Source organism: Streptomyces sp. NPDC005752 (assembly GCF_040630715.1).
Taxonomy (GTDB): domain Bacteria; phylum Actinomycetota; class Actinomycetes; order Streptomycetales; family Streptomycetaceae; genus Streptomyces.
In genome coordinates this window covers 56,211-113,729 of the sequence record NZ_JBEXYB010000026.1, presented here as the reverse complement: position 1 = coordinate 113,729, position 57,519 = coordinate 56,211, and the positions used below count along the sequence as shown (strand labels likewise).

The 57,519-nt window shown below is 70.7% G+C and carries 48 protein-coding genes and 3 pseudogenes (2 of these 51 running past the window's edge); 21 read left to right on the top strand and 30 right to left on the bottom strand.

The window, feature by feature from the left end:
- From hpnD to ABZ441_RS22525, 9 genes are all read right to left on the bottom strand, one after another.
- Positions 1-471, bottom strand: the 5' portion of a protein-coding gene (gene hpnD, locus ABZ441_RS22565) for a presqualene diphosphate synthase HpnD (protein WP_358977079.1). 471 nt of this gene lie to the left of the window's left edge; the window shows 471 of its 942 coding nt (coding positions 1-471); the start codon lies at positions 469-471; the stop codon falls past the left edge of the window.
- An 8-nt stretch (positions 472-479) separates the two neighbouring features.
- Positions 480-1,400 carry a squalene synthase HpnC gene (gene hpnC, locus ABZ441_RS22560; protein ID WP_358977076.1) on the bottom strand — a complete coding sequence of 307 codons (921 nt, stop codon included), beginning with the start codon at positions 1,398-1,400 and terminating at the stop codon, positions 480-482.
- A 431-nt stretch (positions 1,401-1,831) separates the two neighbouring features.
- Complete coding sequence (locus ABZ441_RS22555) at positions 1,832-2,617, bottom strand: ABC transporter ATP-binding protein (RefSeq protein ID WP_205023412.1); 786 nt, start codon at positions 2,615-2,617, stop codon at positions 1,832-1,834.
- The gene (locus ABZ441_RS22550) at positions 2,610-3,539 is read right to left on the bottom strand and encodes an ABC transporter permease (RefSeq protein WP_358977072.1); all 930 of its coding nucleotides are present in this window, start codon (positions 3,537-3,539) and stop codon (positions 2,610-2,612) included. Before ABZ441_RS22550 ends, ABZ441_RS22555 begins: the two co-directional genes overlap by 8 nt.
- Before the next feature lie 107 nt (positions 3,540-3,646).
- On the bottom strand, positions 3,647-4,519 hold the full coding sequence (locus ABZ441_RS22545) for a glycosyltransferase family 2 protein (RefSeq protein ID WP_358977100.1): 873 nt from the start codon (positions 4,517-4,519) through the stop codon (positions 3,647-3,649).
- A gap of 8 nt (positions 4,520-4,527) precedes the next feature.
- Positions 4,528-5,307: a CDP-alcohol phosphatidyltransferase family protein gene (locus ABZ441_RS22540; RefSeq protein WP_358977069.1), complete on the bottom strand. Its 780-nt coding sequence runs from the start codon at positions 5,305-5,307 to the stop codon at positions 4,528-4,530.
- Positions 5,285-6,346, bottom strand: coding sequence for an iron-containing alcohol dehydrogenase family protein (locus tag ABZ441_RS22535; RefSeq protein WP_358977066.1), 1,062 nt, complete (start codon positions 6,344-6,346; stop codon positions 5,285-5,287). Before ABZ441_RS22535 ends, ABZ441_RS22540 begins: the two co-directional genes overlap by 23 nt.
- The gene (locus tag ABZ441_RS22530) at positions 6,334-7,071 is read right to left on the bottom strand and encodes a phosphocholine cytidylyltransferase family protein (protein WP_358977063.1); all 738 of its coding nucleotides are present in this window, start codon (positions 7,069-7,071) and stop codon (positions 6,334-6,336) included. The genes ABZ441_RS22535 and ABZ441_RS22530 overlap by 13 nt, the downstream gene beginning before the upstream one ends.
- Positions 7,068-8,822: a DUF5941 domain-containing protein gene (locus ABZ441_RS22525; protein WP_358977060.1), complete on the bottom strand. Its 1,755-nt coding sequence runs from the start codon at positions 8,820-8,822 to the stop codon at positions 7,068-7,070. Before ABZ441_RS22525 ends, ABZ441_RS22530 begins: the two co-directional genes overlap by 4 nt.
- Positions 8,823-9,177: 355 nt before the next feature.
- Here ABZ441_RS22525 and galE point away from each other — a divergent pair, with 355 nt between their 5' ends.
- The 4 genes from galE to idi all read left to right on the top strand — a co-directional run bounded on the left by galE (position 9,178) and on the right by idi (position 13,486).
- Complete coding sequence (gene galE, locus ABZ441_RS22520; protein WP_358977056.1) at positions 9,178-10,164, top strand: UDP-glucose 4-epimerase GalE; 987 nt, start codon at positions 9,178-9,180, stop codon at positions 10,162-10,164.
- A 177-nt stretch (positions 10,165-10,341) separates the two neighbouring features.
- Positions 10,342-11,283: a cation diffusion facilitator family transporter gene (locus ABZ441_RS22515; RefSeq protein WP_358977053.1), complete on the top strand. Its 942-nt coding sequence runs from the start codon at positions 10,342-10,344 to the stop codon at positions 11,281-11,283.
- A 206-nt stretch (positions 11,284-11,489) separates the two neighbouring features.
- On the top strand, positions 11,490-12,743 hold the full coding sequence (locus tag ABZ441_RS22510) for a bifunctional class I SAM-dependent methyltransferase/N-acetyltransferase (protein WP_358977050.1): 1,254 nt from the start codon (positions 11,490-11,492) through the stop codon (positions 12,741-12,743).
- A 149-nt stretch (positions 12,744-12,892) separates the two neighbouring features.
- Positions 12,893-13,486 (top strand): isopentenyl-diphosphate Delta-isomerase, encoded by a 594-nt coding sequence (idi, locus tag ABZ441_RS22505; RefSeq protein ID WP_358977047.1) that lies wholly within the window; start codon positions 12,893-12,895, stop codon positions 13,484-13,486.
- Positions 13,487-13,510: 24 nt separating this feature from the next.
- Here idi and ABZ441_RS22500 read toward each other — a convergent pair whose 3' ends face one another.
- Both ABZ441_RS22500 and ABZ441_RS22495 read right to left on the bottom strand, forming a co-directional pair.
- Positions 13,511-13,966: an ATP-binding protein gene (locus ABZ441_RS22500; RefSeq protein WP_358977044.1), complete on the bottom strand. Its 456-nt coding sequence runs from the start codon at positions 13,964-13,966 to the stop codon at positions 13,511-13,513.
- 147 nt (positions 13,967-14,113) lie between these two features.
- Positions 14,114-14,701: a DUF308 domain-containing protein gene (locus ABZ441_RS22495; protein WP_358977023.1), complete on the bottom strand. Its 588-nt coding sequence runs from the start codon at positions 14,699-14,701 to the stop codon at positions 14,114-14,116.
- 80 nt (positions 14,702-14,781) lie between these two features.
- Here ABZ441_RS22495 and ABZ441_RS22490 point away from each other — a divergent pair, with 80 nt between their 5' ends.
- A complete protein-coding gene (locus ABZ441_RS22490) occupies positions 14,782-15,582 on the top strand; it encodes an enoyl-CoA hydratase/isomerase family protein (protein WP_358977020.1) in 801 nt (266 codons plus the stop codon).
- Here ABZ441_RS22490 and ABZ441_RS22485 read toward each other — a convergent pair.
- Both ABZ441_RS22485 and ABZ441_RS22480 read right to left on the bottom strand, forming a co-directional pair.
- Positions 15,569-15,789 (bottom strand): annotated as a pseudogene (locus tag ABZ441_RS22485) (DJ-1/PfpI family protein); the annotation flags it as partial. The gene ABZ441_RS22490 and the pseudogene ABZ441_RS22485 sit on opposite strands and share 14 nt — an antisense overlap.
- Positions 15,752-16,096 (bottom strand): annotated as a pseudogene (locus tag ABZ441_RS22480) (DJ-1/PfpI family protein); the annotation flags it as partial. The pseudogenes ABZ441_RS22480 and ABZ441_RS22485, both read right to left, overlap by 38 nt.
- A gap of 203 nt (positions 16,097-16,299) precedes the next feature.
- Here ABZ441_RS22480 and ABZ441_RS22475 point away from each other — a divergent pair.
- The 5 genes from ABZ441_RS22475 (at position 16,300) to ABZ441_RS22455 (ending at position 22,977) form a co-directional block, all read left to right on the top strand.
- On the top strand, positions 16,300-17,163 hold the full coding sequence (locus tag ABZ441_RS22475) for a hypothetical protein (protein ID WP_358977018.1): 864 nt from the start codon (positions 16,300-16,302) through the stop codon (positions 17,161-17,163).
- Between the two features lie 67 nt (positions 17,164-17,230).
- Positions 17,231-17,362 (top strand): LPFR motif small protein, encoded by a 132-nt coding sequence (locus tag ABZ441_RS22470; RefSeq protein WP_358977015.1) that lies wholly within the window; start codon positions 17,231-17,233, stop codon positions 17,360-17,362.
- Between the two features lie 170 nt (positions 17,363-17,532).
- Positions 17,533-19,974, top strand: coding sequence for a Tex family protein (locus ABZ441_RS22465; RefSeq protein WP_358977012.1), 2,442 nt, complete (start codon positions 17,533-17,535; stop codon positions 19,972-19,974).
- Between the two features lie 529 nt (positions 19,975-20,503).
- Entirely contained in the window at positions 20,504-21,496 is a 993-nt protein-coding gene (locus tag ABZ441_RS22460; RefSeq protein WP_358977097.1) for a LacI family DNA-binding transcriptional regulator, read from the top strand.
- Positions 21,497-21,675: 179 nt separating this feature from the next.
- Positions 21,676-22,977, top strand: a complete 1,302-nt coding sequence (locus tag ABZ441_RS22455) for a pectate lyase (RefSeq protein ID WP_358977009.1) — start codon at positions 21,676-21,678, stop codon at positions 22,975-22,977.
- 61 nt (positions 22,978-23,038) lie between these two features.
- Here the strand turns inward: ABZ441_RS22455 and ABZ441_RS22450 are convergent, their stop codons facing one another.
- The gene (locus ABZ441_RS22450; RefSeq protein WP_358977006.1) at positions 23,039-24,679 is read right to left on the bottom strand and encodes an ABC-F family ATP-binding cassette domain-containing protein; all 1,641 of its coding nucleotides are present in this window, start codon (positions 24,677-24,679) and stop codon (positions 23,039-23,041) included.
- 107 nt (positions 24,680-24,786) lie between these two features.
- Here ABZ441_RS22450 and ABZ441_RS22445 point away from each other — a divergent pair, with 107 nt between their 5' ends.
- Positions 24,787-25,719 carry an FAD-dependent oxidoreductase gene (locus ABZ441_RS22445; RefSeq protein ID WP_358977003.1) on the top strand — a complete coding sequence of 311 codons (933 nt, stop codon included), beginning with the start codon at positions 24,787-24,789 and terminating at the stop codon, positions 25,717-25,719.
- 14 nt (positions 25,720-25,733) lie between these two features.
- On the opposite strand, the gene ABZ441_RS22440 is transcribed toward ABZ441_RS22445, so the two are convergent.
- Complete coding sequence (locus ABZ441_RS22440; protein WP_358977000.1) at positions 25,734-27,473, bottom strand: BCCT family transporter; 1,740 nt, start codon at positions 27,471-27,473, stop codon at positions 25,734-25,736.
- 240 nt (positions 27,474-27,713) lie between these two features.
- Between ABZ441_RS22440 and ABZ441_RS22435 the strand changes: the two genes are divergently transcribed.
- On the top strand, positions 27,714-28,760 hold the full coding sequence (locus ABZ441_RS22435; protein WP_358976997.1) for a LacI family DNA-binding transcriptional regulator: 1,047 nt from the start codon (positions 27,714-27,716) through the stop codon (positions 28,758-28,760).
- A 24-nt stretch (positions 28,761-28,784) separates the two neighbouring features.
- Here ABZ441_RS22435 and ABZ441_RS22430 read toward each other — a convergent pair whose 3' ends face one another.
- Positions 28,785-29,660 (bottom strand): oxygenase MpaB family protein, encoded by an 876-nt coding sequence (locus tag ABZ441_RS22430; RefSeq protein WP_358976994.1) that lies wholly within the window; start codon positions 29,658-29,660, stop codon positions 28,785-28,787.
- A 431-nt stretch (positions 29,661-30,091) separates the two neighbouring features.
- Here ABZ441_RS22430 and ABZ441_RS22425 point away from each other — a divergent pair, with 431 nt between their 5' ends.
- A complete protein-coding gene (locus tag ABZ441_RS22425) occupies positions 30,092-30,970 on the top strand; it encodes an oxygenase MpaB family protein (protein WP_358976991.1) in 879 nt (292 codons plus the stop codon).
- Positions 30,971-31,089: 119 nt separating this feature from the next.
- Here ABZ441_RS22425 and ABZ441_RS22420 read toward each other — a convergent pair whose 3' ends face one another.
- Positions 31,090-31,722 (bottom strand): TetR/AcrR family transcriptional regulator, encoded by a 633-nt coding sequence (locus ABZ441_RS22420; protein WP_358976988.1) that lies wholly within the window; start codon positions 31,720-31,722, stop codon positions 31,090-31,092.
- A gap of 188 nt (positions 31,723-31,910) precedes the next feature.
- A complete protein-coding gene (locus ABZ441_RS22415) occupies positions 31,911-32,387 on the bottom strand; it encodes a macro domain-containing protein (RefSeq protein ID WP_358976984.1) in 477 nt (158 codons plus the stop codon).
- A 496-nt stretch (positions 32,388-32,883) separates the two neighbouring features.
- Between ABZ441_RS22415 and ABZ441_RS22410 the strand changes: the two genes are divergently transcribed.
- Positions 32,884-33,624, top strand: a complete 741-nt coding sequence (locus tag ABZ441_RS22410; protein ID WP_358976980.1) for a MerR family transcriptional regulator — start codon at positions 32,884-32,886, stop codon at positions 33,622-33,624.
- A gap of 21 nt (positions 33,625-33,645) precedes the next feature.
- Here ABZ441_RS22410 and ABZ441_RS22405 read toward each other — a convergent pair whose 3' ends face one another.
- From ABZ441_RS22405 to ABZ441_RS22385, 5 genes and pseudogenes are all read right to left on the bottom strand, one after another.
- On the bottom strand, positions 33,646-35,817 hold the full coding sequence (locus ABZ441_RS22405; protein ID WP_358976977.1) for a 3-hydroxyacyl-CoA dehydrogenase NAD-binding domain-containing protein: 2,172 nt from the start codon (positions 35,815-35,817) through the stop codon (positions 33,646-33,648).
- 35 nt (positions 35,818-35,852) lie between these two features.
- Positions 35,853-37,067, bottom strand: a complete 1,215-nt coding sequence (locus ABZ441_RS22400) for an acetyl-CoA C-acetyltransferase (RefSeq protein ID WP_358976974.1) — start codon at positions 37,065-37,067, stop codon at positions 35,853-35,855.
- 37 nt (positions 37,068-37,104) lie between these two features.
- On the bottom strand, positions 37,105-38,247 hold the full coding sequence (locus tag ABZ441_RS22395; RefSeq protein WP_358976971.1) for an acyl-CoA dehydrogenase family protein: 1,143 nt from the start codon (positions 38,245-38,247) through the stop codon (positions 37,105-37,107).
- A 1-nt stretch (position 38,248) separates the two neighbouring features.
- A pseudogene (locus ABZ441_RS22390) lies at positions 38,249-38,383 on the bottom strand (LLM class F420-dependent oxidoreductase); the annotation flags it as partial.
- Between the two features lie 98 nt (positions 38,384-38,481).
- Positions 38,482-39,633 carry a CaiB/BaiF CoA-transferase family protein gene (locus tag ABZ441_RS22385; protein WP_358976968.1) on the bottom strand — a complete coding sequence of 384 codons (1,152 nt, stop codon included), beginning with the start codon at positions 39,631-39,633 and terminating at the stop codon, positions 38,482-38,484.
- Positions 39,634-39,836: 203 nt separating this feature from the next.
- On the opposite strand from ABZ441_RS22385, the gene ABZ441_RS22380 reads away from it, so the two are divergent.
- Positions 39,837-41,027, top strand: coding sequence for a saccharopine dehydrogenase NADP-binding domain-containing protein (locus ABZ441_RS22380; RefSeq protein WP_358976964.1), 1,191 nt, complete (start codon positions 39,837-39,839; stop codon positions 41,025-41,027).
- A gap of 26 nt (positions 41,028-41,053) precedes the next feature.
- On the opposite strand, the gene ABZ441_RS22375 is transcribed toward ABZ441_RS22380, so the two are convergent.
- The 3 genes from ABZ441_RS22375 to ABZ441_RS22365 form a co-directional block, all read right to left on the bottom strand.
- Positions 41,054-41,176, bottom strand: a complete 123-nt coding sequence (locus ABZ441_RS22375; RefSeq protein WP_358976961.1) for a hypothetical protein — start codon at positions 41,174-41,176, stop codon at positions 41,054-41,056.
- Between the two features lie 107 nt (positions 41,177-41,283).
- Entirely contained in the window at positions 41,284-41,961 is a 678-nt protein-coding gene (locus tag ABZ441_RS22370) for an endonuclease V (RefSeq protein ID WP_358976958.1), read from the bottom strand.
- 227 nt (positions 41,962-42,188) lie between these two features.
- The gene (locus tag ABZ441_RS22365) at positions 42,189-43,244 is read right to left on the bottom strand and encodes an oxidoreductase (RefSeq protein ID WP_358976955.1); all 1,056 of its coding nucleotides are present in this window, start codon (positions 43,242-43,244) and stop codon (positions 42,189-42,191) included.
- A 213-nt stretch (positions 43,245-43,457) separates the two neighbouring features.
- Between ABZ441_RS22365 and ABZ441_RS22360 the strand changes: the two genes are divergently transcribed.
- The 3 genes from ABZ441_RS22360 (at position 43,458) to ABZ441_RS22350 (ending at position 47,010) form a co-directional block, all read left to right on the top strand.
- Positions 43,458-43,874: an SsgA family sporulation/cell division regulator gene (locus ABZ441_RS22360; protein WP_358976952.1), complete on the top strand. Its 417-nt coding sequence runs from the start codon at positions 43,458-43,460 to the stop codon at positions 43,872-43,874.
- A 354-nt stretch (positions 43,875-44,228) separates the two neighbouring features.
- Positions 44,229-45,875 carry an ABC-F family ATP-binding cassette domain-containing protein gene (locus ABZ441_RS22355; protein WP_358976949.1) on the top strand — a complete coding sequence of 549 codons (1,647 nt, stop codon included), beginning with the start codon at positions 44,229-44,231 and terminating at the stop codon, positions 45,873-45,875.
- 157 nt (positions 45,876-46,032) lie between these two features.
- Complete coding sequence (locus ABZ441_RS22350; RefSeq protein WP_358976946.1) at positions 46,033-47,010, top strand: acyl-ACP desaturase; 978 nt, start codon at positions 46,033-46,035, stop codon at positions 47,008-47,010.
- A 277-nt stretch (positions 47,011-47,287) separates the two neighbouring features.
- Here the strand turns inward: ABZ441_RS22350 and ABZ441_RS22345 are convergent, their stop codons facing one another.
- Positions 47,288-47,539 (bottom strand): WhiB family transcriptional regulator, encoded by a 252-nt coding sequence (locus ABZ441_RS22345; RefSeq protein ID WP_358976943.1) that lies wholly within the window; start codon positions 47,537-47,539, stop codon positions 47,288-47,290.
- Positions 47,540-47,640: 101 nt separating this feature from the next.
- Positions 47,641-48,435 carry a VOC family protein gene (locus ABZ441_RS22340; protein ID WP_358976940.1) on the bottom strand — a complete coding sequence of 265 codons (795 nt, stop codon included), beginning with the start codon at positions 48,433-48,435 and terminating at the stop codon, positions 47,641-47,643.
- A gap of 201 nt (positions 48,436-48,636) precedes the next feature.
- On the opposite strand from ABZ441_RS22340, the gene ABZ441_RS22335 reads away from it, so the two are divergent.
- Positions 48,637-50,817: a DEAD/DEAH box helicase gene (locus ABZ441_RS22335; RefSeq protein WP_358976937.1), complete on the top strand. Its 2,181-nt coding sequence runs from the start codon at positions 48,637-48,639 to the stop codon at positions 50,815-50,817.
- 11 nt (positions 50,818-50,828) lie between these two features.
- Here the strand turns inward: ABZ441_RS22335 and ABZ441_RS22330 are convergent, their stop codons facing one another.
- Positions 50,829-51,818: a multicopper oxidase domain-containing protein gene (locus tag ABZ441_RS22330; protein WP_358976934.1), complete on the bottom strand. Its 990-nt coding sequence runs from the start codon at positions 51,816-51,818 to the stop codon at positions 50,829-50,831.
- Between the two features lie 285 nt (positions 51,819-52,103).
- Between ABZ441_RS22330 and ABZ441_RS22325 the strand changes: the two genes are divergently transcribed.
- Positions 52,104-54,548: a ThuA domain-containing protein gene (locus ABZ441_RS22325; RefSeq protein ID WP_358976931.1), complete on the top strand. Its 2,445-nt coding sequence runs from the start codon at positions 52,104-52,106 to the stop codon at positions 54,546-54,548.
- The gene (locus tag ABZ441_RS22320; protein ID WP_358976928.1) at positions 54,545-56,782 is read left to right on the top strand and encodes a family 16 glycoside hydrolase; all 2,238 of its coding nucleotides are present in this window, start codon (positions 54,545-54,547) and stop codon (positions 56,780-56,782) included. The genes ABZ441_RS22325 and ABZ441_RS22320 overlap by 4 nt, the downstream gene beginning before the upstream one ends.
- Positions 56,783-56,789: 7 nt before the next feature.
- Here ABZ441_RS22320 and ABZ441_RS22315 read toward each other — a convergent pair whose 3' ends face one another.
- On the bottom strand, positions 56,790-57,519 hold the 3' portion of the coding sequence (locus ABZ441_RS22315) for an ABC transporter permease (RefSeq protein WP_358976925.1). 347 nt of this gene lie beyond the right edge of the window; 730 of the gene's 1,077 nt are visible here — the last part of the coding sequence; its start codon lies beyond the right edge, outside the window; its stop codon occupies positions 56,790-56,792.

Here is a 57,519-nt window from a genome sequence, read left to right as displayed (position 1 = left end):
CTCCGTCCCGAAGACGCCCAGGCTGAGGCGCCCGATGGCACCCGCGACACACCGGCAGTACGTCTTCAGGTCGTCCCAGGTCTCGTAGGTCGCGCCGCGCACATCCATCAGCACACCGTCGATGAGCTCGTCGAGCCCGCCGAGCGGCAGCGGAAACCGGCGCGCGGCGTCGGCGAGCGCGACCGCGACCGGGTCGGTGTCGTCCTCGTCGACCGCCTTGTCGCGGATCCGGCCGAGCAGTTCCCGGGTCTCCTCCAGCCGGGCGTGCTTGGTCTCCGGATCCAGCTCGCCGTCGCCGATGTCGTCGACCCGCCGGGAGAAGGCGTACAGCGCCGACATGGCCTGCCGCTTCTCGTACGGCAGCAGTCGGATGCCGTACGCGAAATTGCGGGCCTGCTGTCCGGTGACGGCCTCGCAGTAGCTGTACGCGGCCTGTACCGGTGCCGACATGTACGTCGTCTGTCCCTCCACGGTCGGGCTCACCTCTCTCTGTGCGCTCTTCGCAGGACGTTCCCGACTTCGCGCAGCAGTCCGGGCGCGGTGGGTCCGGGCGGTCCGGGCAGTACGTCGAAACCGGCGGCCGAGATCGCGCCGAGGGCGGCCCGCCCTCCGCCGACGAATCCGGCGAGCAGCAGCTTGAGCCGGCCGTGGACGCTGCCCACCAGGGGGACGCCCTCGGCCAGCAGCTCGCGGGCGCGTTCCGCCTCGAACGCCACCAGGGACCTCACCGCCGCGCCTGCGGACGGTGCCGCCAGGTCGGTTTCGCCGACATGGAAACGGGCCATGTCCTCGGCGGGCAGGTAGATCCGGTCGCGGCCGAGGTCCTCGGCGACGTCCTGGAGGTGCTCGGTGATCTGCAGGGCGGTGCAGACGGCGTCGGAGCGGCGGATCCGTTCGGGACTCGCGGTGCCGGTGATCTGCAGGACGAGGCGGCCGACGGGGTTGGCGGAGAGCTCGCAGTAGGCCAGCAGTTCCCCGTAGGTCCCGTAGCGGCGGACCTTCTGGTCCTGCCGGTTGGCTTCGAGGAGCCCGAGGAAGGGTTCGGGGGTCAGCGCGCAGCTCCGCACCGTGGGGCGCAGGGCGCGCATCAGGGGGTGGCGCGGCCCCCCGCCGGTGGACGAGAAGACGCGGTGCAGATCGGCTTCGAGGGCGTCGAGGGCGGCGAGCCTGTCCTCGCTCTGCCCGGGTTCGAGGCCGAGGTGGCGGGCGTCGGCACCGCCCGGAGCCAGGTCGCCGTCACCGATGTCGTCGACGAGGCGGGCGAAGCCGTAGACGGCCATCAGGTCCCCGCGCCAGGCGCGGGGCAGGAAGAAGGGGGCCACGGGGAAGTTCTCGTGCGCGGCCTTGTCGAGCGTGGCGGTGGCAGCGGCGTCGTCGCGCGCCTCTCGGGGACGGGTCACCGCGTACCGCCCGACGCGGCGACGGCCACACCACGTCGGAGCTGGAGATCTGCCATCATTGCCGTCATATCTCCCGTTCTACACTGCTCACCCAAAACATACCTTTTCGGACACGCCGCTCGTCCGGCCGAGTGCGACATGCACACAACGGGCGATGTGCCGGGGGCGTATCACCCCACATTGCCGCGAATCAGCACCGTTACAGCTTACGTTGTGCAGCTCACAGGGCCGCGCCGGGGTGCAGCGCGCCCCGTGCGACACCGCGGCCGCCGTCAACCTTCCCCGGACACACGTCGATTGACGTCATCCGCCGGGAGGAGATCCGCCCCCATGGGGGCGCCCTGAGGGCCCTCGTCACGGGCCCCCTACGGGTTCCCTCACCGCGTGGGCCCCGACGCCACGCGCCGTCGGGGCCCACGGACGTACGACGGCTACTTGCCCGTCTCCCGCTCGTACGCCTTGAGCACTTCTTCGGTGGGGCCGTCCATCAGGAGTTCGCCCTTCTCCAGCCACAGCACCCGGTCACAGGTGTCCCGGATCGTCTTGTTGTTGTGGCTGACGAGGAAGACGGTGCCCGCCTCCTTGCGCAGCTCGCGGATCCGCTCCTCGGAACGGACCCGGAACTTGCGGTCACCGGTGGCCAGCGCCTCGTCGATCATGAGGACGTCGTGGTTCTTGGCGGCCGCGATGGAGAAGCGCAGGCGCGCGGCCATGCCGGACGAGTACGTCCGCATCGGCAGCGTGATGAAGTCGCCCTTCTCGTTGATCCCGGAGAAGTCCACGATGTCCTGGTACCGCGCACGGATCTCCTCGCGGCTCATGCCCATCGCGAGACCGCCGAGAACGACGTTGCGCTCACCGGTCAGATCGCTCATCAGTGCCGCGTTGACGCCGAGCAGCGACGGCTGCCCGTCGGTGTACACGCTGCCGTGCTCGGTCGGCAGCAGGCCGGCGATGGCCCGCAGCAGGGTGGACTTGCCCGAACCGTTGGTGCCGATCAGGCCGATCGCCTGGCCACGGTAGGCGGTGAAGGAGACACCCCGCACCGCGTGCACCTTGCGCACACCGCGCGGTTCGCCCTTGCCTCGGCGCATGATCCGGCTCAGCGCCGCGGTGGCGCTGCCCTTGCCGCCTCCCGTGCCGTTGACGCGGTACACGATGTGCACATCGTCCGCGATCACGGTGGGGATGTGTCCCTGGGACGATTCCTCAGCCACGGCCGTACCGTTCCTCTGCCTTCCAGAAGTACACGAAGCCCACGACGCCCACGACGAGCGACCAGGCCAGTCCGACCGCCCAGACGTGCTCCGGCAGGTTCTCGGAGCCGTAGCCGTCGATCAGCGCGAAGCGGACCAGGTCCATGTAGATGGCCGCCGGGTTGTACTGCAGCACGTCGGCGATCCACTGCGGCTTGTCCGCCAGCATCACGGGGATGGAGAACATCACACCCGAGGCGTACATCCAGGTGCGCATGACGAACGGCATCAGCTGGGCGAGGTCGGGGGTCTTGCTGCCCAGCCGGGCCATCACGAGCGCCAGGCCGGTGTTGAAGAGGAACTGCATGGCCAGCGCCGGGATGACGAGCAGCCAGGAGAGCCCCGGGTAGCTGCCGAAGCCGACTGCCACGGCGAGCAGCACGATCATCGAGTACAGCAGCTGCTGGAGCTGCTGCAGCGAGAACGAGACGGGCAGCGAAGCGCGGGGGAAGTGCAGCGCCCGGACCAGGCCGATGTTGCCCGAGATGGAGCGCACCCCGGCCATGACCGAGCTCTGGGTGAAGGTGAAGACGAAGACACCGGTCACCAGGAACGGGATGAAGACCTCCTTGCTCATCCCCCTCGCGGTGCCGAGGATGATCCCGAAGATCAGGAAGTAGACCAGGGCGTTCAGCAGGGGCGTGGCCACCTGCCACAGCTGACCGAGCTTGGCCTGGCTGTACTGCGCGGTCAGCTTCGCCCTGGAGAAGGCCAGGATGAAGTGCCTGCGGCCCCAGAGCTGCCGGACGTACGCGAACAGCCCGGGCCGGGCACCGCTCACCGTCAAGCCGTACTTGTCGGCGAGCTGGGACGCGCTCAGTCCCTCGTCGGCGGACGGCGGGCTGCTCAGCGCAATCCCGCCGTCGTGGGTCGTGTCACTCACAGTTAAGAACTCTCGTCTTCACAATGCGCAGCCGGTCGCGGGCGCGGCCGAGGCGGACAGGTTCCCCGTACGAATGAATACGGCTCATGGTCTCAGAGGAGAGCCTCTCAGATCACCGGTGGCCGGCCCAGCCTGGTCAGCCGCCATACCGTACGCCACCTCATGGGGCGCCGGGGTCCGCAGGGCTTGGTCCAGCCTTCCCGGAAACCTCCGAACCATGCTTTGAGGGCCGGGAGGGAGGGCCTGCGGACCAGGGTGAGGAGCAGCCAGACCCCGACGTAGAGGGGAACCAGCGGTGCGGGCAAGTTCCGGCGGGCGAGCCAGACGCGGTTGCGGGCCACCATGCGGTGGTAGACCGCGTGCCGCGAGGGGGCGGTGGTGGGGTGGTTGAGCACCATGTCCGCGCGGTACTCGATCGCCCAGCCGGCGTCCAGGGCCCGCCAGGCGAGGTCGGTCTCCTCGTGGGCGTAGAAGAACTCGCCGGGCAGCGGGCCCGCCTCGGCGATCACCTGGCTGCGCACCGCGTTCGCCCCGCCGAGGAACGTCGTGACGCGGGACGAGCGCATCGGGTCGGAGGCACGCAGCCGCGGCACGTGCCGTCGCTGTGTGACGCCGGTGTCGGGGTCCGCGATGCGGAAGGTGACGATGCCGAGCTTGGGGTCCGCCTCGAACGCCTGTCGGCAGAGTTCGGCGGTGTCCGTGTTCGGCAGGTGCCCGTCGTCGTCGAGGAAGAGCAGGGCGTCCACATCGGCGCCGGACGGCCCGAAGGCCTCGATGCCGACGTTGCGCCCTCCCGGAATGCCCAGGTTCTCGGGCAGCTCGACGGTCCGTACGCCTGCGGGGACGTCGGGGACCGGGGCGCCGTTGCCGACGACGACGACCTCGATCCGGTCGCCGTCCTGCTTGGCGACCGAGTCGAGAAGGGTGCGCAGTTCTTCGGGGCGGTTGCCCATGGTGATGATGACCGCGCCGAGTTTCATGGGAGAGCTCACTTCAGCCTGCTCGACACAAGGATCGACACCAGGTGCAGGACGGTCTGGAGCAGGGCGATGCCGGCCAGGACCGCGACGGCGAGGCGGCTGAAGAAGAGGTCGTCCCTGACCGTGTCGAGGACGGCCACCACCAGGATGACGAACGACGCCTCGATGCCGAGGATCAGCCGGTGGAACTTGAGCGCGCCGGCGGCCCGTCGTGCGAACGCCATTCCGGAGGAGCGCGGCTCGGACGCGGCCTCCTTGACGGGCGGCAGCCCGCCCTGGTGGCGGGCGACCCCGACGAGGTCGGTCTCGGCCTTGATCAGGATGGCGCCGAGCGCGGCGAGCGTGCCGAGGAAGGCCCACAGCCAGTCGACGCGTCCCGGGCCCCACAGGTCGGCGGCACGCAGGCCGAAGCCGACCAGCACCGCAGCGTCGCAGAGGTAGGCGGCCACCCGGTCCAGGTAAACACCGCCCAGCGAGAACTGCTTCTTCCAGCGGGCCACCTCGCCGTCGACACAGTCGAACAGCAGGTAGAGCTGGACCGCGAGCACGCCGAGCAGGGCCCCGGGGATGCCCGGGACCAGCAGGGCCGGCGCCGCTAGCACGCCGGCGACGGTCATCACGTAGGTCAGCTGGTTGGGCGTGACCTTGGTGGTCACCAGGCGCCGGGTGATGCGCAGCGAGATCTCGCGCATGTAGAGCCGACCCGCCCAGTGCTCGCCACTGCGCCGGTCCTTCACACCCGGAGGGTGAACGACGGGGCGGAGTTCAGCTATGGATGGCTTTTGCATAGTCGGCGTACGCGTCCCTGATCTGGTCGGTGGACAGGTTGAGGTGCTCCAGGACCGTGAAACGTCCCGGGCGCGTCTGCGGGGCGTAGTCGACGGCCCGCACGAATTCTTCGGTGGTGAAGCCGATCTCCTCGGGCAGCACCGGCAGCCCGTGGCGCCGCAGCACGGACGCCAACTGCAGGGACTCGTCGTGTGCGCCCCGCAGGTGCATGGCGAAACAGGCGCCGAGGCCGACCTGCTCGCCGTGGCTGGCCGCGCGCGCGGGGAAGAGCAGATCGAAGGCGTGACTGATCTCGTGGCAGGCACCGGACGACGGCCGGGTGTCCCCGCTGATCGAGATCGCGATGCCGGAGAGCACCAGCGACTCCGCCAGAATGGTGAGGAACTCGTCGTCGGCCACGGTTCCGGGGTGACGCAGGACGGCCTCGCCGGCCGTACGGGCCATCGCGGCGGCCAGTCCGTCGATCTTCTCGCCGTTGACCCGGTGCGAGAGCTCCCAGTCGGCGATGGCCGAGATGTTGGAGATCGCGTCACCGATGCCGGACCGCACGAAGCGGACCGGTGCCTCGCGGATGACCGAGAGATCGATGACCATCGCGATGGGCATCGGCACACCGTAGGAGCCGCGCCCGTTGTCATTGTCCAGTGTCGCGACCGGCGAGCACAGACCGTCGTGGGCGAGGTTCGTGGCAACGGACACCAGGGGGAGGCCGACCCGGGCGGCGGCGTACTTCGCCACGTCGATGATCTTGCCTCCTCCGAGGCCGACCACCGCGTCGTACCGCTTGCCCTTGATGTCGTCGGCGAGCTTCACGGCGGCGTCGATGTCGCCACCGGCCACGCAGTACCAGTCGGCGCCGGGCAGGAGCGGCGAGATCTTCTCCCGCAGCGCCTGTCCCGAGCCGCCGCTTATGGCGACGGCGAGCCTGCCGGAATTGGAGATCCGCTGGTCTGCGAGGAGACCGGCCAGGTCGTCCATGGCGCCGCGCCGGATGTCGACGACAACCGGGGACGGGATGAGGCGGGTCAGTACAGGCACGCGATCTCCCTGCCCCGGGCGAGGTCGTCGTGGTTGTCGATCTCGACCCACGTGACCTCTCCGATGGGGGCGACGTCGACCGTGAAGCCGCGGTTCACGAGCTCCTGGTAGCCGTCCTCGTAGTAGAGGTCGGGGTCACGCTCGAAGGTGGTCCTCAGGGCGTCGGCGAGCTCGTCGGCCGCCTCCGGCTCGATCAGCGTCACACCGATGTACTCGCCGGTCGCCGTGGCGGGGTCCATCAGCTTGGTGATCCGACGGACACCCTTGTCGCCCTCCGTGATGACCTTCATCTCCTCGTCGGCGAGGTTCTTCACCGTGTCGAGGGCGAGGATGATCTTCTGGCCCTTGCCGCGCGCGTCCAGGAGAGTCTTCTCGACGGAGACCGGGTGCACGGTGTCGCCGTTGGCGAGGATGACGCCCTGCTTCAGGACCTCGCGCGCGCACCAGAGGGAGTAGGCGTTGTTCCACTCCTCGGCCTTGTCGTTGTCGATGAGCGTCAGCGTCACGCCGTACTTCGCCTCGAACTCGGCCTTGCGGGCGTAGACCGCCTCCTTGCGGTAGCCGACGACGACCGCGACCTCGGTGAGTCCGACCGCCGCGAAGTTGGCCAGCGTCAGGTCCAGGACCGTCTTCTCGCCGTCCACCGGCACCAGTGCCTTGGGCAGCGTGTCCGTGTAGGGACGCAGACGGCGTCCGGCACCGGCAGCCAGTACGAGGCCGATCATGCGAGTTCTCCTTCGTCGTGTACGGCGGGGGCAGAGGAGGACACCCAGAAGCGGATGGACTCCACGAGCACCACCAGAGCCACGGCGGCCGCGAGCGCGGTGAGGGCCGTGGTGAAACCTGAACCGTGGGTCAGCGCGGCGGCGAGGACGGCCACGGCAAGGGTCCGGCCCTCGTGCCCGCCGATGGTGCGCACCAGCCACCGGGGCGGCGCTCCGGTGCCGCCTCGGATGCGGTACACCGTGTCGTAGTGATGGTAGGCGACGGCGGAAACCAGGCCGAATGCCGCGGGGACGGCGTGCGGCACGTCACTGCGGGCGGCCAGCACCAGGATCGTGCAGTACTCGGCCGCGCGGAAGACCGGCGGGACGAGCCAGTCGAGCGCGCCCTTGAGCGGCCGTGAGACCGCGAGGCCGGAGAGGACCGCGTACACGCCGGCGGCGCCGACGGTCAGCCATCCGCCGTAGGGCGCGTACAGTGCGGCGGCGACGATCACCAGTGCTCCGGCGAACGCCAGGATCGGGGCGGTGAAGCCGCCTCCTGGACGCCGGAACACGGCGCCGACGGCCTGGGCGAGCGGTCCCGAGTCGGCGAGGTCGGCCAGCGCCGCCGCCGCCCGGTCGGTACGCCGGGCCTTGCGGGTCAGCGACCGCAGCAGCCGGCCCGCCGTGGTGTAGCAGGCGGCCAGGGCGCAGCCGACGAGCAGGGCGTAGAAGACGATCCGGGGCGTGGTCACGGCTGTGAGCACGGCGATCATGGCCCATCGTTCGCCGATGGGCAGCACTATCATCCGGCGCAGCCAGACCGTCCAGCCGACGCTGTCGAGCTTGTCGGAGAGCGCGGCGGTGGGACTCGTGTTGGACACCGCGTCGTGGTTGGCCTCGTTGAACGAGAAGTCGACGACATGGCGGCAGGCCTGGAGCACCATCGCGCCGAGCGCGAGGACCCACACATCGTCACCACCACGGGCGGCGCCGAGGGCGAGGCCCGCGTAGTAGGCGTACTCCTTGGCCCGGTCGAAGGTGGCATCGAGCCAGGCGCCCATCGTCGAGTACTGGAGCGAGTAGCGGGCGAGCTGCCCGTCGGTGCAGTCCAGGACGAAGGAGAGGAGGAGGAGCACGCCGGCCGCGACGTAGCCGCCGCGGGTGCCGGTCGCCGCGCTGCCGGCCGCGATGAGCGCGGTGACCAGCGAGGCGGTGGTGACCTGGTTCGGGGTGAGGCCCCGGCGGGCACACCAGCGGGCGATGTAGCGGGAGTACGGGCTGATGAAGTACGTGGTGAAGAAGCCGTCGTGGGCCTTCACGGCGCTGCGCAGCCGTACGGCCTCGTCGTCGACGGCGGCCACGGCCGTGCGTGCGGCGTTCCGCTCCTCGGGCGCGGTGGGCACCGCGGCCGTGAGTGAACCGAGCTCTGGGCGCTGCACCGTGGTGCCCTCCGCGTCCAGTGCCACTGCCAGCCGGCCGGGCACCGTGCGGTCCTCGGTGACGGGTTCGGCGCCGGCGGGCGCGACGGGACTTCCTGCGCCCACGGCGGTGACGGCCCTGCGCAGGGCGCGGAGCAGCGCGGGGCGGGCCTCGGGCTGCGCGGTGAGCGCTCCGGGGATGGAGGCGGCGGCGAAGCGGGGGTCGGTGAGTCCGAGCCTGAGGGCGTGGACGTGGCCGACGAAACGGGGGTCCACGAGCGCGACGCGCCTGCTCGCGGGGACTGCGGCGAGCAGCTCGGCGGCCTCGGTGGCGTCGGCTGCGGCAGTCACGTCGAAGCCGAGTGACCGCAGATCGTCCTCGAGCGACGATCCGGGTACCGGCGCACCGGTGAGGATGGCGGTCGACAGACGAACTCACTCCTTGGTGCGATGACGGGAAACGGCGCGCGGCAGGCGGCCCGGGGGGGGCGGGTCGGCGGCACGTCGGCTGAGGCTATCGGATGAACGGAAGACCGAGTTCACCACCCGTTTGCGCTCCGTTCGGGCGAATCGGCCATCATGCGGTGCCGTTCGCGATCATCATCGTCGATCAACGCCTCGACTCACAAACCGCGTCCGGACAGCGCACGGGCCGACGGGTGAACCGTGGGCGGCCCTCCTCACCGGCCGGTCTAAGCTGACGTGCATGACGTGGTTGATCACAGGCGGAGCCGGTTACATCGGGGCACATGTGGCGAAGGCCATGGCGGGGGCCGGGGAAGAGGTGGTCGTCCTGGACGACATCTCGACGGGCATCGAGGCCCGGCTGCCCGCGGACGTCACGCTGGTACGCGGATCCGCCTCGGACCGCGAGGTCCTCGACCGGGTTCTGGCGGAGCACGCCGTCACGGGAGTGGTGCATCTCGCGGCGAAGAAGCAGGTCGGTGAGTCGGTCGAGAAGCCGCTGCTCTACTACCGGGAGAACGTGGCCGGCCTGACCGTCCTGCTGGAGGCCGTGGTCGCGGCCGGTGTGCGGCGCTTCCTGTTCTCCTCGTCCGCGGCGGTCTACGGCGTCCCGGACGTCGAGCTGATCACGGAGGAGACGCCGTGCGCGCCCATCAACCCGTACGGCGAGACGAAGCTCGCCGGGGAGTGGCTGGTGCGCGCGACGGGACGGGCGCACGGCATCTCGACGGCCTGTCTGCGGTACTTCAACGTGGCCGGGGCCGCCGAGCCCGAGCTGGCCGACACGGGTGTCTTCAACGTCGTACCGATGTTCTTCGACCGGCTGACGCGGGGCGAGGCCCCGCGGATCTTCGGTGACGACTACCCGACGCCGGACGGCACGTGTGTCCGCGACTACATCCATGTGGCCGACCTGGCGGAGGCGCATCTCGCCGTCGCCGGCCACCTGGACAGGACCCCGGGCGGCGATGACCTCACGGTGAACGTCGGCCGGGGCGAAGGTGTGTCGGTTCGCCGTCTCGCCGAGCTGGTCGGTGAGGTCACGGGCCTGCGCACGGAGCCCGTCGTCGAGGCCCGCAGGCCGGGGGACGCGGCCAGGGCGGTCGGGTCGGCCGCCCTGATGACCGGGGAGCTGGGCTGGACGGCACGCCGCGGCATGCGCGAGATGGTCGGGTCGGCCTGGGAGGGCTGGTGCCTGAACCACCCGGAGGCCCGCACCCCGCGGTAGTGGGACAGCAACCGCGCGACGCTCTGACCTGCGCTCGTTTCCGCAGGTCAGAGCACATGACAACGGTGTTCAGTGCCGTGTTGCCCCATGCCCCGCCCCCGTAGTTCACTGGCCGCATCGGGCGAGCTGCGTCCGAACTGTCCGAGGGACGCGCGTCGGGATTGCGGAGGGGTTCGCATGGGGGCTGGCCACGATCATGGGCATACGCACGGAGGGCCACCCCCGACGGGAACGGCCGCCGCCGCGTACAGGGGCCGGCTCCGGGTCGCCCTGGGCATCACGCTCGGCGTCATGGTCATGGAGATCGTCGGCGGGCTGCTCGCCGACTCGCTCGCCCTGCTCGCGGACGCGGCCCACATGGCGACCGACGCGCTGGGGCTGGGCATGGCCCTGCTGGCCATCCACTTCGCCAACAAACCCGCCGGCCCCAACCGCACCTTCGGATTCGCCCGTGCCGAGATCCTCGCCGCGCTGGCCAACTGCCTGCTGCTCCTCGGCGTCGGTGGTTTCCTCGTCTTCGAGGCCGTCGACCGCTTCATCACCCCGGCGGAGACCAGGGGCGGACTGGCCATCGCTTTCGCCGCCGTCGGCCTGGTGGCCAACGTGGTCTCCCTGTCGCTGCTGATGCGCGGACAGCAGGAGAGCCTGAACGTGCGGGGTGCCTATCTCGAGGTCGTGGCGGACACCCTCGGGTCGATGACGGTCCTCGTGTCGGCGGGCATCATCATGGCCACCGGCTGGCAGGCCGCCGACCCCATCGCCTCGCTGCTGATCGGCCTCATGATCGTCCCGCGTACGGTGAAACTCCTGCGGGAGACGCTCGACGTACTCCTGGAGTCCGCGCCCAAGGGCGTCGACATGGACGAGGTCCGCGCCCACATCACGGCCCTGCCCGGTGTGCTGGACGTCCACGACCTGCATGCCTGGACGATCACCTCGGGCATGCCCGTCCTCTCCGCCCACGTGGTCGTGCACCAGGAGATGCTGGACTCGATCGGGCACGAGAAGCTCCTGCACGATCTGCAGGGCTGCCTCGGTCACCACTTCGACGTCGAGCACTGCACCTTCCAGCTGGAGCCCAGTGGGCACGCGGAGCACGAGGCGCGGCTGTGCCACTGAGCCGCCGGGCGCCCGGTGCTAGGGTCTGCGTCGTGGCTCCGCCTCCGGAGCCCGGTGAAGCCAGAAGGAGCTGAGGTTGATGACGGTCGCGACGACGGCTGCCCCGCGCGGCAATCGGTCCCTCATCGTCCTGCGGGTCACCGGCTGACCGCTCGGCTTCCCACGCGCCGCGTCGGCCGGGGCCCTCTCACCCAAGGGTTCCTCTCTTGACCGACCACACGTACGACTCCTTCTTCGCGCTGCACGACCGGCTGCCCAGGCAGAGCCCCGGTTCCGATGCCACCACACGGCGGCTGCTCGCCATGGCGGGCCCGCAGCCGGACCGCCCGCGTGTCCTGGACCTGGGCTGCGGTCCGGGCAAGGCCTCACTGCTGCTCGCCGCCGAGGCCGGCGCCGAGGTGACTGCGGTGGATCTGCACCAGCCGTTCCTCGACGAGCTCACCGAGGCAGCCGAGGCCCGCGGGCTCGGTGACCGGATCCGTACCGTCATGGCCGACATGGCCGACCTCACCGGCCCGGACTTCGCGGACGGGTCCTACGACCTGGTCTGGGCCGAGGGTTCCGCGTACATCGTCGGCTTCGACACCGCGGTAAGGGACTGGCAGCGGCTGCTCGCCCCCGGCGGATCGATGGTGATCACCGAGTGCGTCTGGACCACCGGCTCCCCGTCGGCCGGGGCCCGCGCCTTCTGGGACCCGCAGGCCTCGCTGCGTCCCGTCGCCGGGAACACCGATGCGGCCGTGCGGGCGGGCTGCCACGTACTCGGGGGGCTGGTGCAGCCGGACAGCGACTGGGACGAGTACTACGTCCCGCTGGCCGGCCGGGTCGCCTCGGCGGATCCGTCGGCTCCCGGCATGGCGGAGGCGCTCGCGGCCACCCATGAGGAGCTGGAGGTGCGCCGTCGCCACGGCGCGGAGTACGGCTACGCCGGCTACGTGCTGCGCCCCTTCGATCCCCGCTGGCGGACCCGGCCCGAGACGGCCGCCGACCGCAAGGCGGTGCACGAGGTGGTCGGGGCCGCCTTCCCGACCGGGGACGAGGCCGATCTGGTCGACGCCCTGCGCACCGACCCCGGGGCGTGGCTGCCCGGTCTCTCGTACGTGGCCGAGGCCCCGGACGGTTCCGTCACGGCCCACGCGCTGCTGACGCGGTGCCTGGTCGGGGAGACCCCGGCTCTCGCACTGGCCCCGGTGTCGACCGCGCCCGCCCACCAGCGCCGGGGTGCCGGGCGCGCGGTGGTCCGGGCGGTGCTGGACGCCGCGCGGCTGCGGGGGGAGTCACTCGTCCTGGTACTCGGGCACCCGGAGTACTACCCGGCCTTCGGTTTCGTGCCGGCCTCACGGTTCGGGATCAGGGCGGGCTTCGAGGTTCCGGACGAGGCGATGATGGCCCTGGTCCTCGACGACTCCGTGCCGGTGCCGAAGGGCACGATCCACTACCCGGCGGCCTTCGGAGTCTGACGCGGTGTGCGTCCCGCCGTGCCCTCCGGGGCACGGCGGGACGGACATGCCCGCGGCCGCAGTGCGGACAAGCGGCTTTTGTACGGCAGACTTGACCGCACTCGAGGGGGCCCGGCGCACGAGGCCGGGAACCAAAGCGAAGGATGGGTATGCCGACCACACCAGCCACTGCGGCGAACAGCTCGTCGAACGGCACAGCAGAAGCGATCATGCTCGAACTGGTCGATGAGAGCGGCACCACCATCGGCACCGCGGAGAAGCTCGCCGCTCATCAGGCCCCCGGCCAGCTCCACCGGGCGTTCTCCGTCTTTCTCTTCGACGAGCAGGGGCGGCTGCTGCTTCAGCGCCGCGCGCTGGGCAAGTACCACTCCCCCGGTGTGTGGTCGAACACCTGCTGCGGCCATCCGTACCCGGGAGAGGCACCGTTCGCGGCGGCCGCCCGGCGCACGTACGAGGAGCTGGGGGTCTCTCCCTCGCTGCTCGCCGCGGCGGGAACGGTCCGCTACAACCACCCCGATCCGATGTCGGGCCTGGTGGAGCAGGAATTCAACCACCTGTTCGTCGGAATGGTGCAGGAGCGCCTGCGTCCGGACGAGGAGGAGGTCGGCGAGACGGCCTTCGTCACCGCTGGCGAGCTCGCGGAGCGGCATGCCGCCGCACCGTTCTCGGCATGGTTCATGACGGTGCTGGATGCCGCGCGGCCCGCGGTCAGGGAGCTGACGGGGCCGTCCGCGGGCTGGTGAAGCCGCGCACCGCGCAGGGGGCGGTCAGAGCTGCGTCTTGAGGGGCAGCGCCGCCCAGATGATCTTCCCGCCGCCCGCGGTGTGCTCCACGTCGCAGGTGCCGCCGGCCTCGGCGGTGATCTCGCGGACCAGGAGCAGTCCTCGCCCGCCGGTCTGCGCGTAGTCGGTGACGAGTGCCGTCGGGCGGTAGGGATGGTTGTCCTCCACCGAGACCCTGATCCACTCCGCCCCGATGGCCACTTCGACGGCCAGTTCGGGCGAGAGCAGTGCCGCGTGCCGGACCGCGTTGGTGACCAGTTCCGAGACGATCACCAGCAGCCCCTGGAGGATGTCGTCCTCCACGGGTACGCCCTGCCGCTCGATCAGGTCCCGGACCGCGCGCCGGGCCTGCGGGACCGAGACGTCGACGGCGGGGGCGGTGAAGCGCCACACGCCCTCGTACGCCACGGGACGGGCCGGAACACTCCCACGGCTCTCCATGACCGCCACCCGCTCTCGACTCGCACGTCACCGACCATCGGGTAACGAGTGTCGGGAAGAGTGTGGTCCGGACCGCGGCTCTGTCCGCAAATAGTCTCTTCTTGAACCAACTTGACCGAGTCGGTGTGCCGGCGTCAGGCGATGGGACTACTTCTCGCCCTTTTCGGGCGTCATCTGGTCCGTCACCAGACTGACGACCCGTCGTCCGCCCACGCCGAACGCGATCAGTCCGAGTCCGTCGAACAGCAGGGCCAGGGAGAAGAAGCAGCCGAGCACGTAGAGGCTGCTGTGGGGCCAGTCGATGAGCACCAGCACCCCCAGTACGAGCCCGAAAGCCCCCTGGAGCAGGGTCCAGCCGAACTGCGGGCCCCGCACGACGACGCTGCCGACGAGCCGGAACACGCCTCCGGTGAGGAAGAGCAGAGCCGCGAACATCGTCAGCGCCTCGGCCGTGCCGACCGGATTCCGGATCACGACCACCCCGGCCGCGATGTTCAGCGCGGCGACCACCACTCCGAGCCAGAAGAACGCGGTGCCGCGTGCCTGGACGGCGTGCAGGAGGCCGACGAGACCGCCGATGAGCAGCAGCCAGCCGAAGAGGATCATCGAGGTGAGTGTGGCGACGCCGGTGTAGACGAGGCCGACGAGCCCCGCGACGACCAGCAGGACGCCGAGCAGGGCGAGACCTCCGAAGCTCCGGCTGAGCTTCCTGCCCTCGGTCGTGGGTCCGGCCATCGACAGCTCCTCACGGTGCGTGCGCGCTTCGCGGCCCCTTCTTGATCATAGGTTCGAGCCCTACGGATAGCATCCGGCGCATGGACCTCACGGAGCAGCCGGCACGGACGGAGCCGCGGCTGGAGCACACGGTCGTGGACGGTGTCGCCACCGTCGTCATCAGCAACCCCGCCAAGCGCAACGCCATGTCGTCGGACATGTGGCAGGCACTGCCCGTACTGCTGGAGGAGCTGGCCGCGGACCCTGGCGTACGCGTCCTGGTGCTCACCGGCGCCGGTGACACCTTCTGCGCCGGCGCGGACATCGCTTCCCTCCAGGACCCGCGCCGTCGGCCGCAGACGCTCGCGGTGCGGGCCGAGGAAGCCATGGCGGCGTTCCCCCGGCCGACGCTGGCCGCCGTGCGCGGGTACTGCGTGGGCGGTGGGAGCCAGCTCGCGGCGGCCTGCGATCTGCGGTTCGCCGAGGAGGGCGCCTCCTTCGGGGTGACCCCGGCCAAGCTGGGCATCGTCTACTCCTCGTCGTCGACCCGGCGTCTGGTCGCGCTGGTGGGTCCCTCCGCAGCGAAGTACCTCCTGTTCTCCGGTGAGCTGATCAGCGCGGAGCGGGCCCTGCGCACGGGCCTCGTCGACGAGGTGCTGCCCGTCGGCGGGTTGGAGGACCGTGTGCTCTCGTTCACGCGGGTCCTGGCGTCCCGTTCGCAGCTGACCCAGGCATCGGCCAAGGAGTTCGCCGACGGGCGCGCGGACCGGGACGCGTACTGGTCGCGGCAGGCACACGGCAGCGGCGACACCGCGGAGGGGGTCGCCGCCTTCCTGGAGCGCCGCGCTCCCCGCTTCACCTGGACGACGGGGAGCGCCGGGTCCGCGCCTACGTCAGGATGAAGCGGCTCCTGGCCCGCCACTCCTCGACCATGGACGCCGGGGCCTTCCCCGGCGCCCCGCAGTCGTAGGACTTCAGGACGTCGAGTGCCAGCCGTCGAGTGCCAGCCAGTGCGAGGCGGCACGCCGGCCGGTGAGCAGTCCGGCGGCGGCGAGCAAGAGGGAACCGGTGCACACCGAGGTCGTCCAGGTGCTGGTGCTGGACCTCACGCAAGGGCTCACGGACGGCGGTCTGCGCGGTGAGCTTGGCGCTGAACTGGGCCTGGTTGCCCGGGCGCCGCAGGAACACGACCAGGTGGCGGGCGACGGTGAGCACCACCTCCCGTCCGTGTTCCTCCTCGACCAGTGCGAGCGCGAGGTCGATGCCGGCGGTGACGCCGGCCGACGTCGCCAGCCGCCCGTCGCGTACGAAGATCGGATCCGTGTCCGCGTGCACCGCCGGATGGTCCCGGGCGAGCGTCTCGCATACCGACCAGTGGGTGGTGGCCCGGTGGCCGTCGAGCTGACCCGCCTCGGCGCCGGGCCGCTCACATCGAGGCTCTGCACGCCCTCGAAGAGGACGACGAGTCCGGAACGCTGCTTCATGTCCGCCGTCCTGGGCGGACGGCCCGATGGCCGCAATGACGAGTTCCCCACCTTTCCTGCCACGGGGAACTCCTCGGCCCGCCGCTTGCCGCCCCGGGTCCACCCCACGTACCAACCAGTCGGTAACGTGCGGGCATGAGTACTCTTCCCCCACGTGCCGGACGCCGCTGCCACAACGCGCTCAACCCGCTGCACTCCTGTGTGTACTTCTCCCCCGACCTCGGCAAGCAGTTCGGGGAGCTCGGCATCGACGACGACAGCCGGGTCTACTTCGCCGCGCGGGGCGCGGCACTGGGTGCGGCCGGCGCGGGCACGGTCACCGCGACCTTCTACAACTTCAACCACGAGCTGGTGGCCCGCCATCTGCCCGCCGTCTGGTCCGACATCACCCCCGGGGCGGCGCTCGACGCACGTCTGCGGGCAGCCGACTCGACCCTGCGCCGGGTGCTGGGCGAGGAGGTGCTCGCCTCCCGGGAGATGGCGGAGGCGGCCGAGCTCGCCCTGCGGGCCTCCGAGGCCTGCACACGCCACGCCCGACCGCTGTACGCCGCGCACGCCGATCTGGACGTGCCGGACCAGCCGCACATGGCTTACTGGCACGCGGCGACGCTGCTGCGCGAGCACCGCGGCGACGGTCACCTGGCCGCTCTGCTCACGGCCGGCCTCGACCCGCTCGAGGCCCTGGTCAGCCACAGCGCCACCGGCAAGGGCATGGCACCGCGCTGGGTGGTCGCGACCCGCGGCTGGCGGCGCGCGGACTGGGACGCGGCGGTGGAGCGGCTGCGTGGCCGGGGTGTGCTGGACGCGGAGGGCGAGCTGACCGACGCGGGCACCGCGCTCAGGGCTCAACTGGAGGAGGCGACGGACCGGATGGACGCGGCACCGTACGAGCACCTCGGCGCCGAGGGCGTGGAGCGGCTCACGGAGCTGAGCCGCGGGTTCCTCTTCACGGCGGCGGCCGCAGGCGCGTTCCCCGAGGATTTGGTCGGCAAGGGCTGAGCCACCGCACGTTTACGACCGGCGGGACGGGCCACGCGGTAGGAACACCCTACGAAGGAGGCACACCGTGTTCCGTGCAATCGCCAACGCTCTGAGTACCGTCGGATCGGCCATCGGCACCGTGGTGACTCTGCCCTTCCGGCTTCTGGCGGGCCTCTTCGGCGGCGCGTCACGCGGCGGCGGGGCCCGTCGCGCATGACCGGACCGTCAGGCACGACGCCGGGGCCGTGTTCGACACCGTGACCGACCGGGTCACGCGACACGGCCCCCGGCCACCCGGCACAATGCAGGCGAAGGGGACCACCGGGAGTGGATCACCCCAGTGGCACAGCCAGCACAGCCAGTACGAGAAGGCGAGTCGGGAAAACCGTGACGACGTCCATCGAAGGCAGGATCGCCGAGGAGCTCGGCGTACGTGAGCGTCAGGTGAAGGCGGCCGTCGACTTGCTCGACGGCGGCTCGACCGTGCCGTTCATCGCGCGCTACCGCAAGGAAGCGACCGAGATGCTCGACGACGCGCAACTGCGCACGCTCGAGGAGAGGCTTCGCTACTTGCGGGAACTCGAGGACCGCCGCACGGCGGTCCTCGATTCCGTGCGTGAACAGGGCAAGCTCGACGCGGCCCTGGAAGCACAGATCAGGGCGGCCGACACCAAGGCGCGGCTGGAGGACATCTACCTGCCGTTCAAGCCCAAGCGCCGGACGAAGGCGCAGATCGCGCGCGAGGCGGGCCTGGCGCCCCTCGCCGACGGGCTGCTCGGCGACCCGTCGGTGGACCCGCTCGTCGCAGCTGCGGCGTTCGTCGACGCCGACAAGGGTGTCGCGGACGCGGCGGCGGCGCTGGAAGGAGCCCGGGCGGTCCTGACGGAGCGTTTCTCGGAGGACGCCGACCTGACCGGCGAGCTGCGCGAGCGCATGTGGTCGCGCGGCAGGGTCGTCGCGAAGGTGCGGGACGGGAAGGAGGAGGCGGGCGCCAAGTTCGCCGACTACTTCGACTTCACCGAGCCCTTCACGGCGCTGCCCTCGCACCGGGTCCTCGCGATGCTCCGGGGCGAGAAGGAGGACGTGCTCGATCTGGTCCTGGAGCCGGAGGAGCCGTCCGAGCAGCCGGGCCCCTCGTCGTACGAGAAAATGGTCGCCCGTCGGTTCGGTGTCGCCGACCACGGCCGGCCCGGGGACAAGTGGCTGGGTGACACGGTCCGCTGGGCCTGGCGGACCCGGATCCTCGTGCACCTCGGGATCGATCTGCGACTTCGGCTGCGCACCGCGGCGGAGGACGAGGCCGTGCGCGTCTTCGCGTCCAACCTGCGCGACCTGTTGCTCGCCGCTCCGGCCGGGACCCGGGCGACGCTGGGGCTCGACCCGGGCTTCCGTACGGGTGTGAAGGTCGCCGTCGTCGACGCGACCGGCAAGGTCGTCGCGACGGACGTCATCCACCCGCATGTGCCGGCGAACCAGTGGGACCGGTCACTGGCCACGCTGGAGCGTCTCGCCAGGCAGCACCACGTCGATCTGATCGCGATCGGCAACGGTACGGCATCCCGCGAGACCGACAAGCTGGCCGGTGAGTTGTGTGACAGGCACCCGGAGTTGAAGCTCACCAAGGTGATGGTCTCGGAGGCGGGCGCCTCGGTGTACTCGGCTTCGGCCTTCGCCTCCCAGGAACTCCCGGACATGGACGTGTCGTTGCGCGGCGCGGTCTCGATCGCGCGCCGGCTGCAGGACCCGCTCGCCGAGCTGGTGAAGATCGACCCGAAGTCGATCGGCGTCGGCCAGTACCAGCACGACCTGTCCGAGGTGAAGCTGTCGCGTTCCCTGGACGCGGTGGTCGAGGACTGTGTGAACGGGGTCGGCGTCGACGTCAACACCGCTTCGGCACCACTGCTCTCGCGGGTGTCGGGCATCGGGTCCGGACTGGCCGAGAACATCGTGGCGCACCGGGACACGAACGGCCCGTTCCGCTCCCGCCGGGCGCTGAAGGACGTGGCGCGGCTGGGCCCCAAGGCGTACGAGCAGTGCGCGGGCTTCCTCCGGATCCGCGGCGGCGACGACCCGCTGGACGCGTCGAGCGTGCACCCGGAGGCGTACCCCGTGGTGCGGACGATGGTGAAGCGGACCGGCGGTGACGTCGCCTCGCTGATCGGCAACTCGCAGACGCTGCGTTCGTTGCGGCCGGACGACTTCGTGGACCAGAAGTTCGGTCTGCCCACGGTCACGGACATTCTCAGGGAGCTGGAGAAGCCGGGCCGCGACCCGCGACCCGCGTTCCGGACGGCCACGTTCAAGGAGGGTGTCGAGAAGCTCGGCGACCTGGCCCCCGGGATGGTGCTGGAGGGTGTCGTCACGAACGTGGCGGCGTTCGGCGCGTTCGTGGACGTCGGCGTCCACCAGGACGGTCTCGTCCATGTGTCGGCGATGTCCCGGACGTTCGTCAAGGACCCGCGGGACGTCGTGAAGCCGGGCGACATCGTGAAGGTGAAGGTCATGGACGTCGACCTGCCGCGCAAGCGGGTCTCACTGACCCTGCGGCTCGACGACGAGGCCACGGTGGGTCAGGACGGCGGACAGGCCCCGAAGCGCGAGCGGAACGCACCGCGGAGCGGCGGGGAACGGCCGCCCCGGCAGCGGCAGGGACAGGGACAGGGACAGGGACAGGACCACCGTCAAGGAGGCGGAGGCCAGCGCCACGACAGGCGCGGTGGCGGTGGCGCGGCGCGACCCGCCGCGGCGCCCGCCAACAGCGCGATGGCCGACGCCCTGCGGCGAGCGGGTCTGACGGACGGCTCCGACAAGGGCGGACGCAAGCGCTGAGTCAGCGGGACGGACGGGCGGACGGGGCAGCGGCCCTGTCCGCCCGTCGTCGTCTCGTTCGACCGGAAACCGCTCCGCCGGCCGGGCCCGGCCGTGTCGCGCGGGACGAGTGCTGCCGGAGGCATTGACATGCCCAGGACGCGCCATCACTCTGAGTGCCAGCCCGGGATGCAACCGGTTGCATTGCACTGGTTGCATCCCGGCATCACGGGCTCCATCCCCCAGGAGTGAGGTCCCCACCGCTCGCAGCCTCATCGACTCCCCCGACGGAAAGGATTCCCGATGTCCCCCACGACACGAAAACCCGTCCGCGCCGCCCTCGCCGCGGCGCCCGGAGCCACCCCTTCCGCCCCCACCCACCCCTCCACGACTTCCTGACCTGTGCCCTGCCGTGCAACCGGTTGCAAAGAATCAGGCCCAAGGGGAGATCATGGCCCCGCTTCTCCTGTATGCACCGAGGTCCGGCAGGGGTACGTTCGGGGGCAGGCGGCCGATGCCGCAGGGCGGGCAAGGGGAAACGACCGTGGCGATGACCATCCGTGATGTCGCGCAGGCAGCGGGGGTGCACGTCTCCACCGTCTCGCGGGCCTTCTCGGCCTCCCACCTCGTGAAGCGGGAGACCCGGGACCGGGTCCTGGCCGTCGCCGCGGAACTGGGCTACCAGCCCAACGAGACGGCACGGGCGCTGACCACGGGCCGCACCCGGAATCTCGGGCTGATCGTCTCCGACATCGCGAACCCCTTCTACCCGCCGCTCATCAAGGCGGCTCAGGCATACGCCCGCGTCCGCGGCTACCAGGTCTTCGTGGCGGACACCGACGAGGACGTCGCGACGGAGGAGGAGCTGATCCGGACCCTGGCCCGCCAGGTCGACGGTGTGGTCCTGGTCAGCCCGAGGCTGGCCAACGACGTCATCGCGCGGCTGGGCGGAGACCTGCCCTTCGTCCTGGTCAACCGCCAGGTGGCGGGGCTCTCCGCCGTACTGATGGATGTGGCGCACGGCGCGGCCCTTGCCGTGGAACACCTCTCGGGGCTGGGCCACGGGCATCTGGCCCTGGTCGGCGGCCCGCGCGGGTCGTGGACCAGCGCCCAGATGCGCCGGGCCGCCGGGCGGGCGGCCGCCGATCAGGGGATCCGGCTCGACGTGCTCGGCCCCAACGCACCGACGGAGCACGGCGGGATCGCGGCGACGGCAGCCGTGCTGAGGACGGGTGCCACCGGAGTGATCGCCTACAACGACCTGGTCGCCATCGGGCTCATCGAGGGTCTGAACGAACGGGATGTGCGGGTGCCGCGCGACATCAGTGTGGTCGGCGTGGACGACACCGTGGCCGGCAGACTGAACCGCCCACGCCTCACCACGGTCGCCATGCCCACTGCGGCGGCCGGCCGTACAGCGGTCGACCTGCTGATCCAGACGGTGGAGACGGCGGGCTCCGCGCCCTCCACGGCGCAGACCACGCTCGACACCTCGCTGGTCGTCAGGGACTCCACCGCGACGGCGGATCCATCGGCCGGCTGATCGTCCGCACCGACTTGTTGACCGCTCGGAACGGGTGACGTACCGTCACCGCTGTTCGCATATAAGAACCTGGTTCATCATGCGGAATCTTGGTCCGGAGCCGGGAACAGCCTTCACCACCGCACCAACCACTGACCGGTGCCTGCGGAGGACGCCGCAGGCGGTGAAAGGAATGACCAGTGCGCACAGAGAATCAGCACGTCAGAAGACGGGGCGGCCGCACCGCCGCCACCTTGGCCGCCGTGGTCTCGCTGCTCGCCGCGGGACTCACGGCTCTCTTCGCGAGCGGATCCGCCTCGGCAGCCCCGGCGGGGGGCTCGTACAAGCTGGCGAACGCTGCCAGCGGTCTGTGTCTGGGAGTCCCCGGCTCCAGCACCTCGGCGGGGACCCAGCTCGCCCAGAGCACCTGCAACGGCGCCGCCGCCCAGACCTGGAAGCTCACCGCGTCGGGCAGCGGCTACACCCTGGCCGCCGCGAGCAGCGCGAAATGCGCCGGCGTGCGGGACGCCTCCACCAGTGCCGGCAAGGCCGTGGAGCAGCAGAACTGCAGCGGTGCGGCCACCCAGGTGTGGACACTGACCTCCGTCAGTGGCAGCACCTACCGCGTCGTCAACAGTAACGGCGGCAAGTGCCTGAACGTGAAAGACAGTTCGACCGCGGCGGGAGCCCTGGTCCAGCAGAACTCCTGCGACTCGGTGAGCAGCAAGAACTGGACCTTCACCGCCTCGGGCACCGTACCCACGGACCCGACGGACCCGCCGACCGACCCCACCGACCCGCCCACGGACCGGCCGTCATGGCCGACCGCCAACGGCAGCCAGGCCGTCTCCTCGACCATCCAGGTCTCGGGGACGTACGACGGTGGTATGAAGCGCCTCTACGGCAGCGGTGACCTGGGCACCGGCGGTCAGGACGAAGACCAGCCACCGATGATCAAGCTGGCGGACGGCGCCACCCTGCAGAACGTCATCCTGGGCGCCCCTGCCGCCGACGGTGTGCACTGCGCGGGCACCTGCACGATCAAGAACGTCTGGTGGGAGGACGTGGGCGAGGACGCCGCGACCTTCCGTGGCGGCTCCTCCTCCACGGTCCGCACGATCGACGGCGGTGGCGCGAAGCTCGCCGAGGACAAGGTGTTCCAGCACAACGGTGTCGGCACCCTGGTCGTGAAGAACTTCCAGGTCGACGACTTCGGGAAGCTGGTCCGTTCCTGCGGGAACTGCTCCACGCAGAACGCCCGGCACATCCAGCTGCAGAACATCTGGGCGACGGCCCCCGGCACGAGCCTGGTCGGCATCAACACCAACTACGGTGACACGGCCCGGATCTCGGACGTCACGATCTACGACGACGGCGACCGCGACATGAAGATCTGCACCAAGTACAAGGGCACGACGAGCGGTGAACCGAGCGAGATCGGCTCGGGCGCGGACGGCACCAACTGCATCTACTCCTCGTCCGAGATCAGTTACGTCGACTGAGTCACGGACCACCCGCCGGGGCCCGTCCCTCCCACCGTGGGAGGGACGGGCCCCTCACGGGTCACGCGGATTCGGTGACCTTGCCGTCGGACACCTCGACGCGGCGGGTGGTACGGACCGCCTCCAGCATCCGCCGGTCGTGCGTGACCAGCAGGAGGGTCCCGGTGTACGCCTCCAGCGCCGACTCCAGCTGTTCGATCGCCGGAAGGTCCAGGTGGTTCGTCGGCTCGTCCAGGACCAGCAGGTTGACGCCCCTCCCCTGGAGGAGGGCGAGGCCGGCCCGGGTGCGTTCGCCGGGCGAGAGCGTGGTCGCGGGGCGCAGCACATGGGCGGCGCGCAGGCCGAACTTGGCGAGCAGGGTGCGCACCTCGGCGGGCTCGGTGTCGGGGACGGCGGCGCAGAAGGCGTCCAGCAGGCTCTCCGTGCCGTGGAACAGCTTGCGCGCCTGGTCGACCTCGCCGACGACGACGCCCGAGCCGAGCGAGGCGTGGCCCGCGTCGAGCGGCAGCCTGCCGAGCAGGGCGGCGAGCAGCGTGGACTTGCCGGCCCCGTTGGCACCGGTGATGGCGACCCGGTCCGCCCAGTCGATCTGCAGGGTGGCCGGACCGAAGGAGAAGCCGCCGCGGACCACCGCCGCGTCGCGGAGGGTGGCCACGACGGAACCGGAGCGCGGTGCGGAGGCGATCTCCATCCGCAGCTCCCACTCCTTGCGCGGTTCGTCGACGACGTCGAGGCGCTCGATCATGCGCTGTGTCTGCTTGGCCTTCGCGGCCTGCTTCTCACTGGCCTCGCTGCGGAACTTGCGGCCGATCTTGTCGTTGTCGGTGGCTTTCCGCCGGGCGTTCTTGACACCCTTGTCCATCCAGCCACGCTGCATCTGGGCCCGGCCTTCGAGCGCGGAGCGCTTGTCGGCGTACTCCTCGAACTCCTCGCGGGCATGGGTACGCGCGCGTTCGCGCTCCTCCAGGTAGGAGGCGTAGCCGCCGCCGTAGAGGTTGATCTCCTGCTGGGCGAGGTCGAGCTCGAGGACCTTGGTGACGGTGCGCATCAGGAACTCACGGTCGTGGCTGACGACCACCGTGCCCGCGCGCAGCCCCGAGACGAAGCGCTCCAGGCGTTCCAGGCCGTCGAGGTCCAGGTCGTTGGTGGGTTCGTCGAGCAGGAAGACGTCGTAGCGCGACAACAGCAGCGAGGCGAGGCCCGCGCGGGCCGCCTGGCCGCCGGAGAGGGCCGTCATCGGGAGGTCAAGGCCGACGGTCAGTCCGAGTTCGGCGGCGACCTCCTCGGCGCGATCGTCCAGGTCGGCGCCGCCGAGGGACAGCCAGCGCTCCAGCGTCTCGGAATAGGCGTCGTCCGCGCCGGGCGTTCCGTCGACGAGGGCCTGGGTCGCCGCGTCCATGGCGGCCTGGGCCTCGGCCACGCCGGTGCGGCGGGCGAGGAACTCCCGTACGGACTCGCCTTCGCGGCGCTCGGGCTCCTGCGGGAGGTGTCCGACGGTCGCGGTGGGCGGGGAGAGCCTCAGCTCGCCCTCCTCCGGCCGGTCGAGCCCCGCGAGCAGGCGGAGCAGCGAGGATTTACCGGCGCCGTTGGCTCCGACGAGACCGATCACGTCGCCGGGCGCGACCACGAGGTCGAGTCCTGCGAAGAGCGTGCGGTCGCCGTGTCCGGCGGCGAGTTCCTTGGCGACGAGAGTGGCAGTCATCAGGGTGCCGATCCTAACGAACCGGAGCGGTCGTGCTGTCCGCCGGACCAGGGTGCGACCATGACCCCTCCGGCCCTCGGCAGGCGCGGGCCGGCGTGGACGCGGAGGTGAGCACGTTGGCGGACGTGATCGTGGTGGGTGGCGGGGTCAGCGGGCTGACCACGGCGCTGTTGCTGGCCGAGCGCGGTCTGCGGGTGCGGGTCTGGTCCCGGGACCCGGCGACGGCGACGACCTCGGCCGTGGCCGGTGCGCTGTGGTGGCCGTACCGGATCGAGCCCGCGGCGCTGGTCGCCGGATGGTCGCTCGAGACCCTTCGGGTGTACGAGGAGCTGGCCGCCGACCCCGCGGAGACCGGCGTGCGCATGGTCCCCGGGGTGCACGGGGGCGAGCGGTCGGCCGCGCTGGGCCCGTGGGCCCGCAGCCTGCGTCAGATGTCCGAGGTGCCGGAGGGGCTGCGGGTGACCCTTCCGCTGATCGACATGCCGACTCATCTGCACTGGCTGGAGGGCCGGGTGTCCGCTGCGGGAGGCTCGGTCGAGCGGCGTACGGTGCGCGGCTTCGCGGAGGCGGCGGCCGAGGCGCGGGTGGTGGTCAACTGCACCGGGCTCGGTGCCCGCGAGCTGGTTCCGGATCCGGGTGTGCGTCCGGTACGGGGCCAGCTGGTGGTGGTGGAGAACCCGGGCATCGAGGAGTGGTTCACCCGGGCGGATCCGGCGTCGAGCACGACGACGTATCTCTTCCCCCAGCCGGGCGGGCTGGTGCTGGGCGGGACTGCGGAGGTCGACGACCCGCGCACGGAGCCCGACGTCCGCACGGCGCGGGAGATCGTGGCGCGTTGCGCGCGGGTGCGGCCGGAGATCGCGGGGGCCCGTGTCATCGGCCACCGTGTGGGGCTCCGGCCGGCCAGGGACGCCGGGGTGCGCATCGAGGCCGAGGAACTGCCGGGTGGCGGTCTGCTGGTGCACAACTACGGGCACGGAGGCGCCGGGGTGACGGTTGCCCGGGGCTGTGCGCGTGCTGCGGCCCAGTTGGTGGGCTGAGCCGCAGCACGCGGTCAGGCCGGGGGGTCGTGCTTGTGACGTTCGTCGGTGGTGACCTCCGCGGTGCCGGGTCCGATCCGGATCTCGAAGTCCCCGTCGTACTTGGCGTGCCCCTCGATGACCGCGGATTCGACTGCCTCCACGCCGAACTCCCTGCGGACGATCATCGGGTCGTGCCGCAGGTCCCTCATCAGGGACACGCACATGCCGATCATCACGATGGTGAAGGGGGCGGCCACGAGAATGGTCAGGTTCTGCAGTCCGGCGAGAGCATCGCCCTGGCCGTCACCGATGAGCAGCATGACCGCCGCCACGGCGCCGGTGACGACGCCCCAGAAGATCACGACCCACTTGGCGGGTTCGAGGACGCCCTTCTGGGAGAGCGTGCCCATCACGATCGATGCCGCGTCGGCACCCGAGACGAAGAAGATGCCGACCAGGACCATCACCAGGATGCTCATGAGGGTCGCGACCGGGAACTGCTGCAGGACACCGAAGAGCTGTGCCTCCGGGGTGGTGCCGACACCCTTGAGCTGGCCCGACTCCTCCAGCCTGATCGCCGACCCGCCGAAGACCGCGAACCAGACCAGGCTGACCGTGCTGGGCACCAGGATCACGCCGCCGACGAACTGACGGATCGTCCGGCCCCGGCTGATCCTGGCGATGAACATGCCGACGAAGGGCGTCCACGAGATCCACCACGCCCAGTAGAAGACCGTCCAGCTGGCGAGCCAGTCGGCGACCTCTCCCTTGCCGGTGGCCTCGGTGCGCCCGGCGAGCTGGGCGAGGTCACCGAAGTAGGCGGCGATGGACGTGGGAATCAGGTCGAGCACGATGATCGTGGGTCCGGCGATGAAGACGAAGACCACCAGGATCAGGGCGAGCACCATGTTGATGTTGGAGAGCCACTGGATGCCCTTCTCGACCCCGGACACGGCGGAGGCGACGAAGGCGACCGTCAGCACGGCGATGATCGCGACCAGCAGGCCGGTGCCGGTCTTCTCCATCCAGTTGAGCTCCTGGAAACCACTGCCGATCTGGAGCGCGCCGAGCCCGAGCGAGGCCGCGGAGCCGAAGAGGGTCGCGAAGATGGCGAGGATGTCGATGACGCGGCCGATGGTCCCGTGGGCGCGCTTCTCACCGATGAGCGGCACGAAGACCGAGCTGATCGTCTGCCTTCTGTTCCGGCGGTAGGCGCTGTAGGCGATGGCGAGCCCGACGACCGCGTAGATCGCCCAGGGGTGCAGGGTCCAGTGGAAGAGGGTGGTCGCCATCGCCGTCTGCATCGCCTCGGCGGCGTCCTCGGGACGGGTCCCCGGCGGCGGGTTGACGAAGTGGGCCAGCGGCTCGCTCACTCCGTAGAACATCAGACCGATTCCCATGCCCGCGCTGAACATCATCGCGACCCAGGAGATCGTACGGAACTCGGGCTCCTCGCCCTCCTGTCCGAGCGAGATCTTCCCGTACCGGCTGATCGCGAGCCAGAGGGCGAAGACCACGAAACCCGAAGCCGCCAGCATGAAGGCCCAGCCACCGTTGTGGATGAGTCCGGTGAGCAGAGAGCTGGAGACGTTCTCCAGCGAATCGGTGGCCGTGGAACCCCAGACCACGAAGGCGACGGTGAGCACCGCCGTGACGCCGAAGACCACCCGGTCGGTCGTGGGGCGCCGGCCGTGATGCGGGTCGGAGGGTAGTTCGGCCGTCACCGGGAGATAGTCCCCCCGCCCGCCCGAATCCTGCTCGTCGTGTGACACGAATGGCACCTTTCACGCAGTGCGAAATTTGGCTCTCCGTAGGCAGTACCACAGGTGGTGTCCCTCATGCGGGATCAACAAGCTGTTCGGGCTTGACCGTCTCCGGGTTGATATGGCGCACGCTCGCGATGCGCTCACCTGCCCGGCTGCCCGTACCGGGCGGTTAGGCTGACGGCGTTCTGCCGAACCCGCCAGTTCCAGCCGTTCCCAGCCGGGACGCGCGTGTACGAGGAGCGACTCTTGCCCGACCCGACCCCCGACCCGCAGCGTGACGTCCGGCCCACCCTGGAGGCTGTCGCGGCACGCGCCGGGGTGTCCAGGGCGACGGCCTCACGTGTCGTCAACGGCGGGGCGGGCGTACGGCAGCCCCTGGTGGAACAGGTGCGCCGGGCGGTCGAGGAGCTCGGTTACGTCCCGAACCACGCGGCACGGACGCTGGTCACCCGGCGCAACGGCGCCGTCGCCGTGATCATCGACGAGCCCGAGTTCCGGGTCTTCTCCGACCCGTTCTTCTCCCGCCAGATCCGCGGCATCAGCCGCGAACTCAACGCCCACGACGCGCAACTGGTCCTGCTCCTGGTCGAGGGCAGCGGCGACTTCGAGCGGGTCACCCGCTATCTGGCCGGTGGCCACGTGGACGGGGTGCTGGCCTTCTCGCTGCACACGGACGACGAACTGCCCGCGATCATCCGCAGGTTCCGGGTCCCGACGGTCTTCGGGGGCCGCCCCGGCCACGCGGCGGGCGGGGACGCCCCGCAGGTGCCTTACGTCGACTGCGACAACCGAGGCGGAGCCGGCGAAGCGGTGCGCCACCTGGTCTCGCTCGGCCGGCGCCGCATCGCGCACATCGCGGGGCCACGGGACCAGACATCGGCCCTCGACCGCATAGACGGGTATCACGACGTGCTCCCGGACGCGGGAAGGGACCTCGTCGCGGACGGCGACTTCACCACGGAGGGCGGGGCCCGGGCCATGGCGGGTCTGCTGGACACCCATCCGGACCTCGACGGCGTCTTCGTGTCCAACGACCTGATGGCGTCGGGCGCTCTGCGGGTCCTGCGCGAGAGGGGTGTCCGCGTGCCTGAGGACGTCGCGGTGGTCGGATTCGACGACATGTCCTCGGTGGCGGAGGCCGCCGTACCGCCGCTGACGACGATCCGTCAGGACGTCGAGGGCATGGGCCGGCTGATGGTACGGCTCCTGATGGAGCGCCTGAACAGCGACGCGGGCGCCTGGCCCGAGTCCGTGATCACCCCGACGGAGCTGGTCCGCCGGGCCTCGGCCTGACGTCCCGCGGCGGCCGGGCCGGGGTCACCCCGCCCCGGTGGGCCGCCGCGGGCCGGCGCGCCACTCGGCCCGCGCCGTCCTGGCCCGCGGCAGGTAGCGCAGCCGCTCCGGGAGCAGAGGCACGACGCGCCGCACCACGGCGCCGAAGCGCCTCAGCCGTCGCTCCTGTTCCGGTGTCCAGTCGAGCCCGATGGCCTTCCGCGCGTCCGGCGGCATCAGCCCGATGGTGATGAAGCTGCGGAATCGGGCCAGCGGCGGGAGGAGCACAGGCCACAGCGCCCTGAGGAGCAGCCTCAGGAAGAGCGGCCCGCGGTCGGGGGGCGGCACGGAGGTGTCCGAGGCGACCAGCTCCCGCACGACGACGGTGGCCTCCACCTCGTCGGCCAGCATCTTCCGGTAGTAGGGCCAGAAGTCCTCGATCGTCTGCGGCATGTCCCGGTCGTGGATGCCGAGGATCCTGCCGACCTGGAGCCATTCCCCGTACAGGGCCCGTTCCTGTGCGCCGGTGAGAGGGCGGACCAGATAGCGCGCCGCGTGCTGGTAGACGGGGAAGCCCGTGGCGTGCACCCATGCGTAGTTCGCCGGCGTGAGCGCGTGGTACCGGCGGCCCCGGGTGTCGGTTCCCTGGATCGTGCGATGCAGCTTCCTGAGCCTGCGGCCCTCCTCCGCGGCGGCCTCTCCCCCGTACACCCAGAGCTGGAGGGAACTGAGGGACCGCTCACCCCGCCCCCAGGGGTCCGTGCGGAAGACCGAGTGCTCGTCGACACCGGCACCGACGGCCGGGTGGGCCACCTGGAGGGTGAGGGCGGCGGGCAGCATGAGGAGTCCCCGGATGTCGCCGGCGAGACTCCACAGCACACCGCCGGGCGGGGGCGGCGCGGGTTCTCCTGCGCTGGTCATGCGGGTGCCCCCAAGGTTCGGTGGGTGCTCGGGCCGGTGCCCGGGCCGTCTGTGTTCCAGTATGCGATCGCTGACGCGCCGGCGATCCGCAGGAGTCCCGGGACCTGCGCGGGCTCCCTCTTCGAATCTGTGCCGCCAGTGTTGACGCACCCCGTGAAACAAGTCAATAGTATTTGTAACTTTGACTCTCGGGGCGCGAGGAGCCCGTCAAATGCTCTATGAAGCTGGCGAGTTGAGAGGACCGCCATCCACCAGCCGCCATCCGGAGGCGGAAGGGTCAAGGTCCTGTGGACCACGGCGAACGACTGGTGCGGTATCCGTCCGGAACCCCGCCATCGACGCCGACACCCCCGCGCATCCGAGTCGGCGCGCACGTCGTCCCTCCCGATCTGCCTGAACGGCCCCCACATCCACCGAGGAGGTCCCACGCCATGGGCCGCTACAGCCGACTGCAAGAGATCCGCAGGATGGACCCCGCCCGCGACTGCGCCGAGATACTCCGGCTGATGTCCCAGTACGAGTTCCCGTGGGACTACCGGCAGGGCATCGCCGTCGCCTTCCTGCGCGACTACGGGGTCCCCAGGATCTCGGTACTGCTCGACCGCACCCAGGAGTTCGAGCGCAACGGCCAGAAACGCTACGACGACACCGTCCTGTTCGGATACGAGATGGCGGCCGAAGGCTTCGACTCGGAGCGCGCCCGGACCGCGGCCCGCCACCTCAACCGGATCCACGGCAGGTACCGCATCCCGAACGAGGACTTCCTCTACGTACTGGCCACCACGGTCGTCGGGCCCAAGCGCTGGATCGACCGGTTCGGATGGCGGCCACTGTGCGCACAGGAGGCGGGAGCACTGGCCGAGGTGGGGCGCCGGATGGCGGACATGATGGGCATCGAGGGCGCCCCCGACACCTACGAGGGCTTCGAGGAGCTGCTCGACTCCTACGAGGGCCGGATGTTCGCCTACGACCCGGCCAACCGTCGTGTCGCCAACGCCACCTTCCGGGTCATGGCCGCCTGGTACCCGGCCCCGCTGCGCCCCCTGGTGGCCAGGTTCTCGCTCGCCCTGCTGGACGAGCCGTTACTGAGGGCGCTGGGTTTCCCGGAACAGCCGTGGTGGGCGCGGGCCGCGGCCGTACGCGTGCTGCGCGCCCGGTCGCGCGGCGTACAGCTGCTGCCCGCGCGGCCCCGGTGGATGCCCTCCCGCCCACGGCCCCGGAGCTACCCCTTCGGATACCGGCTCGACGACCTCGGTCCGCACTGGGCGCAGAGCCGGCCCCTCGAACCCCTGCCGACGGAGAAGTCATGACGCCCTCGTACGGACCGTGCGGTGCACGGCATCAAGGACGTCCGCGCCGCGACGCCCCGGGGAGAGCCGCCCGGGCGGCCGAACTGGGCAGGAGGCTTCACGCCCGGTCCTGAAGTCCGTCACCCGGCGCTGAGCAGCGGCACCAGATAGCGGCGGGCGAAGGCCCGCACCTGTTCGTCGTCGTCGAGCTCGAAGCAGCTCACCGGGTTGAGGAGGAAGGAGACGGTGATCCGCACCATGAGTTCGGCGACCGGTGTCGGGTCCGTCTCCGGCCGGCCTTCGGCGCGCTGGGCGTGGCGGAGGCGGTCGGCCAGATATCCGCGCATCGCAAGGAAGGCGGGGCCGCTCTCCAGTGTGAGGAAGGGGAGCATGATCTCCGGCTCCAGCCTCAGCAGCCCTCCCACCAGCGGGTGCTCGCGAATGTGCTTCAGGACGGCGACGAAGCCCGCGACGAGCCGGTCCTCGATGGTCGGCAGCGCGGCCGCCGCCTCGTCCACGTCCACGACGAATCTGCGGTACTCCCGCAGCAGGCAGGCGGACACCAGGCTGTCCTTGTTGCCGATCCGGCGGTACACGGTGACGCGCGAGACCTTGGCGCGCTTGGCCACGTCGTCGACGGTCGAGCGGCGCAGCCCGAAGGTCATGAACTGTTCGCGTGCCGCGTCCAGGATCTGTTCGCTCAGCGCGTCGGAGGGAGGCGTCCCGACGAGCGCCTCGGCCAGCAGAGCCTCGTTGGTACCCGGTGCCGCCATGGCCCTTCTCCCGTCCGTCGTCACCACTCAACCATATCGACGGCGCCACAGTGTTACCCAAGTCGTATCTTTGTAACTTCAGGCGGGGGCACAGGTGCACGGGGCTGAGACCTCGGGTGCACCCGCGGGGCGCCCTGCCTCCGGGGGCGCCCTCGCCGCCGCCCCGGGGGTGCTCCGCGTGGCGGCCCTCACCCGAAGTCGTACACCGTCACCTCGACGCCCCGGCTCACCAGCCGCTCGGCCACGAGAGGTTCGACCCGCGACCAGGTGCCGCCCGCCAGCCCGCAACCGATCCTCGGCATGTGGACCGACGCACCCAGCTCCTCGGCCCGCACCGCCACCTTGCGCAGCCCCTCGTCGATCGCCTCGTAGCGCACCGGAACACCCTTGCTGCCCGTGCGTATCCCCCGCTGACCCACCACGTTCGCCACCCAGGTGTACCGGTCGACCTGGACGAACTGCGCCGCGCCCAGCGCGAAGTCGTTGTCCGCGCGCTCCCGGTGCCAGCGGCGGTAGGCGGATTCGGGCTCCGGCCAGCGGCGGGACAGGGCGAGGACGAAACCCTTGCCCCAGCCGCCCAGGTCGTTGCAGACGTGCACGATCAGCTTGACGCCCTTGCCCCGGGGAGCGGTGGCGTCCCCCTGCACATACGTGATCCCCGACATGCCTTCACCGTACGGGCCGCCACTGACATCGATGCTCGTAGCGGGTTCCGGGTGAACACGCCGACGGTGCCGGCAAGCAACCATGTTCGCCGCGTTGCACTCCGGGGCGCGGTGACCGGCGGCCGGCGCGGCCGTTGCGTGGAGTACGTCCCGCCGGGCGAGGGTGGCCCGTCCGCCGTCCTCCCCACCGGTGCCCGCCGGGCGCGAGGAGGGCGGGGAGATCACCGTGGTCCTCGGCGTTGCGCAGCAGCAGCGGGGCGAGCGTGAGTTGACCGGGTTCGGTGGGAAACCGCAGGATCGTGATCACGGCCGGCTCGTGTCCGTTCGGCCGGACCGATGCGGTCCGTGCCGGGGGTGGGACTGCGCTTCGATGCTGCCGGACACTTTCACAACAGTGGTGAGACAGCAATACTGTTGCACCTGATCGGGACACACGCGGAAGCACGTACGGATGCGAGCACCGGCAGCAGCGGTGCGCCGGCAACGAGGAGTGGACATGGCGACCGGGACGGACGAACCGACGCTGACCGTCGACGAACTGGCGGCGCGCGCGGGCGTCACCGTGCGCACCGTGCGCTTCTACAGCACCAGAGGCCTGCTGCCGCCTCCGGTGATCGGCCCCCGGCGCGTCGGGCACTACGGGCACGACCACCTCTCCCGGCTGGCCCTCATCGAGGAACTCCAGCACCAGGGGATGACGCTGGCCGCCATCGAGCGCTACCTCCAGCAGCTGCCGTCCGACCTGAGCGCGCAGGATCTGGCGATCCACCGCGCCCTGGTCGCCTCCTGGGCGCCTGACTCGGCCGAGGACATGGAGCGCGCCGAGCTGGAGCGGCGGGCGGGCCGGCCCCTCAGCGGGCAGGACGTGGACCGGCTGGCGGCCATGGGAGTGCTGGAGCACCCCACGGGGCCCGGGGGGCCGTTCCTGGTGGATCCGGGCCTGTTGCGGCTCGGGGTGGAGCTCCTGGACGTGCCCATCGCGCACGAGACGATCCTGGCCGCGCGCACGGTCCTGCTGGAGCACACCCGTTCGGCCGCCCACGAGCTGACCCGGCTGTTCCGGGACGAGGTGTGGAACCCCTACCGCGAGCGGGAGTCGGACCCGGAACACGTGAAGGCGATGAAGTCGCTCTCGGCCCACATGCAGCCGATGGTGCTCCAGGCGTTGCTGACCGCCTTCCAGCGGTCGCTGAAGGAGGAGCTGGGGGCCGCGTTCACCGCGAGCGAGGAGCGGTGAACGCGGCCCGCGAGGGCGCCGTCAGTCGTGGAAGGTCTCGCCCTTCTCCGCCTTCTCCAGCAGCAGCGCGGACGGCAGGAAGCGGTCGCCGTAGCGCTCGGCGAGCTGCCGGGCGCGCGCCACGAAGCCGGGCAGACCGCCCTCGTACCCGTTGATGTACTGGAGCACGCCGCCGGTCCAGGCGGGGAAGCCGATGCCCATGATGGAGCCGATGTTGGCGTCGGCCACGGTCATCAGGACGTTCTCCTCCAGACAGCGGACGCTGTCCAGTGCCTCGGAGAAGAGCATCCGCTCCTTCATGTCCTCGAAGGGCACCTCGGTGCCGGGCTTCGTGAAGTGCTCGCGCAGGCCAGGCCAGAGCGCACCCCGGCTGCCGTCCTCGCCGTACTCGTAGAAGCCCGCTCCCCCGCTGCGGCCGGGACGTCCGAACTCGTCGACCATGCGGTCGATGACCCCGTCCGCGGGGTGCGTGGCCCAGGTGCCGCCCGCCTCCTCGACGGCGCGCCGGGTCTCGTTGCGGATCTTGCGGGGCAGGGTGAGCGTCAGCTCGTCCATGAGGGAGAGCACCTTGGCCGGGTAGCCGGCCTGCGCCGCCGCCTGCTCGACCGACGCGGGCTCGACACCCTCGCCGACCATCGCGACGCCTTCGTTGATGAAGTGGCCGATGACCCGTGAGGTGAAGAAGCCGCGCGAGTCGTTGACGACGATCGGGGTCTTCCTGATCCGCCGCACCAGGTCGAAGGCGCGTGCCAGGGCCTCGTCCCCGGTCTTCTCGCCCTTGATGATCTCGACGAGCGGCATCTTGTCGACGGGCGAGAAGAAGTGCAGCCCGATGAAGTCCGCCGGCCTGCTGACGCCTTCGGCGAGCACGGTGATGGGCAGCGTCGAGGTGTTGGAGCAGAGCAGGGCGTCGGGGTCGACGACGTCCTGGATCTCCTGGAACACCTTGTGCTTCAGCGCGGTGTCCTCGAAGACCGCCTCGATCACGGCGTCGCAGCCCGCGAGGTCTGCCGCGTCCCCGGTCGGGGTGATGCGGGCCAGCAGTTCGTCGCGCTTCGCCTCGGTGGTACGGCCCCGGGAGAGCGCCTTGGCGAGGAGCTTCTCGCTGTAGGCCTTGCCCTTGGCGGCCGCTTCCGTGGAGACGTCCTTGAGGACGACGTCGATGCCGGCGCGGGCGCAGGAGTAGGCGATGCCCGCGCCCATCATCCCGGCGCCGAGGACTGCGACCTTGCGGACCTGGCGCTCCTGGACACCGGACGGGCGGCTGGCGCCGGAGTTGACGGCCTGGAGGTCGAAGAAGAAGGCCTGGATCATGTTCTTCGCGACCTGGCCGGTGACCAGTTCGGTGAAGTAGCGCGCCTCGATGGTCTGCGCGGTCTCGAAGTCGACCTGCGCCCCCTCGACGGCGGCGGCCAGGATGTTGCGGGGCGCGGGCATCGGGGCGCCGGCGAGCTGCTTCCTCAGGTTGGCGGGGAAGGCGGGCAGGTTGGCCGCGAACTTCGGGTTCGACGGGGTGCCGCCGGGGATGCGGTAGCCCTTGACGTCCCACGGCTGCTGGGACTCGGGGTTGGCGTCGATGAAGGCGCGGGCCTTGTCGAGCATCTCCTCGCGGGTCGCGGCGACCTCGTGGACGAGGCCGTTCTCCAGGGCCCGCCGCGGGGTGTACTGCGTGCCCTGGAGGAGGACCTTCAGCAGGGCGTCCGCGATGCCCATCAGCCGCACGGTGCGGGTGACTCCGCCGCCTGCGGGCAGCAGACCGAGGGTGACCTCGGGCAGGCCGATACGGGAACCGGGGGCGTCCAGGGCGATCCGGTGGTGCGCGGCGAGCGCGATCTCGTAGCCGCCGCCGAGCGCGGCGCCGTTGACGGCGGCGACGACCGGCTTGCCGAGGGTCTCGATGCGGCGCAGCGACTTCTTGATGGCGGTTCCGGCGTCGAACGCCGCCTGGGCGTTCTCAGGACCGATCCTGATCATGTCCTTGAGATCGCCGCCCGCGAAGAAGGTCTTCTTGGCGGAGGTGTAGATGATGCCCCGGATGGAGTCCTTCTCGGCCTCGGCGCGTTCGGCGACGGCCGCGATGGAGTCCTTGAAGCCCTGGTTCATCGTGTTGGCGGACTGGTCGGGGTCGTCCAGTACGAGGGTGACGACGCCGGTCTCGTCCTGTTCCCAGCGGATGGTGGTGCTCTCGGTCATTGCGATTTCTCCGTAAGCAGGGGTGGCCGGGACGGTCAGAGACGCTCGATGACGGTGGCGACGCCCATGCCGCCGCCGACGCAGAGGGTGGCGAGCCCGTAGCGCTTGTCCTGCCGCTCCAGTTCGTCGACGAGCGTGCCGAGGATCATCGCGCCGGTCGCGCCGAGCGGGTGGCCGAGGGCGATGGCGCCGCCGTTGACGTTGACCTTGTCGAGCGAGAGGTCCATGTCCCGGACGAAGCGCAGCACGACTCCGGCGAAGGCCTCGTTGATCTCGACGAGGTCGATGTCGCCGATGGTGAGTCCGGCCTTGGCCAACGCCTTGCGGGTGGCGGGGGCGGGGCCGGTGAGCATGATGGTCGGCTCGGATCCGGAGACGGCCGCGGAGACGATCCTGGCGCGCGGCGTGAGTCCGTAGCGCTCGCCGGTCTCCCTGGAACCGATGGCGACGAGGGCGGCTCCGTCGACGATCCCTGAGGAGTTGCCCGCGTGGTGGACGTGGTCGATCTTCTCGACCCAGTGGTACTTCTGGAGGGCCACGGCGTCGAAGCCGCCCATCTCGCCGATCGTGGCGAACGAGGGCTTGAGGGTGGCGAGGGAGTCGGCGGTCGTACCGGGGCGCATGTGCTCGTCGTGGTCGAGGACGAGCAGGCCGTTGCGGTCCCGGACGGGGACGACGGAACGGGCGAAGCGCTCCTCCTTCCAGGCCGTGGCGGCGCGTTCCTGGGACAGGGCGGCGTACTCGTCGACATCGCGGCGCGAGAAGCCCTCGATCGTGGCGATGAGGTCGGCGCCGATGCCCTGCGGGGCGAAGCCGGTCTCGAAGTTGGTCATGGGGTCCATGGCCCAGGCGCCGCCGTCGGAGCCCATCGGCACACGGGACATGGATTCGACGCCGCCGGCGAGGACGAGGTCCTCCCAGCCCGCACGCACCTTCGCGGCGGCGAGGTTGACCGCTTCGAGGCCGGAGGCACAGAAGCGGTTCTCCTGTACGCCCGCCACGGAGTCCGGGAGTCCGGCCGCGACCGCGGCGATACGGGCGATGTCGGAGCCCTGGTCCCCGAGCGGGCTGACCACTCCGAGGACGATGTCGTCGATGGCTGCGGGGTCGAGGTCCGGGAAACGGCCCTGCATCTCGTGGATGAGGCCGACGACGAGGTCGATCGGCTTGGTGCCGTGCAGGGCGCCGTTGGCCTTGCCGCGGCCGCGCGGGGTGCGGATCGCGTCGTAGACGAATGCTTCGGTACTCAAGGCAGCTGCCTTTCGGGGTCGGTGCTGGGCGGGGAGGTCAGGCGAGCAGCGAACGGCCGATGATCTCCTTCATGATCTCGGTCGTCCCGCCGTAGATGGTCTGGATGCGGCCGTCGGTGAAGGCTTTGGCGACCTGGTAGTCCGTCATGTATCCGTATCCGCCGTGGAGCTGGAGGCAGCGGTCGGCGACGCGCTTCTGCAGTTCGGTGGCCCACCACTTGGCCATCGACGCGTGCACGGCGTCGAGCGTCCCCTCGGAGTGGTCGACGATGCAGCGGTCGAGGAAGCTGCGTGTGACGGCACACTCGGTGGCCATCTCGGCGATCTCGAAGCGGATGTGCTGCAGCTTCGAGAGCGGGCGCCCGAAGGCCTCGCGCTCCTTGACGTACCGGGTGGTGATCTCCAGGAGGTGTTCGGCGGCGGCGATCCCGGCGACCGCTATGCCCATCCGCTCCTGGGCCAGGTTGGTCATGAGGTGGATGAAGGCGCCGTCGGGCTCGCCGAGGAGGTTCTCCTTGGGGACGCGTACGTCGTCGAAGAACAGCTCGGCGGTGTCCTGGGACTTCTGCCCGATCTTGTCGAGGTTCCGGCCCCGCTCGAAGCCTTCGGCGCCGCGCTCGACGACGAGCAGCGAGAGGCCCTTCGCGCCGCCCTCCGGTGAGGTCTTCGCGACGACGATCACGAGGTCGGCGAGGATGCCGTTGGAGATGAAGGTCTTCGAGCCGTTGAGCAGCCAGTGATCGCCCTTGTCCTCGGCCGAGGTGCGGATGCCCTGGAGGTCGGAGCCCGCGCCGGGTTCGGTCATGGCGATGGCGGTGATGGTCTCGCCGCTGCAGAAACCGGGCAGCCAGCGCCGCTTCTGCTCCTCGGTGCCGAGACCGGTGAGGTAGGGGCCGATGATGTCGTTGTGCAGGCCGAGCGCGAGCCCGGAGACCCCGGCCCGGGTGAACTCCTCGGCGAGTACGGCGCTGTAGCGGAAGTCGGCGTTGCCCCCGCCGCCGTACTCCTCGGGGACGGCGAGGCCGAGCAGCCCCTGGCGGCCGGCCGCGAGCCAGGCCTCACGCGAGACGATGCCGTCCCTCTCCCACTGCTCGTAGTGCGGGAGGACTTCCTTGGCCAGGAAGGTGCGGACGGTCCCGCGGAACGCGTCGTGCTCTTCGGTGAAGATCTGCCGCTGCACTTCAAGCCCCCTGGAGCCAGTTCTTGACGGTGGAGATCAGCCGCGCCGGCTCCGGGCCGACGGGCGTGACGTCGAGCATGGTGACTCCGGCCTCACGGAAGGCCTCGATGCGGTCACGTACGTACCCTTCGCGGCCGACCCGGACGGCGTCGAGGCCGGCGGGCTCGAGTCCGGCGACCTCGTCGCAGGCCGCGCGCGGATCGCCCGTGTAGTTCGGCGGTAGGGAGAGTTCCATCAGCCGGTGGTTTCCTTCCCGGTGGTCAGCAGGCCCGGCAGGCCCCAGTCCGCGGCGACGGCCCCGGTGTCCGCTCCGGGCAGCGCGGGTGCGCTGCGCACGGAGACGGGGGTCGCCGAGAAGCGGGGTGCGGGCGCGGGCTGGGTGAGGCCGCCGTGCTCCACGTAGGTGGAGCGGGCGACCAGGTGGGGGTGGCGGGGTGCCTCACGGAGCGAGAGGACGGGGGCCACGCAGGCGTCCGTCCCCTCGAAGATCTCGGTCCACTCGGCGCGCGTACGGGTGCCGAACCGGTCGGCGACGAGGGCGCGCAGCTCTTCCCAGCGTCCGGGGTCGTTGCGGTCGGGGGCATCCTCCCCGAGTCCGAGGAGCTCGGCGAACTCTGCGTAGAAGCGCGGCTCCAGGGCTCCGACCGCCATGTACCGGCCGTCGGAGGTCTCGTAGGAGCCGTAGAAGGGGCAGCCGCCGTCGAGGAGGTTGGAGCCGCGCCGGTCCTGCCAGCTGCCGGCTGCCAGCATGCCGTGGATCATCGTGGCGAGGTGGGCCGCGCCGTCCACGATGGCCGCGTCGACGACCTGTCCGCTTCCGCCGGGTGTGCGGGCGTGCTGGAGGGCGGCGAGCACACCGACGACGAGGTAGAGCGAGCCGCCCGCGTAGTCGCCGACCAGATTGGCGGGCACCGTGGGTGGTTCGCCGGATCTGCCGATCATCGAAAGGGTGCCGGTGAGGGCGATGTATCCGATGTCGTGCCCCGCGCGTTCGGCCAGCGGCCCGTCCTGGCCCCAGCCGGTCATCCGTCCGTAGACCAGACGCGGGTTGCGTTCCAGGCAGGCGTCGGGGCCCACGCCGAGGCGTTCGGCCACGCCGGGCCGGTAGCCCTCGACGAGGATGTCGGCACGCTCGACGAGGTCGAGCACCTGCCCTGCTCCGTCCTCCGCCTTCAGATCGACGAGGACCGACCGCTTGTTGCGGTTGGTCAGGTCGAAGGCGGGCTCGATACCGATCACCGAGCCCCCGGGCCGGTCGACGCGCACGACGTCGGCACCGAGGTCGGCGAGGAGCATGGCGGCGAACGGCCCCGGGCCGATGCCCGCCAGTTCGACGACGCGCACTCCGGTCAGCGGGCCCTGCGACCCGTGTCCTGTCGTTGTCATCAAGCCCCCAGCGGTGTGACACAACTGATGTAACATCGATGATGCTAAGAACGGACCGCGCTCCGCACAACCCTTTTGGCCGAGCAAGCGCTTAGCTCTTCCCCGGATCCTCTCGCACGGAGACCCTCCCGGCCGCGCAGCGCCACGAACGCCTCCGCTACCCTCTGGCTGCTACATCGACGCCGGGCCCCGCGGAGGCACTCATGAACAGGCAGAACGGGGCAGAACGCCCTTATGACGTGGTCCTTTTCGGGGCCACCGGCTTCGTGGGCGCGCTCACGGCCGAATATCTCGCCGCACACGCCCCGGTAGGCTGCCGATGGGCCCTGGCCGGCCGCAGCCGAGGCAAACTGGCGGAGCTGCGCGATCGCCTCGCCGCGCAGAACCCGCACTGCGCGGAACTGCCGCTGCTGACGGCCGACGCGGACGACGCCGGTTCCCTGCGCGAACTGGCCGGTTCCGCTCACGTGGTGGCGTCGACCGTCGGACCGTACGTCTGGTACGGCGAGAAGCTGGTAGCCGCCTGCGCGGAGGCCGGGACCGACTACGCCGACCTCACCGGGGAGGCGGAGTTCGTCGACCGGATGTACCTGGAGCACGACGGCCGGGCACGCGAGACGGGGTCCCGCCTCGTGCACGCCTGCGGCTTCGACTCCGTGCCCCACGACCTCGGCGCCTACTTCACGGTCCGGCAACTTCCCGAGGGTGTTCCGCTGACCGTCGACGGCTACGTCCGCACCAACGCCGCCTTCTCCGGCGGCACGTTCGCCTCGGCGCTCACCGCGATGGGCCGTGGCCCGCAGATGGCGCGGGCCGCGCGCGAACGGCGTCTTCACGAACCCCGACTGGTCGGCCGACGCGCCCGCGCCCCGCAGGGGGCACCGCACTTCAGCCCGGAGACCGGCACCTGGGCGCTGCCGCTGCCGACCCTGGACCCCCGCGTGGTGGAGCGGTCCGCGCGTGGGCTGGAGCGCTACGGCCCCGACTTCCGCTATCGGCACTTCGCCTCGGTGAAGCACCTGCCCATGGCGCTCGGCGGCACGGCGGCGATGGGCCTGCTGGCGGGGGCCGCCCAGATCCCGGCCGCGCGGCAGTGGCTGTCGGCGCGGGTCGAGCCGGGCACGGGTCCCGGCGAGGCGCGCAGGAGGCGGAGCTGGTTCACGGTCCGCTTCGTCGGTGAGGGCGGCGGCCGCCGCGTCTACACGGAGGTCTCGGGCGGCGACCCCGGCTACGGCGAGACGGCGAAGATGCTGGCGGAGGCGGCTCTGGCGCTCGCACTCGACGAGCTGCCGGCGACGTCGGGTCAGGTCACGACGGCCGTGGCGATGGGCGATGCGCTGTTGGAGCGCCTGACCGCGGCCGGGCTGCGCTTCCGGGTCGCCGCGGTGCGCTGAAACCCGGGAGGACGGCCTACCGGCGGTCAGAGCATCCAGGACGCCAGCGTGACAACCATGGACACGGTCCAGGCGGCTCCTGCGAGGACACCCAGGGTCATGCCCACGGCGACGCCGCGCTGGGAGAGGCGGACGGTTCCGGTGCTCAACTGAGGAGTGTGGTGGTCGATCATGTGTACCAGCCTGCCCCTGATGTTCGACGAGGAACATCCGTATGTGTACTCAGTTGGCAACAGATCACCGGGTCTGGCCCCGGTCAGCCGGTGGCCTCCCGGAGAGCGGACCGGCACAGGGCGTCAGCCCTTCGCGTGGTCTCGGGCTGACGGAAGCCGCGGGTCAGCGCGAGGGTGTGGGCGCACGCGTTGTCCAGGCCGGTGCGGTGACCGACGGAGACGAAGACGGGTTTCGTGTCGTCCCGCGTGCGCAGGGCCCGCCCCACTTCCTCGCCACCGTCCATGAGCGGGGTGAAGTCCCCGCGCCGGGGCCCGGGCTGCTCGTAGCGGAAGGTGAAAGGGTTCTTGGCGACGCCGATGACCGGCAGGCCGGTGAGCACGCCGAGATGGCTGGCGAGACCGAACCTGCGCGGGTGGGCCCGCCCGTAGCCGTCACAGACGACGAGCCCGGGGTCCACCGGCAGGCCCTCGAGCGCGGCCAGGACGGCCGGGATCTCACGGAAGGCGAGGAGCCCGGGCACATACGGAAACGTCACACGGCCGTCGGCGGTGGACTCGGCGACCACCTCCAGGGTCGCCGCGTCCAGGACGACGGCCGCCGCGACGACGAGGTCCCGCTCGTCGTCGTAGGCGACATCGACTCCGGTGACCCGGCCGGTGCCCGGCGGCGGCCCCGGCTCGTCCAGCACCACCCGTGCGCGCAACGCGTCCTGTACGGCGCGGGCTTCGGCCTCGTCGGCGGGCATCCGGAAAGTGGTCATGGCCGGTCAGTCTAGGAGCTCGCCGGCCTGGCGATCATGTCCGCCCGGCGGCCGGGCGATCATGTTCGCCCGGCCGCCCTGGGCGGGCCGCACACCACTGATTTGCCTTCCGGCCCGTCCTGGCCCGGCCGGTCCGCGGGTCACCGGCATCTCGCCCGCCCCCTGCCGGGCCCGTGAGCCCGGCAGGGGGGACGGGCGGGCACCACGTGTCCGATACCGAGGGGCCGCTACCGCAGCCGCGCGACCCTGCCCTTCTCACCTGCGGCCCAGCAGCCGCCGTCCGAGGCGCAGTCGACCGAGTCGTACGAGCCGGTGTCCACGGTCCGCCACGTCCGGCCGCCGTTCCGCGTGACATCGGTTCCGGACGGCCCCACCGCGAGCGCCGACCACCGGCTGTGCGGCAGCCATGCGACGCCGGACCGGTAGGCCGGCGGCGGGGCGTCCGCGCTCCGCCAGCTCCGGCCGCCGTCACCGGTCACGGCCGCGGCCTCCGGCGACGCCTGGTCCGCCCGGTAGTCGCCACCGACCGCGATGCCGTGCGTACGGTCGCGGAAGGCGAGGCCGAACACCCCACGTGCCGGATCCCCCGCGGGGACGCGCGACGCGGCTTGCGTCCAGTTCAGACCACGGTCACCGGAGTGGAGCACCCGGGCGGTCGCCGCGCCGCCGGTGGCGAGCCAGACGTCCCGCGTCCCCGAGCTGACGAGGCACTGGCCGCTCGCTGCGAAACCGGCCTCGCCGGGCTGCGCCTCGGGCATCCCGGCGGCGGGCAGCACCCGCCAGCTCCGTCCACCGTCCGAGGTCGACAGGATGCGGAACCTCCCGTCGACCGGGTCGCTCATCGCCAGACCGTGACGGTGGTCGAAGAAGGTCAGACAGTCGTAGAAGGCCCGGACGTCGGTGTTGCGGAAGGACTCGGACCAGGTCGTGCCGCCGTCACCGGTGCGGAAGACCCGGGACGCCTCACCCTCACCGATGGACAGCGCCACGGCCCGCCGTCGGTCGAAGGCCTCGATGTCACGGAACTCCAGCCCGGCCGCACCGGCCGGCGAGACGTCGCGCCAGTGGCGCCCACCGTCCGTGGTGCGCAGCACCGTGCCCCCGGCGCCCGCGACCCAGGCGGCGTCGTGGTCCACCGCCGCAAGGCCTCGGAAGCGCGCGTTCGTACCCGTGGCGGTGAGCGCCCACCCCGGGTCCCGGTCCGGGTGCCCGCCCGGCGCGGCCTGCGCCTGCGGTGCGACCAGTGCGGCGGTCACCGCGGCACCGCACAGCACCGGTGCCATCAGCCTTCTCATCTTCCCCATGGCCCTCATGGCGCTGGAAGCTAACCCACCGGTGGACGGCCGTCCAGGGTGCGCCGCGCGAAACGGGGCAGTTGACCGGAGAGGGGTGGAGCGGTGACGCAGCTCACGCTGCCCGGCAGTGCACGGATCGAGACGTTCCGTCGTCTACTCCAATGCCGGGAACCGTTCGTCCGAGGCGAGAGGGAGCAGGTCTTGTCCAGCGTTATCGAGCAGTCCGTGCAGGCACGTATGGTCGCGTCCGCACCGCGTATGGAGACCCTGCCCGCCACTCTGCACTACGACCGCGAGGACCCGTTCGCCGTCCGCATGGCGTTCCCGGCGCCCGCGACCCTCGAAGGCACCGAGGTTTCCTGGGAGTTCTCCCGGGAGTTGCTCGCCACGGGCATGGACGCACCCGCCGGCGTCGGCGACGTCCGGGTACGGCCGTTCGGCTACGACCGTACGGTCCTGGAGTTCCACGCGATCGAGGGCATCGCGATGGTGCATGTGCGGACGTCCGATCTGCGCCGCTTCCTGAAGCGGGCGCAGGAACTGGTCCCGGCGGGGGACGAATCCCTCTTCCTGGATCTGGACGACGATCTGACGGACCTGCTGGGCGGGTCCTCCTGAGCTGTACCTCCTGACCGTCAGCACGGTGCCGGGCCGAGGGCACCAGCCGGGGCGGCACGGGGCGCGGCCGACCGCGTCGCGCAGCGCGTCCTCCTGGCGGGCCGCGGCCGGCGGGTCCGCGTACGGCCGCCTCACCCGACGTCGCCCGCACGGCCCGAATTCGGTTGCGTCGCGGGGCGGCCTCTCGTAGCGTCACCGGTGTCCCTGTCGTCGTCGGATCGGAGAAGGACGTTGCTCCACATCTGAGGTGTCCGCCGGCCGTGCCGCGCGCCCCGAGGCGCGTGTGCCCTGCGTGACCCACCCCGATGTCCGAGCCGTTCTCCGTGCTTTTCCCGACGCATCAGGGAGGCCCCTGTGCTTGCATCCTCGACCCATATCCTCTGCTCCTCCCTCTCGTTCGCCTGGCCGGACGGGAGCGAGGTCTTCGACGGCTTCCAACTGGCCGTGGGCCCCGGCCGAACCGGGCTCATCGGGCTCAACGGCTGCGGCAAGTCAACCCTGTTGCGTCTGATCGCCGGTGAACTCAACCCGACCGCCGGACACATCGGAACGGCCGGCGATCTCGGCCACCTCCCCCAGGACCTCGTCCTGGACACCGCTCTGCGGGTGGACGAGGTCCTGGGAGTGGCGAGCGCACGGGCGGCGCTGCTCGCCATCGAGGCGGGCGACGCCCGCGAGGAGCACTTCGCCGCGGTCGGGGACGACTGGGACGTCGAGGAACGCGCCCGCGCCGTGCTCGACCAGCTCGGCATGTCCGGCATCGGCCTCGACCGCACCATCGGCGAGCTGTCCGGCGGCGAGTGCGTGCTGCTGCGTCTGGCGGCACTGCTGCTGGCACGCCCGTCCGTGCTGCTCCTGGACGAACCGACCAACAACCTCGATGTGTACGCCCGCGAACGGCTGTACGAGGCGGTGGACGCCTGGACGGGTGTGCTGGTCGTGGTGAGCCACGACCGGGCACTGCTGGAGCGGGTGGACCGGATCGCGGATCTCCGCGACGGCGCGGTCACCTGGTACGGCGGGAACCTCTCCGCGTACGAGGAGGCGCTGGCCGTGGAGCAGGAGGCGGCCGGGCGGATGGTGCGGGTCGCGGAGGCCGACGTACGGCGGCAGAAGCGCGAACTCGCCGACGCGCACGTCAAGCTGGCCCGGCGGAAGCGGTACGGGCAGAAGATGTGGGACACCAAGCGCGAGCCGAAGGCCGTGATGAACCTGCGCAAGCGCACCGCCCAGGAGTCGGCCGGCAAACACCGCATCATGCACACGGAGCGGCTGGCGGACGCCGAGGAACGTCTCGACGAGGCGGTCGACGCGGTGCGGGACGACGAGGTCATCAGGATCGAGCTGCCGCACACCCGGGTGCATCCGGGTCGCGGCGTGCTGGTGCTCCGCGATCTCGTACTCGCTCACGGGGTGCGGGTGCGGGGTGAATGGGACCTGCGCGGCCCTGAGCGGATCGCGCTGGTCGGCCGTAACGGCGCAGGGAAGACGACGCTCCTGCGGACCATCGCAGGCGAGCTCGATCCGGTGTCGGGCGAGGCGGCGGCGCAGGTGCCGGTGGGCTTCCTGCCGCAGCGTCTCGACGTCCTCGACGGTGCGATGTCCCTGGTGGAGAACGTGGCGCGCGTCGCGCCGGGCGCCACCGGCAACGCCGTCCGGGCGAGGCTGGCGCACTTCCTCTTCAAGGGCGCGCGTGCGGACCGGCCGGCCGACGCCCTCTCGGGCGGTGAGCGCTTCCGGGCCACACTGGCAGCGCTGCTGCTCACCGAGCCCGCTCCCCGGCTGCTGATGCTGGACGAGCCGACGAACAGCCTCGACCTGTCCGGTGTCCGCCGCCTGACCTCGGCGCTGGAGGCCTTCGAGGGCGCGCTCATCGTGGCGAGCCACGACACGCCGTTCCTGAAGTCGCTGGGGATCACCCGCTGGTTGCTCCTGGACGCGGAAGGGCTCCGGGACGTCACCCCCGGAGAGCTACCGGGAATCGGGGCGCGGAACGCCTGACTTGTCCCCCGGCGTGTACCTTTGACCTGCACGGATAACCGTCAGTGAGCAGGCGCCACGAGGAGCGGGCTTGGCGATGGCCTTACTGCCGCCTTAACCTACGGTCACGTAACCTACGAAGCCGTAGGTATATTTCTCCCGTCCCCAGGAGCCCCCCGTGACGATCACCTCTCCCCATCTGGGAAGTTCGAAGGCGTGGACAGACGCCCAGCTGCTGTACGCGCTGGAAGAGGTGGTGGAGAAGGAACTCAACCGCCATCTCAAGGTCGCCAAGGACTGGATGCCCCACGAGTACGTACCGTTCTCCGACGGCCGGAACTTCCCGGGTGTCTTCGAGGACGGCGAGGCGTGGGAGACCAGCCAGTCCAAGGTCACCGACATCGGTCGCATCGCCCTCGTCGTGAACCTGCTGACCGAGGACAACCTCCCCAGCTACCACCACGAGATCGCCTCGCTCTTCGGCCGCGACGGCGCCTGGGGCACCTGGGTGCACCGCTGGACCGCGGAGGAGGGCCGGCACGGCATCGTGATGCGCGACTACCTGCTCACCTCCCGCGCCGTGGACCCGGACAAGCTGGAGCAGTTCCGCATGGCGCACATGGCGGAGGGCTTCGAGTCCGACAACCGCCACTCGATGCTGCACTCAGTGGCGTACGTCGCGTTCCAGGAGCTCGCGACCCGCGTCTCGCACCGCAACACCGGCCACCAGTCGGGCGACCCGGTGTGCGACCGGATGCTGGCCCGGATCGCGACGGACGAGAACCTGCACATGGTCTTCTACCGCAACCTGCTGGGCGCGGCCTTCGACCTGGCCCCGGACCTCACGATGCAGTCCGTCCGCGACGTGGTCGTCAACTTCCGCATGCCCGGGCACGGCATGCCCGGCTTCGAGCGGGCCGCAGCGCAGATGGCCATCGGCGAGATCTACAACATGCGCATCCACCACGACGACGTGATCCAGCCCGTCCTGCGGTACCTGAAGGTCCTCGACATCGACGGCCTCGGCCCGGAGGGCCTCAAGGCGCAGGAGGAGCTCGGGCTGTACATGAGCGGCCTGGACAGCGAGGCGTCGAAGTTCGACGAGAAGCTGGCGGCCCGCAAGGCCCGCCTGGCGGCCCGGGCCAACCAGGGCTGACCCGCCCGTAATCCGTCCGGCCGGGATCGGGATCCGCTCCCCGCCCCGGCCGGACGGCCTATACGCACGCCTCCCCCGACGAGAGCCGGTCGGCGATCAGGGCCCGCGAGGTGCACCGGGACACGCCCCGGATCGGCACCGCGCAGCGCGTGTTCCTGCTCGAGGGCGGTCTCGGTCCGAAGAAGCCCCTGGTGTGGCAGGCCGTACGGCGAGACCTTCCGGACCGCCCGACAGCGAGGTCGGCCCGGTCGGAAGGCCGGACGGGAAGCCCCCGCGCTCAGCGCCGGCCGGACCGGCTTCTCCGCAGCCGGTCCCGTTCCTTCTCCGACATACCGCCCCAGACTCCGAAGCGCTCGTCGTGGGCGAGTGCGTACTCCAGGCACGCCACCCGGCCCTCGCAGGCGTTGCACAGTTGCTTGGCCTCGCGGGTGGAGCTGCCCGGCGCCGGGAAGAAGAACTCGGGCCCGGCCTGCGCGCACAGCGCGGTCTCCCGCCATAGGAGTTCGTCGGTCATGGTGTTGATCGGCATGGGGCACACGGTGCCCGGTCGCGATAAACAAGTGATCAACGACCGTTGAACGGCCGGGCCGACAGCGGACTCCTCGCTCCCGGCAGGCCCGGTCCGGCGGGTCAGTCCTGCCGCATCAGGGGCTTGATCACCGCGAAGGCGGCACCGGCCGGGTCGGTGAAGGTGGCGATGCGGCCGACCTCGGGAAGGTCCACGGCAGCCATGGTCACCCGTCCGCCCAGCCGTTCCACACCGGCGGCCACCGCGTCCGTGTCGTCCACGGCGAAGTACGGCAGCCAGTGGGGCCCGGCACCGGTCTGGCTGGGTACCGCGTCGAGGGGCTGGATCCCTCCGAAGAAGGACTCGACTCCCTCACTCCCGGCGGGCCGGATCATCGTGTAGGGACCGCCGGGGAGGGACATGATGTCGGTCTGCCACCCGAAGACGGTGTGGAAGAACGCGGCCGCCGCGGGGACGTCCGGCGTGTACAGCTCGGACCAGATCAGTGCGCCGTTCTCCATGATCATTCCGAGTCCGGGGTTGGTCCCGGGCTGCCACACGCCGAAGTACGCGCCGAGACTGTCCGTGAAGCCGCCCATGCGCCCGTAGTCGAGCACGTCCATCGGAGGGAACGCGGCCGAACCTCCGGCCTGCTCGACCGTCCGCGCCGTGGCGTCCGCGTCGGGGGTCTGGAAGTAGACCGACCAGGCGGGCTGTCCCTGGTCCTCCGGCACGGTCATGACCCCCGCGACCGTCCTGCCCCGCAGCTGGTACGTCCCGTAGCCACCGGTCTCCGGGCCGCCGGGGACCAGATCCCAGCCGAAGAGACCGTTGTAGAAGGTCGTGGCCGTGTCGATGTCGGGGGTCCCGAGGTCGATCCAGTTGGGGTCGCCGGTGACAAAAGCCGGGTCGAGCATGGTGTGCTCCTTCGGCGGGTCCCGTGGTCCCGCTCGTCTTGTCGGAGATGGAGATGCCGCGCATCTCCGAGTCTTGCACCAGGCACCGACAACCGCAGTTCGCACCGTGCGGGACGCCGCAGGTGTCGTGGCACGATGAAGCCGGTCGGTGGCGGGCCCGCGACGACGGCGGACCGCGGTGGCGGGAACAGAAGGACGTACATGACTCAGGCCGGACCCACGGGCGACGTGCCCACGGGAAGATCCGCACGGGCGCTGCTCGGGAACGCCCAGGTGCTCGCCGGTTCGGCCCGTGCGGTGCTGGACGACCACCGCGGCGCCGTGGAGGCGGCGCGTGCCGCGCTCGATCCGCTGCTCGACTCCCTCGTCGACCAGGGGCTGGCGTCCATCCCCGTCTCCCGGCTGGCGGAGGTCACGGAGGGCCGGCTGCGGCTCGGCGCGCTGGAGCAGGCGGGGTACAGGACGGTCGGCCGGGTCCACGGAGCCGGGCGCTACGAGCTCCGTCAGATCCCGGGTGTCGGTGCGCAGACGGCTGACCAGGTACTGGCGGCCGCACGGCAGATCGCGCGCGCGGTCCGTGACTCCGTCGCCGTGCGGATGGACGTGGACGCGCCGGACGCGGCCACGACCTCTCTGCTCGTCGCCCTGCACCGGCTGGTCGGTGGCGGCCCCGACGTGCGTCGGGCGGTCGATGCCGCCCGACGTCTGACCGCAGCGCTGGAGCCGCTGCTCACGACTGCCGCGCCGGCCCGGAGCCGGCTGCGGATGCTCTTCTCGGGGCGGGCGGCCGGCGACCGGGCGCTGGCCGCCGTGGCCGCCGTGCGCACGGTCCTGCAGGACTCGGACGCGCGTGAACTGCGCACCTTGTTCGCGCAGGTGTCCGTCGATCTGCTGCGCGACCCCGCGTCGGAGGCCGAGGCGTGGGTCGATTTCGAACTGCGCCCGGCCGAGTACTACAGTCTGCTCGCCGAGCTGTCCGGCAGCGGTCCCGACCGGGACGCGGCCCAGGGGTTCCTGCCTGCCGGAATCGCGGACCGGGTCCGCGGGCTGCGGTTGGACGACACCTGCCTGCGGGTCTCGCTGCGCGGTTACCAGTCCTTCGGCGCGCGCTTCGCGCTCACCCAGAAACGGGTGATCATCGGGGACGAGATGGGACTCGGCAAGACCGTACAGGCCATCGCCGCGCTGGCCCACCTCGCGGCCGGCGGCGAAACCCACTTCCTGGTGGTGTGCCCGGCGAGCGTCCTGATCAACTGGCGGCGGGAGATCGAGGCCCGCTCCACCCTGCGGGCCGTGCCGGTGCACGGTCCGGAGCGGCAGGGCGTGTTCACCGAGTGGCGCGAACGGGGCGGGGTCGCCCTCACCACCTTCGACGCGCTGCACTCGCTGCCGGACGGTCCCGGGGGCGGGGTCAGGCCGGGCATGGTGGTGGTCGACGAGGCCCACTTCGTGAAGAACCCCGCGACGCGCCGTTCCCGAGCCGTGAGCGGCTGGACGCGGCACACCGACAGGGTGCTGTTCCTGACCGGCACGCCGATGGAGAACCGGGTGGAGGAGTTCCGCAGCCTGATGCACCAGCTGCGGCCCGAGTCGGCACCGCTGGTCACCTCCACACACGGCGTCGCCGGCTCGCACGCGTTCCGCAGGGCCGTCGCCCCCGCCTACCTGCGCCGGAATCAGGACGACGTCCTGGGGGAACTCCCGGCCCTGGTGCAGGCCGACGAATGGGAGGAGTTCTCGCCCGCCGACCTCGAGGCGTACCGCGAGGCCGTCGGCGCGGGGCACTTCAGGCGGATGCGCCGCGCCGCGTACGCGCGCCCGGAGACGTCGGCGAAGCTGAACCGGCTGCGTGAACTCGTCTCGGAAGCCGAGGACAACGGGCTCAAGGTCGTGGTCTTCTCCTACTTCCGTGAGGTGCTCCGGACCGTCCAGGAGGCCCTGGGCGATGGGGCGTTCGGTCCCCTCTCCGGGAGTGTCCCGGCCGCACGCCGGCAGGAACTGGTCGACTCCTTCGGTGCGACGGAAGGCCACGCGGTACTGCTGAGCCAGATACAGGCGGGGGGCGTCGGGCTCAACATCCAGGCGGCGTCGGTCGTCATCCTGTGCGAGCCACAGATCAAGCCGACGATGGAGCACCAGGCCGTGGCCAGGGCGCACCGTATGGGGCAGATACGGACCGTGCGGGTCCACCGGCTCCTCGCGGCGGACAGCGTGGACCAGCGGATGCTCGACATCCTGGCGCGCAAGGACCGGCTCTTCGACGCGTACGCGCGGCGCAGCGATGTCGCCGAGGCGACGCCCGACGCCGTCGACGTGTCGGACGGGGACCTCGCCCGGCGCATCGTCGAGGAGGAGCAACTGCGGCTGGCCGCCGAGGTCTGACGGCGGGGTCCTCAGTGTTCGTGAGCCCCGGCCGCACCTGCCGCGTGGTGCGGCGGGTCGTACCCGGGGACCGTGCCGTCGGCCTTGGCGACCAGCAGCAGCCCCGCCATCCCCATGTCGGAGTGGCTCTGGACGTGGCAGTGGTACATCCAGGCACCGGCCCCCACGTGCTCGCCCGCGATGATCTGGAAGCCGAAGGAGTCGGCGGGGCCGCAGATCTTCGTGTCGATCACGCGGCTCGGGTCGTCCGGGCCGGTGAGCAGGCCGGTCCTGTTGTCGGCCCAGCGATGCCCGTGGATGTGGAACGTGTGGTAGTACTCGCCGTGCGTGATCATGACGACTTCGACCCGGTCGCCCACGGTGGCCTCGAAGTTCGGGCTCTCGTGGGCCGCCTTGTTGTTGATCGTCATGTCGTTGAAGACGATCGTGATCGTCCTGTCCGGCAGGACGTCTCCCTTGCGGCGTACGACGAGTGGCCCGTACAGGCCCTTGCGGATGCCGCCCGTGCCGTGGTCCGTGCCGACGACGTGGTCGTGGTAGTGCCAGTAGCCCGCACTGCCCGCCTGCCAGGTGCCGTCCTTGCGGCGGCCGGGGACGTGGGTGCGCCAGGTGTACGTGCGGGTGCCGCCGGGCTCGACGTGGCTGCGGTTCATCCGGGTGCCGTCGCTCGCGATGTCGTAGTCGACGCCGTGGACGTGGAGGCTGGCGTCGACGTCCGTGGTGTTCTCGAACTCGATGTGCAGCGTGTCGCCCTCGGTGATCTCGATGAGCGGCCCCGGAATCGACGCCTTCCCCTTCTCGAGGCCGTACCCGAGCTGACCGTCCGCCAGCTTCTCCGCGTACAGCTTGAGATGACGGACGACCCCGCCCGCGGGGGCCGTCTTCGCCGGGTTCTCCGCGGAGGTGGCCTGCACCGCACCGAGTGACATCGATGTCACACCGGTGGCCGCCGCCACACCGCCACCCACCAGCATCCGGCGGTTGAAGGTCCTTCGGTCCATGTCGAACTCCCCAATGCGAGACGGAAACTGACGCGCTGCTCCCCTGGACGGCCCACACGGTAGCCGGGGAGCGTTGGTTTATCCACACTCAGGACAAAGTTCGTTCGATTGCTGCCATACCTATTGGCGAGCCACGAAAAGAGGTCTAGCTTCGTGCGCTGTCGCAGTGACCACAGAGGTGCGGTGACGAAGAAGTGACCAGAGAAGTGACCAAGAGGGGTGGGTGACCACATGCAGCGCACACCACATCACAGGTCCAGATCGCGCCGCGGCATCGCGGCGGCCGTGGCAGCAGGTGCCCTGACCGCGTCCCTGCTCGCCGGCAACGCGGCCAGCGCCAGCCCGTATCCGGACCCGGGACTCAAGGAACGGATGGCGACAACGTTGTCCCTTCCCTCGCCGCCGGGCGGGGCCGATGTCAGGGTGCTGGTGTTCCACGCGTCGGCGGGCGACGAGCCCTCCACGGTGGACGCGGGTATCGCGGCCATCGAGAAGATCGGGCTCAGCGGCCCCGAGGCCGGACGCTTCAAGACCGTCGCCACGGACGACGCCGGGGTGTTCACCAACGGCAAGAAGCTCGGCAGGTTCAACGCGGTCGTCTTCCTGACCGGGGGCGGCGACGTTCTCGACCCGGAGCAGGAGGCGGGTCTGGAGGCGTACATGGAGGCCGGTGGCGGCTTCCTCGGTATCCATGACGCGGCGCGCACCGAGCCGTACTCCGACTGGTTCACCGGTCTGGTCGGCGCACGTCCCGCTGCCGACAGCCCGACGGCCGTCCAGCGCGCCACCGTGGAGATCGGCGACCGGCAGCACCCGGCGACGAAGAACCTCCCGCTGGAGTGGAAGCGCCCGGACAAGTGGCTGAACTGGAAGGACAACCCGTCCGGTGACGTGCACACCGTGGCCCGTGTCCGTGAGCTGACGTACACCCCCGGCAAGAGCGCCAACGGCTGGGACCACCCCGTCTCCTGGTGCCGCGACTACGACGGCGGCCGCTCCTTCTACACCGCCATGGGCGGCACCTCCGCGAGCTTCGCCGAGACCGACTTCCGGGATCACCTGCGCGGCGCGCTGGCCTGGACGAGCCGTATCTCGCAGGCCGACTGCAAGGCCACCGTCGACTCCAACTACACGGCCGAGCGGCTCACACAGCCGAACCAGCCCGGCAAGAACGACCAGATCGGCGAGCCCCACGGCCTGGTCACCGCCAAGGACGGCCGCGTCTTCTACATCGGGCGCGGCGGCGCGGACAGCAGCGTGCCGGTGGTCACGGACTGGAAGGACCCGAACATCGGCAAGGGCGAGGGCGAGGTTCACGTATACGACCCCGCGACCAAGAAGGTCACCCTCGCCGGCAAGCTGAGCGTCTTCGGCAACAAGGGCGGCGGCGACGAGCTGGTCAAGGTCGAGGAAGGGCTGCTCGGGATCGAGCTGGACCCCGGCTTCGCCACCAACGGCTGGGTGTACCTGCACTACACCCCGCACGCGAAGATCGACCGCGACAAGCAGATGGCGGTGCGGCAGGTCTCGCGCTTCACCTTCGACCACGCCACGAACAAGCTGGACCTGGCGTCCGAGAAGGTGCTGCTGCACTGGCCGGTCCAGATCCACAGCTGCTGCCACGCGGGCGGCGGCATGGCGTGGGACTCGAAGGGCAACCTCTACGTCGCCACGGGTGACAACAACTCCTCGGGCTTCAGCGACGGTTACTCGGGCAACAACCCGGAGCCGAACTACAAGGGCGTGTCGTTCGCCGACGCCCGCCGCACGGCGGGCAACACCAACAACCTCAACGGCAAGATCCTGCGGATCCACCCGGAGGACGACGGCACGTACACCCTGCCCGAGGGCAACCTCTTCACAGGCGAGGAGCCGGACGAGGGCGGCGGCAAGACCCGCGGCGAGATCTACGTGATGGGCGTCCGCAATCCGGCGCGCATCTCCGTCGACACGTCGACCGACACGCTGTACGCGGGCTGGGTCGGCCCCGACGCGGGCGCTCCCAGCACGACCTGGGGTCCCGCGAAGTACGACACGTTCGCCGCGATCACCAAGGCCGGCAACCACGGCTGGCCGTACTGCATGGGCAACAAGCAGCCCTACCGGGACCGCAACCTGCCCGACCCGTCCAAGCCGCTGGGCTGGTACGACTGCGACGCGCCCAGGAACGAGTCGCCGAACAACGACGGCCTGGTCAAGCTGCCTCCGGTGACCGCCAACACCATCTGGTACTCCCCCCAGGGCGGCGGCGTGGACTACCCGCGTGACGCGAACGGTGTGCCCAGCTACAAGGTGGAGGACCAGAAGCAGCTCCTGCCCTGGCTCAAGGGCGGCGGCCAGGCCACGATGAACGGCCCGGTCTACCGCTACGACGCGACGAGCACGAGCGAGGCCAAGTGGCCGTCGTACTGGGACGGCAAGTGGTTCGTCGGTGACTTCTACGACGACACCCAGCCGCGTCACGCCGTGCTGACCGACCCGAAGACGGTCGGCAAGGGCGGCCTGCCCACGCACGCCGAGTCCCTGAAGAAGATCATTCCGGTGGGTGCGGACGGCATCCGCAACCTCATGGACTGGAAGTTCGCCCCGGACGGCTCGCTCTACGTCCTGGACTACGGACGCGGCTTCTTCACCTCCGACTCCAAATCCGCGCTGTGGCGCGTGACGTACAAGGGCGGCGGTCCGACCCCGGCCGCCGCAGACCTGGCCAGGAAGGCGGCAGCGCAGTGAGACACCCTTCACTCCTCGCGCGGAAGCGGTACGGGCCCGCCCGGTGGTGGCTGGCCCTGCTCGGTTCGTTCCTGATGGTCCTCGGGCTGGCATCGACCGCCGCGTACGGCCGCGACGACGACCGGGCGGCGGCTGCTGCCGACCAGGTCCTCACCTGGACCGCCGGCGACCCCATCGACCACTACCTGTCGGCGCCCAAAACCGCTGTGGCCGGCGCCGCGACCATCGTCTTCGAGAACAGCACGGCCACGGGCAACACGACGGGCATGCCGCACACGCTGACGTTCAGCGTCTCGGACGTGGAGTTCAACGACGACGTCGCGGTCAACATCCTGGCCAACCCCAGTGACAGCGAGGGCGGCAAGCACAGCGTCGAGGTCACCCTCACGCCCGGCCGGTACTTCTACCACTGCACGATTCCCGGTCACGGCTCCATGCAGGGCATCCTCACGGTGACCGAGGACGGCGGCGGCGAAGACACCACCGCTCCCGAGACCTCGGCCACGGTGGACGGCGACAAGAACGCCGACGGCGCCTACATCGGCCAGGCCACCGTCACGGTGGCGGCCACCGACGCCGGTTCCGGCGTCGACACGGTCGAGTACGCGACCGGGGCGGACGGTGCCTGGCAGCCGTACACCGCGCCCGTCGTGGTGGACGAGGTGGGGACGCACACGATCCGCTACCGGGCCACCGACAAGGCGGGCAACGCGGCGGCGGAGAAGTCCGTCGACTTCGCGGTCGCCGCGCCGCCGACGGACGACGAGACCCCGCCGGAGACCTCGGCGACCGTGTCGGGCGAGAAGGACGACGCGGGCGCCTACCTCGGCATGGCCACGGTCACCGTGACCGCGTCCGACACCGGCTCGGGCGTCAACACCATCGAGTACGCCGTCGGGGCGGGCGGCGCGTGGAAGGCGTACACCGCGCCCGTGATGGTGCACGAGGTGGGCGCACACAGCGTCCGCTACCGCGCCACCGACAAGTCCGGGAACGTCGCGGCGGAGAAGTCCGTCGACTTCACCGTCGTCGAGCCGCCGTCGCAGGACAAGACACCGCCGGAGACCTCCGTGGTGGTGGCGGGCGACAAGAACTCGGACGGCGCGTTCATCACCAGCGCCGAGGCCACGGTCGCCGCGACCGACGCGGACTCGGGCGTGGACAAGGTCGAGTACTCCCTCGACGGCGGCCCGTACCTGGGCTACTCCTCCCCCGTCATCGTCGACCGCGTCGGCTACCACACGTTCGCCCACCGGGCGACGGACAAGGCGGGCAACACCTCCGAGGCGAAGCAGGTCTCGTTCACCGTCGCGCAGAGCGGCGGGGTTCCGGCCCCCAACTGCCCGGAGTTCGACGAACGGCGCACGGTCATCGTCGGCACGGTCGACACCGGTGTCCCCAACCGGCTGACCGGTAACCGCTGCACGATCAACGAGCTCATCGAGGACGAGAAGGACTGGTCCTCGCACGCGCTGTTCCTCAAGCACGTGGACAAGGTCCTGGACAAGCTCCTGACCGACGGCGTCGTCGACGCCCGTGAGCACAAGAAGATCTACCGGGCGGCCAAGCAGTCCGGCATCGGCAAGCCGGGCCAGGACGAGGGCTACCGCAAGCTGTTCGACGGCACGGCCGGCTCCCTCGCCAAGTGGCAGCAGGTAGGCGGCGGACAGTTCGCGCTGAACGAGGAGGAGGGCTCGATCACCAGCTCCACCACCGTGGACGGCATGGGGATGCTGTGGTTCCCGGCCAGGCAGTACGGGGACTTCTCGCTGAAGCTCCAGTGGCGGGACGACGCGCCCGGTGCGGGCAACGCCAACGGCGGGGTGTTCGTCCGCTTCCCGAACGTCCACGACCACCCGGAGGAGTCCCGTCCGGAGTGGGTCGCCATCAAGTACGGCCATGAGATCCAGGTCAACGACCGGCCCGACGGCGACATGTACAAGACCGGTTCCGTCTACGGGTTCGACCGGGTCGGTCTCGGAGGGGCCGGGGTCACCCCCAAGGGCACCTGGAACGACTACGAGATCCGGGTGGTGGACCAGCACTACTCGGTCTACCGCAACGGTGTCCTGCTGAACGAGTTCGACAACAACGGCGGCCAGCTGTTCGAGCCGCCGCGGGGCGACGACCCGGGCACCGACGGCCGGCGGTACGCCTCCGGCTACATCGGGCTCCAGGTCCACAGCACCACGGATGTGATCTCCTACCGCGACATCCGCATCCAGGAGTTGTAGGGGCGCGTCACACCCGGGCGGCCGCGGCCGCGTGCTCCGGCATGCGGTCGCGGCCTCCTGGGTGCCGGTGGCGCCAGACCCAGAAGACCGTGCAGGAGACCAGCGCCCAGGCGGCCAGCACGAGGTACGGGAAGAGGTACTGGTGACCCTGGTAGTAGACCGCCGTGTGCTGGGCGTTGACCGAGGCGCCGGGCGGCAGCCAGCGGCCGACGTGCCCGAGCAGCGAGGGCAGCAGCGGCCAGGACACCGCGCCGCCGGATGACGGGTTGCCGAGCAGCACCATGACACCCCACGTGGGGATCATCGCCCAGCGCCCCATCAGGGTGTTGAACATGGTGAAGACCATGCCTGAGGTGAACATGGTGAAGGCCAGGATCAGCCACGACTGCACAAAGGGCAGGTCGAGCGCGCCGAGCCCCCAGTCCACCACCGCCGCGATGGCGAACCCGCCGAGCAGGGCGTAGGCGATGGTGAACAGGATCCGTTCCAGCGGTATCAGCGCCCGGGCGTGCACACTGAGCTGGATCGCACCGAGGAAGCCCATGATGACGGCGGCGAGAGAGATGTAGAAGAGGGCGAGACCTCTCGGGTCGCCCTTCTGGAGCGGTTTGACGTCCTCGACCGTGAGCGGGACTCCGACGGTGTCGGCAACCTTGATCCCGGTCTCGCCGAGCAACTGGGCGACGGTGGCGCCGGAGGCACCGGCGACCTGCATCACGACCCCCTTCCCGGCGCTC

Bases quoted from the DNA above. Each gene is read 5' to 3' on its own strand.
- galE (WP_358977056.1), top strand. From the start codon at position 9,178: ATGACGTGGTTGATCACAGGCGGAGCCGGTTACATCGGGGCACATGTG.
- ABZ441_RS22460 (WP_358977097.1), top strand. From the start codon at position 20,504: ATGACCATCCGTGATGTCGCGCAGGCAGCGGGGGTGCACGTCTCCACC.
- ABZ441_RS22340 (WP_358976940.1), bottom strand. From the start codon at position 48,435: ATGCTCGACCCGGCTTTTGTCACCGGCGACCCCAACTGGATCGACCTC.
- ABZ441_RS22450 (WP_358977006.1), bottom strand. From the start codon at position 24,679: ATGACTGCCACTCTCGTCGCCAAGGAACTCGCCGCCGGACACGGCGAC.
- ABZ441_RS22515 (WP_358977053.1), top strand. From the start codon at position 10,342: ATGGGGGCTGGCCACGATCATGGGCATACGCACGGAGGGCCACCCCCG.
- ABZ441_RS22380 (WP_358976964.1), top strand. From the start codon at position 39,837: ATGAACAGGCAGAACGGGGCAGAACGCCCTTATGACGTGGTCCTTTTC.
- ABZ441_RS22345 (WP_358976943.1), bottom strand. From the start codon at position 47,539: ATGCCGATCAACACCATGACCGACGAACTCCTATGGCGGGAGACCGCG.
- ABZ441_RS22370 (WP_358976958.1), bottom strand. From the start codon at position 41,961: ATGACCACTTTCCGGATGCCCGCCGACGAGGCCGAAGCCCGCGCCGTA.
- ABZ441_RS22365 (WP_358976955.1), bottom strand. From the start codon at position 43,244: ATGGCACCGGTGCTGTGCGGTGCCGCGGTGACCGCCGCACTGGTCGCA.
- ABZ441_RS22415 (WP_358976984.1), bottom strand. From the start codon at position 32,387: ATGTCGGGGATCACGTATGTGCAGGGGGACGCCACCGCTCCCCGGGGC.
- ABZ441_RS22420 (WP_358976988.1), bottom strand. From the start codon at position 31,722: ATGGCGGCACCGGGTACCAACGAGGCTCTGCTGGCCGAGGCGCTCGTC.
- ABZ441_RS22530 (WP_358977063.1), bottom strand. From the start codon at position 7,071: ATGATCGGCCTCGTACTGGCTGCCGGTGCCGGACGCCGTCTGCGTCCC.
- ABZ441_RS22500 (WP_358977044.1), bottom strand. From the start codon at position 13,966: ATGGAGAGCCGTGGGAGTGTTCCGGCCCGTCCCGTGGCGTACGAGGGC.
- ABZ441_RS22425 (WP_358976991.1), top strand. From the start codon at position 30,092: ATGGGCCGCTACAGCCGACTGCAAGAGATCCGCAGGATGGACCCCGCC.
- ABZ441_RS22385 (WP_358976968.1), bottom strand. From the start codon at position 39,633: ATGACAACGACAGGACACGGGTCGCAGGGCCCGCTGACCGGAGTGCGC.
- ABZ441_RS22410 (WP_358976980.1), top strand. From the start codon at position 32,884: ATGGCGACCGGGACGGACGAACCGACGCTGACCGTCGACGAACTGGCG.
- ABZ441_RS22430 (WP_358976994.1), bottom strand. From the start codon at position 29,660: ATGACCAGCGCAGGAGAACCCGCGCCGCCCCCGCCCGGCGGTGTGCTG.
- ABZ441_RS22330 (WP_358976934.1), bottom strand. From the start codon at position 51,818: ATGGACCGAAGGACCTTCAACCGCCGGATGCTGGTGGGTGGCGGTGTG.
- ABZ441_RS22540 (WP_358977069.1), bottom strand. From the start codon at position 5,307: ATGCAAAAGCCATCCATAGCTGAACTCCGCCCCGTCGTTCACCCTCCG.
- ABZ441_RS22545 (WP_358977100.1), bottom strand. From the start codon at position 4,519: ATGAAACTCGGCGCGGTCATCATCACCATGGGCAACCGCCCCGAAGAA.
- ABZ441_RS22335 (WP_358976937.1), top strand. From the start codon at position 48,637: ATGACTCAGGCCGGACCCACGGGCGACGTGCCCACGGGAAGATCCGCA.
- ABZ441_RS22495 (WP_358977023.1), bottom strand. From the start codon at position 14,701: ATGGCCGGACCCACGACCGAGGGCAGGAAGCTCAGCCGGAGCTTCGGA.
- ABZ441_RS22475 (WP_358977018.1), top strand. From the start codon at position 16,300: ATGAGTACTCTTCCCCCACGTGCCGGACGCCGCTGCCACAACGCGCTC.
- ABZ441_RS22490 (WP_358977020.1), top strand. From the start codon at position 14,782: ATGGACCTCACGGAGCAGCCGGCACGGACGGAGCCGCGGCTGGAGCAC.
- ABZ441_RS22405 (WP_358976977.1), bottom strand. From the start codon at position 35,817: ATGACCGAGAGCACCACCATCCGCTGGGAACAGGACGAGACCGGCGTC.
- idi (WP_358977047.1), top strand. From the start codon at position 12,893: ATGCCGACCACACCAGCCACTGCGGCGAACAGCTCGTCGAACGGCACA.